This is a genomic window from Schlesneria sphaerica (assembly GCF_044336245.1).
In the GTDB taxonomy this organism is placed as follows: domain Bacteria; phylum Planctomycetota; class Planctomycetia; order Planctomycetales; family Planctomycetaceae; genus Schlesneria; species Schlesneria sphaerica.
In genome coordinates this window covers 6,424,455-6,482,125 of record NZ_CP172346.1, presented here as the reverse complement: position 1 = coordinate 6,482,125, position 57,671 = coordinate 6,424,455, and the positions used below count along the sequence as shown (strand labels likewise).

Annotated in this window: 40 protein-coding genes (2 of these 40 cut by a window edge); 23 read left to right on the top strand and 17 right to left on the bottom strand. The window is 56.4% G+C overall.

All coding sequences use genetic code 11. The features are described 5' to 3' along the window. Positions 1–1,998, bottom strand: the 5' portion of a protein-coding gene (locus tag ACGY09_RS23270; RefSeq protein ID WP_397569629.1) for a PQQ-dependent sugar dehydrogenase. It extends 309 nt beyond the left edge of the window; only the first 1,998 of its 2,307 coding nucleotides appear in the window; it begins with the start codon at positions 1,996–1,998; its stop codon lies beyond the left edge, outside the window. A 54-nt stretch (positions 1,999–2,052) separates the two neighbouring features. After that, a complete protein-coding gene (gene pyrE / locus ACGY09_RS23265; protein WP_397569628.1) occupies positions 2,053–2,610 on the bottom strand; it encodes an orotate phosphoribosyltransferase in 558 nt (185 codons plus the stop codon). A gap of 504 nt (positions 2,611–3,114) precedes the next feature. Between pyrE and ACGY09_RS23260 the strand changes: the two genes are divergently transcribed. From ACGY09_RS23260 to ACGY09_RS23225, 8 genes are all read left to right on the top strand, one after another. Further along, on the top strand, positions 3,115–3,957 hold the full coding sequence (locus ACGY09_RS23260; protein WP_373652584.1) for an IclR family transcriptional regulator: 843 nt from the start codon (positions 3,115–3,117) through the stop codon (positions 3,955–3,957). A gap of 92 nt (positions 3,958–4,049) precedes the next feature. After that, positions 4,050–5,306, top strand: coding sequence for an MFS transporter (locus ACGY09_RS23255; protein WP_397569627.1), 1,257 nt, complete (start codon positions 4,050–4,052; stop codon positions 5,304–5,306). A 2-nt stretch (positions 5,307–5,308) separates the two neighbouring features. After that, on the top strand, positions 5,309–8,083 hold the full coding sequence (locus ACGY09_RS23250; RefSeq protein ID WP_397571904.1) for a PSD1 and planctomycete cytochrome C domain-containing protein: 2,775 nt from the start codon (positions 5,309–5,311) through the stop codon (positions 8,081–8,083). 2 nt (positions 8,084–8,085) lie between these two features. Further along, positions 8,086–9,516 carry a DUF1501 domain-containing protein gene (locus ACGY09_RS23245; RefSeq protein WP_397569626.1) on the top strand — a complete coding sequence of 477 codons (1,431 nt, stop codon included), beginning with the start codon at positions 8,086–8,088 and terminating at the stop codon, positions 9,514–9,516. A gap of 955 nt (positions 9,517–10,471) precedes the next feature. Further along, entirely contained in the window at positions 10,472–10,987 is a 516-nt protein-coding gene (locus ACGY09_RS23240) for a carboxypeptidase-like regulatory domain-containing protein (protein WP_373652587.1), read from the top strand. A 93-nt stretch (positions 10,988–11,080) separates the two neighbouring features. Then, the gene (locus ACGY09_RS23235) at positions 11,081–12,019 is read left to right on the top strand and encodes a DUF1559 domain-containing protein (RefSeq protein ID WP_397569625.1); all 939 of its coding nucleotides are present in this window, start codon (positions 11,081–11,083) and stop codon (positions 12,017–12,019) included. Positions 12,020–12,329: 310 nt separating this feature from the next. Next, positions 12,330–12,731 carry a YciI family protein gene (locus ACGY09_RS23230; RefSeq protein WP_397569624.1) on the top strand — a complete coding sequence of 134 codons (402 nt, stop codon included), beginning with the start codon at positions 12,330–12,332 and terminating at the stop codon, positions 12,729–12,731. 686 nt (positions 12,732–13,417) lie between these two features. Continuing rightward, positions 13,418–13,774: a hypothetical protein gene (locus ACGY09_RS23225; protein ID WP_373652590.1), complete on the top strand. Its 357-nt coding sequence runs from the start codon at positions 13,418–13,420 to the stop codon at positions 13,772–13,774. A 149-nt stretch (positions 13,775–13,923) separates the two neighbouring features. Here ACGY09_RS23225 and ACGY09_RS23220 read toward each other — a convergent pair whose 3' ends face one another. Then, a complete protein-coding gene (locus ACGY09_RS23220; protein ID WP_397569623.1) occupies positions 13,924–15,315 on the bottom strand; it encodes a sigma-54-dependent transcriptional regulator in 1,392 nt (463 codons plus the stop codon). A 694-nt stretch (positions 15,316–16,009) separates the two neighbouring features. Between ACGY09_RS23220 and ACGY09_RS23215 the strand changes: the two genes are divergently transcribed. Both ACGY09_RS23215 and ACGY09_RS23210 read left to right on the top strand, forming a co-directional pair. Beyond that, a complete protein-coding gene (locus ACGY09_RS23215) occupies positions 16,010–17,698 on the top strand; it encodes a S1C family serine protease (protein ID WP_397569622.1) in 1,689 nt (562 codons plus the stop codon). 118 nt (positions 17,699–17,816) lie between these two features. Then, positions 17,817–18,866 (top strand): S1C family serine protease, encoded by a 1,050-nt coding sequence (locus ACGY09_RS23210; RefSeq protein WP_397569621.1) that lies wholly within the window; start codon positions 17,817–17,819, stop codon positions 18,864–18,866. A 167-nt stretch (positions 18,867–19,033) separates the two neighbouring features. Here the strand turns inward: ACGY09_RS23210 and ACGY09_RS23205 are convergent, their stop codons facing one another. From ACGY09_RS23205 to ACGY09_RS23195, 3 genes are all read right to left on the bottom strand, one after another. Further along, a complete protein-coding gene (locus ACGY09_RS23205) occupies positions 19,034–19,729 on the bottom strand; it encodes a class I SAM-dependent methyltransferase (RefSeq protein WP_397571903.1) in 696 nt (231 codons plus the stop codon). A 211-nt stretch (positions 19,730–19,940) separates the two neighbouring features. After that, positions 19,941–21,725 carry a hypothetical protein gene (locus tag ACGY09_RS23200; protein WP_397569620.1) on the bottom strand — a complete coding sequence of 595 codons (1,785 nt, stop codon included), beginning with the start codon at positions 21,723–21,725 and terminating at the stop codon, positions 19,941–19,943. 642 nt (positions 21,726–22,367) lie between these two features. After that, positions 22,368–23,177, bottom strand: a complete 810-nt coding sequence (locus tag ACGY09_RS23195; protein WP_373652595.1) for a glycerophosphodiester phosphodiesterase — start codon at positions 23,175–23,177, stop codon at positions 22,368–22,370. Between the two features lie 528 nt (positions 23,178–23,705). Here ACGY09_RS23195 and ACGY09_RS23190 point away from each other — a divergent pair. Next, positions 23,706–26,486 carry an ATP-binding protein gene (locus ACGY09_RS23190; protein ID WP_397569619.1) on the top strand — a complete coding sequence of 927 codons (2,781 nt, stop codon included), beginning with the start codon at positions 23,706–23,708 and terminating at the stop codon, positions 26,484–26,486. Here ACGY09_RS23190 and ACGY09_RS23185 read toward each other — a convergent pair. Continuing rightward, positions 26,448–27,068, bottom strand: a complete 621-nt coding sequence (locus ACGY09_RS23185) for a biliverdin-producing heme oxygenase (protein WP_373652597.1) — start codon at positions 27,066–27,068, stop codon at positions 26,448–26,450. The genes ACGY09_RS23190 and ACGY09_RS23185 overlap by 39 nt on opposite strands. A gap of 217 nt (positions 27,069–27,285) precedes the next feature. Here ACGY09_RS23185 and ACGY09_RS23180 point away from each other — a divergent pair, with 217 nt between their 5' ends. Further along, on the top strand, positions 27,286–27,645 hold the full coding sequence (locus tag ACGY09_RS23180) for a hypothetical protein (protein WP_373652598.1): 360 nt from the start codon (positions 27,286–27,288) through the stop codon (positions 27,643–27,645). A gap of 332 nt (positions 27,646–27,977) precedes the next feature. Here the strand turns inward: ACGY09_RS23180 and ACGY09_RS23175 are convergent, their stop codons facing one another. The 4 genes from ACGY09_RS23175 to ACGY09_RS23160 all read right to left on the bottom strand — a co-directional run bounded on the left by ACGY09_RS23175 (position 27,978) and on the right by ACGY09_RS23160 (position 31,986). Continuing rightward, positions 27,978–28,403 (bottom strand): division/cell wall cluster transcriptional repressor MraZ, encoded by a 426-nt coding sequence (locus tag ACGY09_RS23175; RefSeq protein WP_373652599.1) that lies wholly within the window; start codon positions 28,401–28,403, stop codon positions 27,978–27,980. Positions 28,404–28,568: 165 nt separating this feature from the next. Continuing rightward, positions 28,569–29,747, bottom strand: a complete 1,179-nt coding sequence (locus ACGY09_RS23170; RefSeq protein ID WP_397569618.1) for a glycosyltransferase — start codon at positions 29,745–29,747, stop codon at positions 28,569–28,571. Positions 29,748–29,790: 43 nt separating this feature from the next. Beyond that, the gene (locus ACGY09_RS23165; protein WP_373652601.1) at positions 29,791–30,852 is read right to left on the bottom strand and encodes a ferrochelatase; all 1,062 of its coding nucleotides are present in this window, start codon (positions 30,850–30,852) and stop codon (positions 29,791–29,793) included. A gap of 177 nt (positions 30,853–31,029) precedes the next feature. After that, positions 31,030–31,986 (bottom strand): outer membrane lipoprotein carrier protein LolA, encoded by a 957-nt coding sequence (locus tag ACGY09_RS23160; RefSeq protein WP_397569617.1) that lies wholly within the window; start codon positions 31,984–31,986, stop codon positions 31,030–31,032. Positions 31,987–32,257: 271 nt separating this feature from the next. Between ACGY09_RS23160 and ACGY09_RS23155 the strand changes: the two genes are divergently transcribed. From ACGY09_RS23155 to ACGY09_RS23140, 4 genes are all read left to right on the top strand, one after another. Then, positions 32,258–33,568 carry a hypothetical protein gene (locus ACGY09_RS23155; RefSeq protein WP_397569616.1) on the top strand — a complete coding sequence of 437 codons (1,311 nt, stop codon included), beginning with the start codon at positions 32,258–32,260 and terminating at the stop codon, positions 33,566–33,568. Positions 33,569–33,732: 164 nt separating this feature from the next. Beyond that, positions 33,733–34,554, top strand: coding sequence for a hypothetical protein (locus ACGY09_RS23150; RefSeq protein WP_373652604.1), 822 nt, complete (start codon positions 33,733–33,735; stop codon positions 34,552–34,554). Between the two features lie 215 nt (positions 34,555–34,769). Further along, complete coding sequence (locus ACGY09_RS23145; protein ID WP_397569615.1) at positions 34,770–36,209, top strand: hypothetical protein; 1,440 nt, start codon at positions 34,770–34,772, stop codon at positions 36,207–36,209. Positions 36,210–36,370: 161 nt separating this feature from the next. Further along, the gene (locus ACGY09_RS23140; protein ID WP_397569614.1) at positions 36,371–37,279 is read left to right on the top strand and encodes a hypothetical protein; all 909 of its coding nucleotides are present in this window, start codon (positions 36,371–36,373) and stop codon (positions 37,277–37,279) included. A gap of 180 nt (positions 37,280–37,459) precedes the next feature. Here the strand turns inward: ACGY09_RS23140 and ACGY09_RS23135 are convergent, their stop codons facing one another. Both ACGY09_RS23135 and ACGY09_RS23130 read right to left on the bottom strand, forming a co-directional pair. Then, positions 37,460–38,911: a DUF1501 domain-containing protein gene (locus ACGY09_RS23135; protein WP_397569613.1), complete on the bottom strand. Its 1,452-nt coding sequence runs from the start codon at positions 38,909–38,911 to the stop codon at positions 37,460–37,462. Positions 38,912–38,976: 65 nt separating this feature from the next. Next, a complete protein-coding gene (locus ACGY09_RS23130) occupies positions 38,977–42,495 on the bottom strand; it encodes a DUF1553 domain-containing protein (RefSeq protein WP_397569612.1) in 3,519 nt (1,172 codons plus the stop codon). A 396-nt stretch (positions 42,496–42,891) separates the two neighbouring features. On the opposite strand from ACGY09_RS23130, the gene groES reads away from it, so the two are divergent. Together groES and groL are read left to right on the top strand one after the other, a co-directional pair. After that, entirely contained in the window at positions 42,892–43,206 is a 315-nt protein-coding gene (gene groES / locus ACGY09_RS23125; RefSeq protein ID WP_373652609.1) for a co-chaperone GroES, read from the top strand. Positions 43,207–43,371: 165 nt separating this feature from the next. Beyond that, positions 43,372–44,994 (top strand): chaperonin GroEL, encoded by a 1,623-nt coding sequence (groL, locus tag ACGY09_RS23120; protein WP_373652610.1) that lies wholly within the window; start codon positions 43,372–43,374, stop codon positions 44,992–44,994. Between the two features lie 244 nt (positions 44,995–45,238). On the opposite strand, the gene ACGY09_RS23115 is transcribed toward groL, so the two are convergent. Beyond that, positions 45,239–45,907, bottom strand: a complete 669-nt coding sequence (locus tag ACGY09_RS23115; RefSeq protein ID WP_397569611.1) for an N-(5'-phosphoribosyl)anthranilate isomerase — start codon at positions 45,905–45,907, stop codon at positions 45,239–45,241. 256 nt (positions 45,908–46,163) lie between these two features. Here ACGY09_RS23115 and ACGY09_RS23110 point away from each other — a divergent pair, with 256 nt between their 5' ends. The 4 genes from ACGY09_RS23110 to ACGY09_RS23095 all read left to right on the top strand — a co-directional run bounded on the left by ACGY09_RS23110 (position 46,164) and on the right by ACGY09_RS23095 (position 54,380). Then, positions 46,164–47,414: a CCA tRNA nucleotidyltransferase gene (locus ACGY09_RS23110; RefSeq protein ID WP_397569610.1), complete on the top strand. Its 1,251-nt coding sequence runs from the start codon at positions 46,164–46,166 to the stop codon at positions 47,412–47,414. Positions 47,415–47,828: 414 nt separating this feature from the next. Next, a complete protein-coding gene (locus ACGY09_RS23105; RefSeq protein ID WP_397569609.1) occupies positions 47,829–49,139 on the top strand; it encodes a PQQ-binding-like beta-propeller repeat protein in 1,311 nt (436 codons plus the stop codon). 16 nt (positions 49,140–49,155) lie between these two features. Further along, complete coding sequence (locus tag ACGY09_RS23100) at positions 49,156–52,485, top strand: hypothetical protein (RefSeq protein WP_397569608.1); 3,330 nt, start codon at positions 49,156–49,158, stop codon at positions 52,483–52,485. A gap of 263 nt (positions 52,486–52,748) precedes the next feature. Next, positions 52,749–54,380, top strand: coding sequence for a serine/threonine protein kinase (locus ACGY09_RS23095; protein ID WP_373652616.1), 1,632 nt, complete (start codon positions 52,749–52,751; stop codon positions 54,378–54,380). A 252-nt stretch (positions 54,381–54,632) separates the two neighbouring features. On the opposite strand, the gene ACGY09_RS23090 is transcribed toward ACGY09_RS23095, so the two are convergent. After that, positions 54,633–54,950 (bottom strand): HU family DNA-binding protein, encoded by a 318-nt coding sequence (locus ACGY09_RS23090; RefSeq protein WP_373652617.1) that lies wholly within the window; start codon positions 54,948–54,950, stop codon positions 54,633–54,635. Between the two features lie 398 nt (positions 54,951–55,348). Between ACGY09_RS23090 and ACGY09_RS23085 the strand changes: the two genes are divergently transcribed. Continuing rightward, on the top strand, positions 55,349–56,050 hold the full coding sequence (locus tag ACGY09_RS23085) for a hypothetical protein (RefSeq protein ID WP_397571902.1): 702 nt from the start codon (positions 55,349–55,351) through the stop codon (positions 56,048–56,050). A 465-nt stretch (positions 56,051–56,515) separates the two neighbouring features. On the opposite strand, the gene ACGY09_RS23080 is transcribed toward ACGY09_RS23085, so the two are convergent. Further along, positions 56,516–57,115, bottom strand: coding sequence for a thioredoxin family protein (locus tag ACGY09_RS23080; protein WP_397569607.1), 600 nt, complete (start codon positions 57,113–57,115; stop codon positions 56,516–56,518). Positions 57,116–57,168: 53 nt separating this feature from the next. Continuing rightward, positions 57,169–57,671, bottom strand: the end of a protein-coding gene (locus ACGY09_RS23075; RefSeq protein ID WP_373652619.1) for a hemolysin family protein. 829 nt of this gene lie beyond the right edge of the window; the window shows 503 of its 1,332 coding nt (coding positions 830–1,332); its start codon lies beyond the right edge, outside the window; it ends in the stop codon at positions 57,169–57,171.

Below are 57,671 nucleotides of genomic sequence, written 5' to 3'. Positions count from 1 at the left end.
GTTGGCATGCAGGTACGACTTCGCACGTAGTTCCAGCGGAGCGGCTTCATCATAGGGATTCACAAGACGCTCGAGTTCAGCGGGTGTTTTATCCAGTTTGAGTAATCCCAACCTCTGAAGCATTTCCAACTGATTCTCCAGCGGCAGGTCTCCATTCGCGGATGCCGATGTGCCATTGGTGGACGGTTCGGAACTTGCGCCTGCATGCAGCGGTAGATCAATGGCCGAGCGATTCATCTGGCCGGTGCTCAGTCCCAGCACAAAGCCTGCGGCTCGGCTATGGCACACCATGCACTCTGCACGACTGGGATAATGCCAGACCTGCTGACGCGTCCCCTCCGCAGTCTTGATCGTGAATTCCTGATCCATCCCTTCCTGGGAAACCAAAGCGGCATCCGTCTGTTCTTCGTTCCAACGGTATGAGTACCCCACCCATTCATTCTGCTGTTTTGTCAGAAAGCGGGTCTCGATCCAGCGGCGTGAATTCGGATCCCCTTCGATGAAATCCAGCGAGAACGATTTCACAATCACGGTGTCGTCGGGAAAATTCCAGCCGCGAGCCCCCGTAATTTCGATCCTGGGCGAGTCTCCCGGAATGGCAATGAACCGCGCCTTGCCAGCTCCGTCAGACCACAGGGGTGCATTCACGTCGTAGGGAATCAGAGCGGGCTGAACAATGTGTCCCTTCACGGATTCAAAGAGACCGCTTTCGCTCAGCGTGCGAGGAAAGGGAACCGTATTGTCAGGGGGAGGAGTGGGGATGAGTGTGTAGAACCCTCCTTCACCGTTACCCGCGTAATCGGCAACCAGAAACTCCCCTTTTGAATCAGTACCGAAGCCGGGGATATGGAACGGAGTGTCGACGAGTTCACGGTGCCAGAGCACGTTTGTTCCGTCATGTCGGGCTCCCCAGACCTTGCCTGTGGAATGATCCCCGTAAATATAAGCACCACGCAGTTCGGGCAGTTTCTGGCCGTAGTAAACAATACCACCGGTCAGTGAGCGGGCTTCCGAGTGGTGATGCTCGAGCGTCGGTTTGACATACGGGGCAGGGCCCATTTGCCGTTCCAGATAGAAAGGATAACTTCCCTCGAACACGGACCAGCCATAATTGTCACCCTTGCGGACGAAATAGACCTGCTCCCACAGATCCTGACCATTATTTCCGACCCACAGGTGTCCCGTCTGACGATCGACAGTCATTCTCCACGGATTACGTAGACCAAAAGCCCACGTTTCCGGTGCGATCCCGTCCCGACCAACGAATGGGTTATCACCAGGAACCGAGTAGTGCTTCCCTTCTTCGGGATGTTCGATATCGATTCGGAGCACTTTCGCCGTCAGGTGCGACATTTCCTGGCCGCGCAGGTTGGTATCACTGTCAGACGTCCCATCGCCTGAAGTCACGTAGAACATGCCGTCCAGACCGAACGCCATGGCAACGCCGTTGTGGCCGTCCGAGGGCCACTCAATAATCGTGGTCTTCGAGCTGACGTCCACTTCGTAGGGTGGTCGTGGATTGACCTTGTACCTCGAAATCCGGCAGTACTTTTCTCCTCCCGCAGTCACGGGCTCATTATGCCCGATGAAAACATAACCGTTCTGCTCGAACTGGGGATGAAAAAGCACATCGGTGGCGACGTTCCCCGGTTCTGACGGAATCACCGTTTCCAGTTCGGTGACATCAACCGAGTCTACAAACCGACGAATCAGTGTTGTTCCGGAAGGTCCGTCAAAGGTAATCGTCCACAGCCGGTCGCTGCCCGGTTGGTGGATGATCGAAACAGGGAAGTTGATTTTCAGTTGGGGATAGACGCGCTGCGTGGTATAGGGCAATGGGGGCTCAGGGGATCCAGTCACCCGTGACGTGGTCAGCTTCGGCAGCCCTTCGTCACCCCATCGCGAAACCCGTTTTGCGGTGGGCAATTGCTCTGCCGCGACCCACTCGGGGGCCAGATAAACGATGCCGATGATTGCAGCAACAAGTGTTCTCACCACGTCTGTCATCCTCGTTTATCCGGGCCGAGATCCGAGTTGAGTCCGCCTTTCACATCACGCCTGTGGCGGAGCGGTAATTCTGAAGTCTTCAATCGTGAGCAGCGAACGGAAGGGCAGTCCTCGCGCGGCGAAGTTGGCAGCCCCTCCTTCCTTGCGATCAACAATCCCGACCACACAGACCACTTCACAACCGAACTCGACAATTCGATCGACAGCAAGGAGCGCGCTGCCACCCGTGGTCACGACGTCATCAATCACGACCACTTTGGAACCCGGCTTGACAGGGCCTTCGACGTAGCGCTGCGTCCCATGCCCCTTCGATTCCTTCCGGACGAGAAAACCGTCGAGCGAACGTCCCGTTTCCGCAGCGGCGACAAGCACACCTCCCACGATCGGGTCGGCGCCGATGGTCATCCCCCCGATCGCGGAAAATTCAATCCCGTCGAGCAGTTCCAGCAAACCCTGGCTGACAAGCCGCAGACCGGTTGAATGCAGCGAAATCTGCTTTCCGTCAAGATAATAGGTCGATTTTTTACCCGAGGCCAAAGTGAAATCGCCAAACTTCAAGGCTCGTTCATGAAACAGGTCAATTAACTTCTGACGGTCGCTCATCAAGATTTCCTGACATTAAATGGTTGCCGATAGACGGTTTTATCCTACTGGGACGACAGCCGACGAAAAAGCCTCATGCACGACCAGCGCTTCGTAAACCGCAATTTCGGAGACTGACGCCGGTCCTCTGCTATCCGGCAAAGGGAATCGGGCCTGTTGCCTCGAATACGATCGTCCACCGCACACTTTCGTCGTAACTCCTTGATCGCCTCAAGCTTTCCCGAGCCCGATCGTTCGAGAATAACGGTGGGCACGTCGGCCCCAGATCGCTGGATTGCGAACTTCGGTCTTCACCAATTCGCCCCGCCAATGGGCCGATGATAATTGTGAATTCCGATCCCTCGTTGTCTAATCAGTTCCGCTCATCTACTCGCTGTTCTCCGCGTGCCTGACGTTCTGATTCGGTTCGAATCCTCTCTACTCATGTGTTGCTCGTATCGGGTATCCGCAATCGCAATCGGATCAGGCTTGACCCTCCCTGTATCATCTGCAAAACTGAGTTTCATGAAAAACGAATCCAAAAAATCCTCAGCTTCACGGCGGGCGATCTCGAATAACGAAGAGACCACAGTCTACAACGCACCGGCTGTCGACAAAGCTCTGGATGTGCTGGAACTGCTGGGGGATTCTTCGCGCGGGATGAGCCTGACGGGGATTGCTGATGCACTGGGACGAAGCAAGCAGGAACTGTTTCGGGTGCTGGTGTGTCTGCAGGAGCGGGGGTATCTGGTTCGGGACAGCGGTCAGATTTACCGATTGTCGACCAAGCTGTTTGAACTCGGTTCCCAGCACGCATCGACGCAGATGCTCGTTGCCCACGCGATGCCCCACATGGAGCGGCTGGCCCGGCAACTGCGCGAATCATGTCACCTCAACATCGTGGTTCAGAACCGGATGCTTGTCGTCGCCCGTGCGGAGGGGGACTCCGACGTCATGCTGGCCGTGCGAATCGGTGCCACCTTTGAACTGCATCGACGAATCAGTGGCCTGGTCGCCTTGGCGATGCTTCCGGACCATCGACGAAAAGATTACTGGAAACAGTCGGGTGAGACCGCAAGCAGAATCAAAATGTATGAAGCCCACATGGCCGAGATTCGCAAGCGGGGCTATTCATACGAAGACAGTCCCATCGTGGTGGGGGTCCGTGACTGTGCCATCGCAGTGATGGGTGGCGGATCGAATCTGCTGGGGGTGCTTTGCGTATCGCACCTTTGTCGCCGTGACGAGCCGGTCGAGCAATCAGCGCTCGTTGAAGCGGCCGTGCAATGCGCACGGGACATCTCGGCCGAGTTTGGTCCGGTTCCCGAATCGGACAATACGTCGCCAAGTCCTGGTGGCAGCCATTGACGACCGGATCAGACCGTTCCAGTGACGTGATCGACGCTCTTTAACTGATCGAAAAATCCCACCCGCCTGAAACAAGTTGAGCAGCGTATCCCATGTCGACCGATACAGTGATCCCTCCGCGACCGGCCTTCTGGAAATGGGGCATCACAGGACTCCTGCTGCTGGCAACCACCATTAACTATATGGATCGGGTGGCGCTGGCCAGCGCCTCTGTCCGGGTGACGACAGAACTGGGACTCAGCGATGTCCAGTATGGAAACCTGGAATTAGCCTTTGGCTGGGCTTTTGCCATCGGATCACTGACATTTGGTTTTCTTGCCGATCGGTGCAGTGTTTATTGGCTCTACCCTGCGGTCTTGGCCTCATGGTCACTCATGGGGATGGCCACGGGTTGGTCCAACGGGTTCACTGAACTGCTCGTCTGCCGCGCTCTCCTGGGCTTCTTCGAGGCCGGTCACTGGCCTTGCGCGCTGAAAACAACGTTCGCGTTGCTCGACGAAAAAGAGCGAACGATGGGAAACAGCATTTTGCAAAGCGGAGCGTCGATCGGGGCAATCATTACTCCGCAGATCATGAAACTTCTCATTACCGAAGAATCAGGATCCTGGCGGTCGACCTTTGTCGCCGTAGGTGCCACTGGATTTGTGTGGGTCCTCGCCTGGTTTCTCGCACTTCGATCCCGCGATCTGGCCCAGAACACCGCCGCTAAAGCCGATACAAACGCCCCGACGCTCTTTACCATCCTTCGCAGCGGCCGACTTTGGGCCGTTGCCATTCTTGTGATTGGAATGCAGATTGTCTGGCACACGTACCGTGTCTGGCTGATGAAATTCCTGCAGATTGGCCGAGGATATGAAGAAAGTGTCGCTCTGGATTTTAACTCACTTTACTTCCTCGCCACGGACGTCGGCTGCATTCTGGCAGGAGTGGGTTCGCTCTGGCTGGTCCGCCGATGGGGCAGTACGCCCCACAACGCTCGGCGAACCGTTTTTGCCTGCTCCTGCGCCCTGACTTCGACCAGTCTCTTTCTTCCGTGGCTGGGTCAAGGCTGGCCATTACTGGGGACACTGCTACTAATTGGGGCAGGAGCACTGGCGATGGCCCCGTGCTATTATAGTTTTGTCCAGGAGCTTTCCGTGTCGCATGTCGGCAGGATGACGGGCTTGCTGGGCCTGTGGGTCTGGGCGGTAACGTCCCCGATGCACAGCCTGTTCGGGATGCTCGCTGACATCTCCAAGAGCTATGACATGGTTCTTGTGGTGGCCGGCGTCGCACCGTGGATTGGCGTACTTTCAATGAAGTTTCTGTGGAATCGTGATTCGGTTGATACTATCCAGGTGAGTGCGTGACTATGCAGAATCAACTTCCCGCATCCCGTGCCCGGTGGTCAGTTCTGATCATCTGGTCGCTTTTCGGATCGCTGACGCCGTTCTCTCTAAGCCATGCGGTAGAGCCATCTGCGGCGGATCTGGAATTTTTCGAGAAGAGCGTTCGTCCGCTGCTCGTCCAGCATTGCTACGAATGCCATTCCGGTGCCAAGGCGAGCGGAGGGCTCAGTCTGGATACCCGCGACGGCGTTATGAGAGGGGGAGATTCCGGCACGGCGCTCGTCGCCGGGGACCCTGACAAAAGCCTGATTATCGAGGCAGTCCGTTACAAGAACTCGGACTTCCAGATGCCCCCCAAGAACCGGCTCACCGATGCCGAGATTGAAATTCTCGAGAAATGGGTCACCCGCGGCGCGGTGGATCCCCGTGAAGCAAAGGAAGCCGAGGGAGCCCCCAAGCCGGTCGGAATGAGTATTGAAGAAGGGCGGGAATTCTGGTCGTTTCGCCCTGTTGCCAATCCGCCACTTCCCGAAGTGAAACAAAAAGACTGGGTAAAGACGCCAATCGATGCCTTCCTGCTCGCGAAGCTGGAGTTAAATGGCCTGAAACCCGCTCCGATGGCGGACAAGGCGACATTGATTCGCCGCGTCACCTTCGACCTGACCGGACTTCCCCCCACTCCTGAAGAGATCAAGGCGTTCCTCGCAGACGAATCGCCAGACGCCTTCAAGAACGTTTATGAGCGTCTGCTGGCGTCACCAGGATACGGAGTCCGCTGGGGCCGACACTGGCTCGACGTCGCCCGCTACGCTGATTCCAACGGGCTGGACGAAAACCTCGCTTACGGTACGGCGTGGCGATACCGCGACTATGTCGTCAATGCCTTCAATAAGGACAAACCCTTCGATCGGTTCCTGATCGAACAGCTCGCCGGAGACCTGCTGCCCGAAGCCAATCAGGAGACGAGAACCGCAACCGGATTCCTGGCTCTGGGTGCGAAGGTTCTGGCGGAGCCTGATCGCGAAAAGCTGGATATGGATACGATCGATGAGCAACTCGATTCGACCAGCAAGACCTTCCTGGGGATGACTTTCGGTTGCGTCCGCTGCCATGACCACAAGTTTGACCCGATCAAACAGACCGACTACTACGCGCTCGCCGCAATCTTCAAAAGCACACGGACGTTCGCAAATACCAACTACGGAGCGATCAAACACTGGTACGAACATTCCTTCGCCACGGAAGAAGAACTTAACAAATTGAAGGAAGTCGATAAGCAGATTGCTGAAAAGCAGGCTGCGGCGGCGAACTTCCGCAGTCAGGCGACCGAGAAACTCCGTCTGGCAGCCCGTTCCAAAGCGACCGACTACCTGGTGGCCGCGGCACGCTTCAGCCCCGATTCGTCACTGGTCGAAGTGGAAGCATTCGCCCAGCCGTACGGACTGCATCCACGGATCCTGCATCATTGCCGATTGCACCTGGACCGGCACCGGGATGATCCTCTGTTCAGCGCCTGGCATCCACTTGCTGAAGCGGGTGATATTGCCGGTATCGATCAGCATTTCCGCCCCCTGTTGGAGGGAGTAGAACCGGCACTCGCTGAAGCACGCAAGGCGAATCCTTCTGCCTCGACGCTCGAGGACCCCAAGCTGGAACAGGCGAGGGCTGCTCTGTATGACGCTTCCGGATTCCTCGCCGTTCCACCCAAGCCCGAATTCGCATTCGATGCCGCGACGCTGGCCGAATACGACAGGTTAGCCACCGAAGCACGCATTTTCGAAAGCCAGTCACCGGATGCCGCATCGGCCATGGGGGTGGCGGATGGTCCGGTTCAGACAGAAATCCCGATTCATATTCGCGGCAGCCATCGCAATCTTGGAAAGCCCGTCTCGCGCGAGTTTCCCGAGGTCATGAGAACTTCGACCGTTCGCCCGGTTCTCAAGGTTACGCAGAGTGGACGAATGGAACTGGCACAGTGGATGGCAAGTACCGAACACCCACTGACCGCACGCGTCTTTGTAAATCGTGTCTGGCGATGGCACTTCGGGAAGGGGATCGTCGCATCGACCGAAAACTTTGGTCGACTGGGGGATCGCCCATCACATCCGGAACTGCTTGACTTCCTGGCCCGGCATTTCATGGAGCAGGGATGGTCGATCAAGGAATTGCATCGCCTGATTCTGGCTTCCAATGCCTACCAGATGGCTTCAACGAATCCTGATGAAGCATCCGCCTCCGAGATCGACGTGGATAACCGACTGCTGTGGAAATTCCCGCTGCAGCGGTTGGACGCTGAGCAGATTCGGGACACCATTCTGGCAGTCTCGGGACGATTGGATGAATCCATTGGCGGAAAGTCGATCCCGTTACGCAATCGCCAGTTCGTGTTCGACCATACTTCGATTGACCACACGAAGTACGACAGTCTAAGACGCGCAATCTATCTGCCCGTTGTGCGAAACAATGTCTACACCATGTTCGAACAGTTCGATTTCCCCGATCCAACGATGCCCACAGGAGATCGCAGTTCCACAGTCGTCGCCCCACAGGCCCTGCTGCTGATGAATTCGGATCTGGTCATGGACTCTGCCGATGCTTTGGCGGAACGTCTCAGGACGGCTTCGGGGTATGACGAGGCCCGGATTCAACTCGCCTACGAATTAGCGTTTGGTCGTCCACCGCAGGAAGCGGAAATCAAACGAGCGATGCAATTCCTGGGCGAAAATGCCACGCGCCAGGACTGGTCTCTATTTTGCCAAAGTCTGTTCGCCAGCAACGAATTCATCTACTTGAGGTGATCATGTCGAATCAATTTCCCTTGCAGACACGACGACAGCTACTGAAATCCTCGGCAGTCGGATTCGGCCATCTGGCACTGACTGCGATGCTCAATCAGGAAGCGAGCGCATCGAGTTCACCGGCTACTGCGGCCCGTGATCCTCTGGCTGCGAAACAGCCGCACTTTCCTGCCCGGGCGAAGCGGATTGTCTTCCTCTTCATGAAGGGGGGACCGTCACATGTGGACACCTTTGATCCCAAACCATTGCTCACCCGGGATCACGGTAAGCCAATTCCGCTTGAACTGCCGAAAGTTCTGTTCGCCAAGGCGGAGAACCTGCTGAAGTCACCCTGGAAGTTTCATCAGTCCGGGGAATGTGGACTGCCGGTCAGCGATCTGTTCCCGCATGTGGCGAAGCACATCGACGACCTTTGCATTCTGCGTTCGGTTCATGGCACCAACCCCGCGCACGGCGGAGCACTGCTCAAACTGCACACGGGCAGCGACCAGTTCGTTCGCCCCAGCATGGGATCGTGGATCACTTACGGACTGGGAACCGAAAACCAGGACTTGCCCGCCTTTATCACGATCTGTCCGACCCTGGCTCATGGCGGGGCGAACAACTGGGGAGCCGCGTTTCTGCCGGCGTACTGCCAAGGCACTCCGATTGGTAACGCGAGCTTGCCGGCGATCAAGGCAATGGTCAAGCATATCGAGAATTCGCGGCTGTCACACGAACAACAGCGGCGACAACTCGACCTGATTGCCGCGATGAATCGCGATCATCTTTCCGTGGCAGGTGACGATCTGGCCCTGGAGGGACGCCTGAACTCGTTTGAGCTGGCTTACCGCATGCAGGGGGTGATGCCAGAAATTCAGGATCTGTCCGGTGAAACGGCTGCCACCCAGCACCTGTACGCCATCGACGACCCTGTCACGGAGAACTTCGGACGACAGTGTCTGATGGCTCGCCGTTTCCTGGAACGAGGTGTCCGCTTTGTGCAGGTGACTCATAGCGACAGTGAAGTCCAGTGGGACCAGCACGGTAACCTGTATCAGGGTCACACCAAGAACGCGGCCGAGGTCGACAAACCGATTGCCGGGTTCCTGACAGACCTGAAGGCCCGCGGCCTGCTGGACGACACCCTCGTGCTTTGGGGTGGAGAATTCGGTCGCACCCCCACCGCGCAGGGAAATGACGGGCGGGATCACAATCCACATGGTTTCACGATGTGGATGGCCGGAGGAGGCGTCAAGGGGGGGATGGCCTACGGGGCTACGGATGATTACGGCTATTACGCGGTCGAGAACAAGATGCACATTCACGACTTGCACGCCACGATTCTGCACCTGTTGGGGGTGAATCACGAGCAACTCACCTACCGCCATGCGGGACGCGATTTCCGTCTCACCGACGTTGCAGGACACGTCGCCACGGACATCTTCGCCTGACGCTTAAGTCCGCAAGCACAGGAACTCTGCCTCACCGATTCACTCGCCGACACAACACCCTCACGTGGAGCGGGCTGTCAGCAAGAGCAACGCGTGCGAGGTTGCAACCAGTGAGGAGACTGACAAGCGTCATTATTTCTACAGCAGACAAACTGCGTTTCTTCCTTCGCTCGCTGGCGAAGAAGGGGACGCAGTTTCTGCATTTCGCGTCGAATCAGGATACTCCCGACGTCGGCCTGTTTTTCAGGACGAATTCAGTTTTTATGACATCCGTCAATCTCTACCTGCGCCGACTTTAGGCAGAAGTTGATAAACTTCAGGCAATGTTCGCCATCGTCTGTCCCTTCGTCGGCGTCTTTGGCACGTCTCGGGCTCTCTTTTTGAAGATTTTTGAGGACTTCGGATATCTGAACCGGGGTGTTGCTTAAGTCTTCAGTGACCCTGCTCAATAAACGAAAGCCCCTTCTACGCAGGGACGGTCACGGACCGGTAAATGTGCATTTTCAACGCTAGCAGCGCTCACTTTCACTACAAAAACAACGGCCGCCGACGTTCACCAGAAATTGAAGCTGTACGGAACCGTCGATTTGGAATGAGCTTTGTTTAGCCCATCCTTTCAGGTCTCGTTTAGGTGGGATGTTACTGACACCCTCCTGATGAACACGCGGAAAAGCCAGCAGTCCCGGTTCGCTACATGAGCGGAACAGAACCTGCTAGTCGGTGTTTCATCAGTGAGCTTTAGTTTCATTAGCAATCGTCGTTCGAACGGGGCTGGAAACCATTACCCTGGATCAGACCGACGAGGATTCTATCCCAGCCACTGCGAGCTGGCTGATGCTTGATGGACAAGTCACCGTTGCAGTCGATGGGCATCCACTCGAGACACAATCGTCTCGCACCATCGATTGCAGACCAAAGACTTAACCGTAGGAACCAGATCAGGATGGGTATTGCGATGAAGTCGTGTAAAGGCGTTTCTTGGTCTGGGTTGAGCCTTCTCCTGATGGGGATGGTCGGTTGCCTTGGCGGGGCTTCCGGACCGCAGGAGCAACTGGTCCCTGTTGAAGGGACGGTTACGTTCGATGGCAAACCTTACGAACGACTCATGGTCACGTTCATGCCCGCGGCAGGAAACTCGGCCCGCCAGGGAGTCGGAGTCACGGACGCCGAGGGGCAATTTGTCATGCATAACTATCAGAACAAGAAAGGATTGCCTGCAGGAAATTACACCGTTGTCTTTTCACTTTGGCTGACCCCGGATGGAAACGTTCCTCCCGAGGATGAGCCTCCTGCCAATAGCCGCGCCGTTCAAGCGATTCCGCCGAGCTGGAATGACGTCTCGAAAGCGGGCGCGCCTAACAAAGTCATCGTCGGTAAAGAGGGGAAGACCGACCTGGTCTTCAATATTCCCAAATCAGGCAAAGGTGGCAGCGCCAGCCCGAAGGGCCCGCCAGCCAACTTCATGCGGTAATACGACGGGCGTTCGATCAGTGCCTTAGGAATTGCTCGTTGCGTTGACGGCAGTTCATTTTCTTTTCGGTGTTTTTTAGGACGAGGGATGATTTTGAGAAATCGTAAAGCATTCACCCTGATCGAATTGCTGGTGGTGATAGCCATCATCGCAGTTCTGATCGCCCTGCTGCTCCCAGCAGTACAACAGGCAAGAGAAGCAGCACGGCGCACGCAGTGCAAAAACAATCTCAAGCAGATCGGTCTGGCGATCCACAACTACCACGACACGTACAACGTCTTTCCCTACGCTGCTTCTTCGGCCGCAGTCAAGAATCAGTCAGGTATCGTCCTGCTGCTGCCTTACTTTGATCAGGGACCTCTGTACAACTCGATCAACCACAACAGCTCGATGGGCGTGTTCGGTGGTCCTCCTCTCGGTGTCGATCCCGTCAACATCAAAGCAGCGAACACCAAGCTCAATGCTCTGCTGTGCCCGACGGACTATGGTCCCCAGTCGATCAGCGATGCCGGCGGTGGCTACTATGGCTGCTCCGACACCCCAGGATCGCCAACGTATCTGACAACCTATGGATTCAGTGTAACTCTCCCTTGGTCCAGCTACGCAGCCCCCTTCACGCAGCAGTTGTGGTCGACCGAAGCCATTCAGGGCCGCGCTCTGTTTGGGTGGTCGTCTAATTCGAACATGCGTGACGCCCGCGACGGAACAAGTAACACCGTCATGGTTACCGAAACCTGTCTGAGTGTTTACAACGGTCAGCCACCCCCATGGTCGTGTCTCGACTGGGTCGGCGGAGCTGGTATTCAGTTCGCCTACACGAAGATCAACAACTGGAACACGGTCCCCTACGGGAACCCTAATATCGTTCCAGGACGCCTGGCCACCTGGTCCATGCCTGGCAGTATCCACACCGGTGGGCTGCAGGTCGGAATGGCGGACGGATCGGTCCGCTTCATCAGTGAGAACATCGATGCACAGACCCAGACCAATCTGGCTCTCATTGCCGACGGCAATGCGATCGGCGAGTTCTAGAGTCTGCCCCCTTGCAAGTTGAGTTTCGTGACGCCGCAGGTGCATGCCTGCGGCGTTATTTGTTTCCCGGTTGGACGGGATGGAGCGTCTCTGGCGTCATGACCAGCATTAACTCGGTGAGCGCAGGGAGTTTTTAACGTCTGGTTCACAAACCTGGCTCAGCGGGATCGACAGCGAGTTGGAAAAAATTCTCCTTCGCCTGTCGATTTCGGCGTGTCTCGTCCGACTCATTGAAGCGGGACCGTATCAGAGACGATACGACTTCCTCATCCCCCAATACGGAATCACCCAATACTGAGCGAGGTGTCAGATGAAGTTTGTCTGTCTCGGTTTTATCGATCAGCAGAAGTTTGCTCAGACGCCACCCGAGGTGGCAGAGAAGCTGGTCCAGGATTGTCTCGCCTATGACGAAGAATTACGGCGGGGAGGCCATTATCTGGGTGGGGAAGCACTGGGAGAGGCCGGGAAGGGGGTCACCTTGAAGATGAAGGACGGCGCAGTCGATGTGACCGATGGTCCGTTTGCCGAAACCAAGGAGACACTGGGGGGCATCCTACTGCTTGAAGCACGCGATCTTAACCACGCAATCTCGCTGATGTCCAAACACCCGGGAGTGAAAATCGGCCCCTTCGAGATCCGTCCCACAAATGAAGAGTTTAATCGCATGATTGCCGAGCGGATGGCGGCTGCCACAGTCGGTCAACCTTCTTAGCTTGCCGGCTGAGATCAATTTCCGCTGTAAACCAGTCGCCTTGTTCATCAGGAATCGTGGCTGTCGTTCCTCCGCAGTCTCATCGCCAGAGACGTTTGCACCGACCTGCCTCGTCGCAGGCCGCGTGATTCTGCCCAGCCTTCAAGCGTCGCTTTCATCCATTGGTGGAAAAACGTAAGGCAAGGTGCCCGCTCCCGCGTCAACTGGGGAGCGGCCCGAGGCGCCGTACAGGGGTGCCCCACATTTCGGAAAGTCGCGAGTCCCATACGACCTCTGGTATCCGATTTGCGTGATACAAACGGACAAAGAGTTACATTCGGAACCATCCCGCGCGAACGTCGCAAGAGTCATCGCGACCGGGAGTGAAGTTACCTCGACGAGACCACTTTTGAGGGCTGTCGCGTTCACACACGAGCAGGGTGAGCGCGAGCATCGATCAATCAGCGGAACAAAAGTCGCTTCCCCTTCGCGACTAACACCGCTGTTTTCAATATCCGACCAGTGTCGTCTCAGAAAAAGAACTTTCCTGCGATCCAACACTGGTCGGTTTTCCATTCAACGCCACGCATCCTGCGAGTTGAGCCAGCAATCTGGATGACAGCCGACCAAGGGATGCGATTCGAGTCGAAAGAAACCGCTACTGAAATTTGATCCGTCCCGATCTGTCCCAATTCTGGAGATCCGCCATGAACCCAAACCGGCTCGAACCCTTCGCAGAATCCACTGAGAAAGGTGGCCACCTTGCCATCAGTCAGGAACAGATCGACGAAGCGATTGAAATGATGTGCAATGACCCTGAAGTCGTCGATCTCACGCAGAAGCCACTCGATCTGGCCATCATCATCGCTAACAAAGCCAAGCAGTGGATTCTCGCAAATAGCGCTGAAAGCTGTCGCGAGGATCTGTTACGAGAGTTCACGGAGGAACGAATTCTGGACATGCGAAACCAGGCGTTGAACCTGATTTTTGACAAGTTCCCCGACACGAATGCTCCTCCTCCGAAGTCATCCTCGCGACGCTCGCACTCTGCATCAAAATTCTGAGCGCCGCCTCTCGCATCCGACTGGCGAGGCAGCGTCAGGCCCTCGCCAGATGAGGTCTGGAACTCCTTTAAGCGGACTATCCCAGAGAATTGTTTGGGGGCCGGTGCGCCCCGCTCCCCAATCCGTCTCCGTCTCCATTCAGGCGGTTCTCAGCTCAGGAGTTGGCGTTCGAAACTAATCCCGTACTTCTTCATCTTTTTGTAGAGCGTCGTACGATTGATCCCGAGCGAGTCCGCTGTCTCCTGTCGATTCCATCCATGAGTTTCGAGTGCCTCGATGATAAGTTGTTTTTCGGGGTCCGCCAGCGCCGATTTCAGATGATTTCCGACTGCCCCGAAGCGACCGCCTAACTCAGCGAAGCTATCATCACGCCGCAGACTTTCTGGGAGATCGCCTGGCTGGATCACAGTGTTTCGAGTCAGGACGACCGCTCGCTCAACCGCGTTGACGAGTTCGCGCACATTACCCGGCCAGCGATACCGCTGCAGCAGTTCCATCGCTTCCTGACTGAATCCGGCGACCCCTTTCCCGGTCTGGATGACGAACTCCTGGAGATAGTGATCAGCCAGCAGCGGAATATCGCTGACACGTTCACGCAGCGGAGGCTGCGTCAGCGAGACGACATTGACGCGGTAGTAGAGGTCCTGCCGGAACTCTCCCTTCTTGACTGCCTCTTCCAGATCGAGATTGGTGGCCAGAATCATCCGGACGTCAACCTTCTGAGTCTTCGTAGAGCCAACTGGTTCAAACTCGCGATCCTGCAGCACACGCAGCAACTTCACCTGCAGACTGGGCGAGGCGGTGCCGATTTCGTCCAGGAAGATCGTCCCGCCGTTTGCCTGCAGAAATTTGCCTACCTTGTCATGGTTGGCACCCGTGAACGCTCCCGCCACATGGCCAAACAATTCGCTCTCCAGCAGCGAATCGGACAGTGCTCCGCAGGCGACTTCGACAAACGGTTTATCCCGACGGTTACTCATCTGATGAATGGCGCGTGCCGTCATGGTCTTCCCCGTGCCTGATTCGCCGAGAATCAGCACAGTCGTTCGCATGTCAGCCACACTCTCGATCAGGTCAAACATCTTCAGCATGCGGTAGTCGTGACCGACGATGTTGCCAATACCCAGTCGCTGATTGACAGCCTGTTTCAACTGTTGACTGTTCGTCAGCATCTGCTTCTTGCCGAGGGCCCGGCGGAGAGTAAAGTTTAATTCCTCTTCCACGATCGGCTTGGTCAGATAATCAAAAGCTCCCAGTCTGATCGCTTCGACGGCACTTTCGATGGTCCCCAACCCCGTGAGCAAGATTACCTGCGTCTGCGGGACGAACTGAGTCGCCCACTCCAGGAGTCGGAATCCATCCTGATCAGGAAGATTCACATCGCAGATGACTGCATCGAACGGATAATCCTTCATCCGCCGGATCGCATCTTCACAATTCTCTGACGTCTCGGCCCGATATCCCAAGCTACGCAGAGAATCGGCCATCGATTCCAGAAGGAGTTCGTCGTCGTCGACAATCAGGAGTGAACCTTGAGTCATTGCAGTATTACTTTTCAAACGTAACACGGGAAAACGGTAAATCTTTTCAGAGACGTTCGCAATCAGGCCCAACGGCACGAGAGACCGGCGATCCGTGTTGCGAGCACGCCGCAGGACAGGCGGAACGCAGCAATCTCAGCATCACCAAACCGGACTTCACCCCCGAATCAGGATTTTCCCAAAACAGGACCGCTTCCAATTGCAGGGGTCTTGTCACCTTGGCGAAGCAGGCAAACAATTCGTGCTGAGGTCTCTGCAAACATAGGTCACCGTGGCGAGTCGTCAACATTTTTGGTCGGAAAATGTTGACGGAACTCAACGTAAGTCATACTTGAGGCAGGCCACCGCGTTTTGAAGGTCCTTCGAGATCCGTAAATCTGTCTCTTTTTTCAACAACATCCCTTCCCGAAGGGGCAGCGATACGCGAACCTGATTAATGGCCCTTTCTCGATCCATTCAAAAGAGGGTGCATGTCCGTCAGTTCAGAAAGAAAGCTATGACAAGTCCACGGATGCCTCGTCAGTCGTGCCCGGACACCCACCCAGGACATCGCCGCTCGTGCGACAATCGGAGGGAAGAGGGCTCGCTAGTGGACCCAGCCAGGCCATCAAGCAGCAGACGTGTCATTGCAAAATCGTTCCTGCTTCAGGCTGTCGCAATCTGCTTCTTGATTCGCCTGAGTGGATTGCCTGTCGTGGCTGCCGAATCGGATGTTCTGCTGGCTGAGCAGCAGCGGACCGAAGTGGTACGGAAAGCTGCGCCGACGGTGGTCGCCATCTTCTCTCCCGATGGAAACGGCGGGGGGTCGGGCGTGCTGATCAGCCCAGACGGGTACGCATTGTCGAACTTTCACGTGACCAGCGCCTGTGGCGAGTTCATGAAGTGCGGATTGAACGATGGTGCCCTGTATGACGCAGTGATCGTCGGGATTGATCCAACGGGGGACGTCGCACTGATTAAGCTGCTGGGTCGGGACGATTTCCCGTACGCGCCTTTAGGTGATAGCGATACCGTGGCGGTAGGAGACTGGACCTACGCAATGGGAAATCCCTTTCTGCTCGCCACCGATTTTCAGCCGACGGTGACATACGGGATGGTCAGCGGCGTCCATCGCTATCAGTATCCCGCCGGAACATTCCTGGAGTATACCGATTGCATTCAGGTCGATACTTCGATTAATCCGGGGAACTCGGGGGGGCCACTGTTCAATGCAAACGGTGAATTAATCGGGATCAACGGACGAATTGCCGTCGAAAAGCGAGGTCGCGTGAATGTCGGCGCCGGTTACGCGATCTCCATCAACCAGATTAAACATTTCATGGATCTTCTGCGTGGAGGCCTGATCGTCGATCACGCCACGCTCGGAGCAACGGTCCGCTCCGGACCCGACCGGACTGTACTTGTCGATTCCATTCTGGAAACGTCTGACGCTTATCGTCGTGGTCTGCGAGAAGGTGATGAGGTGGTCTCATTTGCTGGTCGCCCGATCGGCAGCGTGAATCAGTTTAAAAACATTCTGGGGATCTATCCGAAAGGCTGGTCTGTCCCGCTCGTCTTCCGGCAGGAAGGACGAAAGCAGGAAATTCTGGTGGAACTTGCAGGCCTTCACCGATCTTCCGAACTCCTCATCCCCGAAGGCCCCAAGGTCCCGCCCCCTCGTGGAGAGGGCCCGAAGTCGCCGGACGATTCTCAGCATGCGGAAGCCCAACTCCCGAAAGAAGAACTTTCAGACGAATACAAAAAGCTGTTCGTCAAGAAGAAAGGATTCGCCAACTACTATTTCAATCAGCATGAACAATCGCGGGTGCTCTATGGCCTGCAATCGTTCGCTCAGTGGAAAGGGGAAGGGACGAATTCTGCCGCGGCCAAGTGGATTATCAACGGCCGAACAACGGACAGCGACACATTTCAATTCAAGCTGCTGCCGCAGGCACTCTCGGCTCAATTTACGAAGCGGGCTCCCGGGCTACAGACTCTGGACGGCGCCGAATTCAGCGACGAACCTCCTGGAACTGGCGGACTTCTCGGGGCGCTTTATCAGTTGAAATTACTCCTGACCGAAGGAGTGACAGCATTCAATGAATCGACCTATTCGGGCAGTCAGCCGCTCGATGCTTCTCCGTTCCTGGTGGATGTCCTCACAACGAAAAAATCGACCGTGGAATGCCGCTGGTACTTCGATAAAACCGATCCGCGACTCGTCGGGTTTGATACGCTGATCGGACCGGACGCGGACGCCTGCAAAATCAGGTTTCTGGAGTTCGGCGATTTTGAAGGCCGTCAATTCATTAAGCGATTTTCTGTCCGCTATGGTGACACCATCTACGGCCAGTTCGATGTTCAAACAATCGAAGTCACTCAGCCGAACGAAGCACGAAACTGACATCGTACAGACCGCTCAGCGAGAGAGACCTGGCAGGACCGGCAGAAATCCTCTGCCTCCTGCGGCGTGTAGTCTGCTCTCACTCCCAATCCTCCCTCGATTAATAAAGCCAAAATTGATGAGCACGAGGACAAACCGATCCTTGAACCTGGCCTGGTTGGCATTCAGCATTCTGGCCTTCGTAAACACCGGGTGGACTCAGTCGACAGCTCAGACGATCGCCACCGTTTCTCCGAAAGTCGTCAAGATTTTTGGAGCAGGGGGAGCGAAAAACCTCCACGCCTATGGATCAGGTTTTCTGGTCTCCCCCGAAGGGCACATCGTCACTGTCTGGAGCCATATTCTTGACAGTGACACGGTAGCAGTTGTACTGCATGACGGGCGTCGATTCGAAGGCCGCGTCATCGGGGCAGAACCTCCGCTGGATCTGGCCGTGCTGAAAATCGAGGCCGAAGGATTGCCGTACTTCGATCTTTCGCAAAGTGCCAATGTCGGCTCGGGAACTCGCATCCTGGGGTTCAGCAATGCCTTCAAAGTTGCCACGGGAGACGAACCCGTCTCGGTCATTCACGGAGTCATCGCCGCAAAGACCACGTTGACAGCGCGCCGCGGAGCGTTCGAATCTCCGTATAACGGTCCGGTCTATATCGTTGATGCAGTGACGAATAACTCCGGTGCAGCAGGGGGTGTTCTCACGACCTGGAACGGTCGTCTGGTGGGGATGATCGGAAAAGAGCTTCGCAATACCAAGACCAACACGTGGTTGAACTACGTGATGCCCATCAGCGAACTGAGAGAGACCGTGGAACAGATCATCAGCGGTCGGTTCAACGCACGCAAACCTGACGACGTCGATGAAGACGGCACCCCGGGACGACGCCCCAATCGCTACGATGCCGTGGATTTCGGCATTATCACCATTCCCGACGTAGTTGCCCGGACCCCCGCCTACATCGATCGAATCCTGCCCGGTTCGCTGGCGGAAACGGCGGGTCTGCAAACCAACGACCTCATCCTGTTTGTCGGCGACAGCCTGATCCACTCGTGTCAGACGCTGAAGGAAGAATTGGGACGACTGGAAAGTGGCGACCAACTGAAAATCGTTGTGCGCCGCGACGATCAACTCGTCACAGTCACGCTCCCCGTCCTGCGTAAAGAGAGCGAGTAACTCTCGTACAGAGCAGCGAATTCGGTGCTCCGCCGTCTGGAGTCACCTTCAACAGCGGGTCTGGAACCCGCAACGGAGAGCACGATGGGCTCAAGGCCCCCGGCATCATCGCAGGGGACCTTCGTCTCTGATTTCGTCACCCGATCGGGAAGTATTCTCTGACGCGATTACAGGGGCTTGCGGCCCACGAACCGGTAGTACGGTGCCCGTACCAGAGGCAGGTAAGGGACGGTGCCCCGCTCCTGATGCAGTGAGACGGTCTCGAAATGGCTTTGCAGATACGGGATGTGGTCGGGGCTCAGAAAGACGTTGTCGTTCGCGAACCAGGCCTGCCACATCGTGCGTGTTGACCAGGGGTGCTGCTTCAATCCTTCCGCAGGCCATTTGCGGGCCACGAAGAAATCGACAACGCCAAAGGTCCCCCCTGGTTTCAGCAGTCTCAATGCGTGATCAATCGCCAGGAACCAGTCGGGAATCATGGTCAACGAGTACGAACAAGTAACGACATCCACGCTTCCCTCGGGCGGAATGAACTTGGTGGCGTCGCCATGGACGGTTTCAACATTCTTCCAGCCACGGGCCGCGATTCGCTGATCGGCCATCTTCAGCAGGGAGGTGGAAAGGTCAACCAGGTAAACTTTCGAAAACTCATTCAGACGCGGGCCCCAGTTCTCGGCGTTTTCACCTGTTCCGGCACCCAGGTCGACCCAGATCCCACCAGGAACAGTGGGCAGCGAAGCAAACATTTCTTCCCGTCCGTGCAGCAGACGTTTGCGGAAGGCGTCGTAGCCATCTGCCTGACCGGAATAGAAATTCTCGAGTCGCTCTTCGTGAGTCTTCCCACGTCCTCCTGTCACGGCCATATGCCAAAGAATTTTGAGGTCACTGAAAAATCCGCCTGAACTCGCCACAGAACGTTCCTTTCATTCGACGTGCACTGTTCCGAAATACTTTCGTAGCAGAACACGGAATAAAAAACACTGCTTCGCGGAAATCCACGAAGCAGTGAAATACAGACTTCATCAATTCGGCTCGGTTGCAAACTCGCTCCGCAGCCGGGTTACTTTCACTGAATCACTTCAACTGCTTGGCACCATCGGCAACGATCGAACCCATAAACTTCAGGACGCACTCGCTGACTTCGACAAATCCTTCGATCTTATTGTCGTTCCGACGAAGTTCACCCTGAATCAGGGATTCGCAATTGAGCATGGCGTCCGATGCCAGCTTTCGATATTTCTCTAAATCCTTAACCTGCTGTTGCTGGTCTTTCGTGAGACCGGGCCCCGAAGGAAGGTCTTTTTGAATCACTTCCGCCAGTTTTACAATTTTGCCCAGTTGCAACTGGTAGTTAACGAACACGGGATTCGCCTTCTCAGGTGCGGGCTTGGCCGCCTCATCAATGGCCGCCTGCAGGTGGGTCAGACATTCAACCCCTGCAGCACCCCAGATCGCATCGCCGCTAGTTCCGACGTAGACCTTGTTTTCGCCAGGAAAGACTTTCTGGAAAGCTTCGATCCGGCTTTCAGGAACCGTCAGCTCGTGGATTTTTACCCCGGCATGCTCGTGAACGTCCAACTTCACCTGCCAGCCAGATTTGAACTGGGAAATGAGCTGCACAATCTCATCGGCTCGCTTCCCATCGACAACTCGGATACCGGTGACCATGACCGTCTTGCCTTCACCCACTTCATGGGCATCAGCAAACGCATCCACGACCCCCAGCGACAAGCCCGATTCGAGCATATCGAGGAAGATGTCTGAAGCCTTGGCAGTCGCATCCTTCTGCGCGTCGGTGTAACCCTTGCGGCTCTTGATCTCGGTCTGAAGGACAGGGCGAACGGCCTTGTAGAATTCGGTCAAGTGCGCCACTCGAGAACTATCGAGCGGGAATGTGATGCGTCCGACGGCGATGGGATTCTCATGCAGGGGGACATTGGCGAAGTAGCTCGGTTTGACAGCAAACTCTTCGACGCTCTTTGCCAGATCGGTTCCCGGCAGTGCCGATATTGACAGCTCGCCGCGGCCGGTTCCGTTAGGGGAGACGGCATTCGTTGTCCAGGTCGCCAGCAAGGCTTCCGTTTCAACGAGGAACCGTTCGGCTTCGTCCAGTTGGTGAACCAGCGCCAACTTTCGCAGTTGGAACGCGTTCGGATCTTCATTCCGTTTGAAGCGGATCAAAGCTTCAAACTGCTTGCGAAGCTCTTGGAAGTTCTCACGTCGCTTGTCGAGACCCGCAGCATCGTTTTTCAGTTCGGCCAGGAAGTCTTTCTTCAGATCGAGCAGCGGCTGAAGTTCCTGAGCGGCGGGAGGACGATTTGCAGGAATCGCTTCCTTGGTCGTGGCCATCCACGCATAGTTTTTGTCGTAACGCAGGAAGAACGGTTTCTTGTTCTTTTCGTTGACCTGGTAGAGTTCCTGGCCAAGGGGCTTATAGAGGTACCCCATGCCGCGCAGGTTTGGCAGGAAGCCCGTGTTCTTCCCCGTCAGATCCTTGACCGGGATGCGTCCTTCGTAGCCCAACTCATCCTTGCGGAATACCAGGTCGAGCGATACGGGTTTCGAGAGATCGACCCCCTGAGTGAACGCGTCGAGCAGGTTTTCTTTGAACGGCTTCCACTGTTTCCGTAGATCGGGTGTGGGACTCAGTTCAATCATCCATTTGAGGTCGTCTTCAGCGGCGCCCAAACTGGGGGCAACGATGCGAAGACGAGCTTCCGGTTGAGCGTAGGCCGTTCCCGCAGCCCATCCAACGAGCGCTACAGAGAAGTAAGCGAGCTTTCGAGCGAACACTGTTGACTCCTTTACCAGTCGTTCGGCAATGGCTCCAGAACGATCGGACGATTGCGATTGAATCATGATGATTTCATCACTGTCCCTGAAACTTCAGTGACAGCTCCACCAAAGTAACTTCCTCGGTGCAATTCGGCCCGAAATTGCGAAGCAAGTCAGGCGAAATCTTAACTGCACGTGGCAACTTGGGGAAGCCGCGTCAACCTTGCATAGGCTTCGCCTGCGCAGTATCCCCAAATCGTCACCCCGCGTTTGGCACGGCTTGACGCACATTACGAGCCAATCGTCAGAGCCGTCAAAAAAAGTTGAGCGATTTCGCGGGAATTCATATTTGACATCGCCAGCACTCTATTACGTTGTGCATTGGGTACAGCAGGAAGGGCGATTGGCGACCGTTGCGTCCGGTTTCCGCCGCTGTTCAGCACAACTTCTCGTCAGGCATCCCACAGATCGTTTTCCGATCGTTTCGACTTCATAGAACACACCAGAGTCGCTTTGATGATGGTCGGAAGAGAGATGACTTAAAAACTGACAAGTTCGTGATACCGGTTTCCTGCCGGGAATGCGCCGTTCATATCGGCAGCCTCGGTTAACCGGGTAGCCGATGCGAGCAGCGACATCAAATGGTCGACAGCCTCGGTGCCGATCCGCTCGAATAAGGGACTTTGATCGGGTCACATGTCGGACGCAGACTCCGGCGTGACAGGGTCAGTGAATTTTCTCTTTCACCTTGAGCACGGACATGGGAATGTCGGTGCAATGAACGTTCACACCCAGGCCCAGACAGAGGTGATAGTCCTGGATCGTGTGTCCCGGCCAGCAATTAACTTTAAAGCCTTGTTTCTGTGCTTCTTTCACCATAGTACGCGAGGTGCCGCTCAGCTGGCAGCCGATATAGTTGACCTTCAGGTCTCTGGCCCGCTTGATGAAATCTTCTGAAAGGGGCTTGCCAGCAATCAGCAGCGTCTGAACATCTTCATTGAGACTGCGAACTTCCTTCAGCGGACGTTCGTCAAACGAAGTGTAGGCGTAGATCGAAGCTTTTGGCCTTTTTGCCTCGGCTGCCTGCACGAGCGCTTTGCAGAATTCGGGAATGCGATCATCCGGATACAGATTCTTGTTACTGACCTTCATTTCCAGCTCAAGATAGACACCGGGCTTGTCGGAGAAGTAATCCAGCAGTTCGTCCAGAAACAGAAACGGTTGTCCCTTCTTGGAAACCACGTCTTTCAGTTCGGCGGCAGTCTTACTTTCGACGGGGCCACTGGCGTTATGTGTTCGCTCAAGACTGTCGTCATGGAGGATGACCAGCACGCCGTCTTTTGTCATACGCACATCGGTCTCAAACCCACGAATTCCTTTGTCGTAACAGGCCCGGAAGGCCGCCATTGTGTTCTCTTCAAACTCATGTGCGCCCCCGCGATGAGCCATGACCAGTGGCCCCGTTTCTTCAGCGAGGGCCGATTGGCACAACAGAACGCAGGTCGCGATCGCAAACAGGGATTTGTTCAAGTTCATCTTCAGAAGTCTCGCATGGCAGAAAAGAAATTGAGTCTTGCAGATCTTATGAAAACCCCCGGTCTATGGGTACCGTTGGAACGACAACGTGCTGGCTGAACGTTTTACCGCGCGCTGTGGTTGATCGATCCCATGTCACACAATTTCAGAGGCATTCCCCGCGTCGCCCGCTCTGCGGTTTCTCCGTTTCGAAGCCCCACCGTGATCCAACCGACGCGCCAAGCCTTCTCAGCGAAGAAGATCACACCGAATGCAGGCCAGCGAATTCTGATACCCCACTCTGCAGGGACTCTTCAGCTTGAGATGTTCTCGAGTGAAGGAGGCTTTGAATGAAGCGGTGAAGTAGGCTTTTCGCGTAAAACGGGAATGCGCGGAGGCGCTCCTGGGCCAGGAAGCGGAATGAATCTGCCCGCTGACTCCCAGTGGCGCGCGAGTTGCTTCTATTCCGTTTGACCATGCTTCCATGCAGTCACGGTGCCGCCATCATAAGATAGCGGTGAACCCTTCGTCCCACGTCACGGGCAGCTTATGAACCCAAATGACCTCAATTTGACCAACTGTGATCGTGAGCCGATACATCAACCCGGCGCTATCCAGCCGCATGGCGTTTTCATCGCAGCGTTGGCAGAGACGATGAGAGTCACCCATGTGAGCGCCAATTTCCTCAAACATTGTGGCGTACCGCCTGAAAAGGTGCTGGGAAGCGGATTGACCGATCTCTTTCCTGCGGAAAAACGGGCCGAGTACTCACAACAGTTATCCAGCGACAAGGCCGGTTCCCTCCCTCAGTACATGGTGACCGTGCAGCTGGACGGCCCGGTCAGCCCTTCTCCCCGATTCTTTGATGCAATCGCACATCGAAGCGGTGAGTACCTATTCCTGGAACTCGAACCGAATGCGGATCACCGCGATCACTCGACCCCTGAGCTTTATCGGCTCGTCCAATCGGCGATCGCGCGAATGCGAGAAGTGACTTCCGTCACTGCGCTTTGTCAGTTGTGTGCTGAACAAGTTCGGCTGATCAGCGGTTTTGATCGGGTGATGGCCTATCGCTTTGACGACGACTGGAATGGTCAGGTGATTGCAGAGACAAAAAGAGACAATCTGGAACCGTTCCTCGGTTTGCACTACCCAGCCTCAGACATCCCCAGGCAGGCCCGCGAGCTCTACACCCGAAACTGGTTGCGATTTATCGCCGACCGCGACTACGTTCCGGTCCCTGTCATCTCGGACTCTACGTTGCCCGATCAGCAACCGCTCGACATGAGTTTCTCCGTACTGCGCAGCGTGTCCCCCATCCATCTGGAATACCTGAGGAATATGGGGGTCGCAGCAACCATGTCCGTCTCACTGATTCGAGACGGGAAACTCTGGGGCCTGATTGCCTGCCACCACTACTCACCGAGATACGTTCCCTACGACGTCCGAACCGCCTGTGAATTGCTGGGTCAGGTCATGTCATTATCTCTCGCCGCAGCAGAAGACCGCGAGAAAAAAATCTATCAGCAAAATGCTGAAAAGATCATCGAAGCGATGATGGTCAATGTCGAGCAGACAGAAGACATCGCCGCGGCCCTTGTTGATCGGCAACCAGATCTTCTGGCACTGATTCCTTCGGACGGTACCGCCCTGATTCTGAACGACCGCATCGTCCGACTAGGCAATACTCCAAGCGAGGAAGTCCTCAAGCAACTCTCGAAATGGGTCGTCCAGCAGAAGTTTGAAGACCCACTTTACGCGACGGATGGACTGGAAACCGTCTTCGGATCGGCACTCCTGGGGAATGTCGCGGCCGGATTCCTCTCGATTTCTCTGTCGCGTTCTCGAGCTCATCAAATCTTCTGGTTTCGCGCGGAAAAAGAGCGAAATGTGGAATGGGCGGGAGACCCCAGAAAGAGTGTTACCAAGGGCTCGGGCGATGATGTGCGACTCAGCCCGCGCGGATCATTTTCGCTCTGGAAGGAAATCGTCCGAGGGCGAAGTATGCCTTGGACGGAAGTGGAAGTGGACGCCGTACGCCGATTGAGGGAAGAGCTGGTTTCCGAAATGATTCGGCGGACGGAAATCATTGTTGCATCGAATACGGATCTGAGACTCGCCAGTGAAGAGCGAGAAAAGGCACTGCAGGCAGAACGTTCTGCACGCACCGAGAGTGAACGAGTCAGTCAGATGAAGGATGATTTCGTTGCCACTCTGTCCCATGAGTTACGAACTCCGCTCAATGCCATACTCGGCTACTCACAACTACTCAAACGGCAGTCCCAGCTTCCCACCGACGTTTCCAATGGCATCGAAGTCATCGAACGAAATGCGAAAGCTCAGGCCCAGATGATCGAGGATCTACTCGACATGAGTCGCGTGATCTCAGGGAAGCTGCGACTCGACCTTCAGGACACGCATCTCCCTTCAATCGTGTACTCGGCGCTGGACACGGTACGGCTGACGGCCAGTGCGAAAGGGGTGCGAATTGAGGCATCAATTGATCCGCTGAACAACTTGCGTACGACGGGTGACCCGCATCGATTGCAGCAGGTGATCTGGAACCTGCTTTCCAACGCGGTGAAGTTTACACCTCGCGGAGGCTTGGTCCAGGTTCACCTCCAGCAGATCAACTCTCACGTCGAAGTATCCGTTTCGGATACGGGACAGGGAATTGATCATGCGTTTTTACCCTATGTTTTCGACCGCTTCCGCCAGGCAGAATCGTCGACCTCGCGAGTGCACGGGGGGCTTGGCCTGGGCCTGTCGATTGTCCGCAGCCTTGTCGAACTCCATGGGGGCAATGTGCGCGCCTATAGCCGGGGCGAAAACATGGGGTCGGTCTTCACGGTCTCGTTGCCGATTCGGGCGATCCATGCTCCAGAATTACCGCCAAACGATAAAGATGCCTCACAGGAAGGGATCGCCACCTCGAGCGGATTCGACCTGTCGGGACTGCGGATTCTCGAAATCGACGACGATGAAGACGCCCGAAATTTACTGCGGCAGGTGCTGGTCGAAAGAAAATGCGAAGTGAAAACCTGTTCCTCGGCCGATGAAGCGCTCGACGTTCTGCGAACACAGAAGTTCGACGTGATCATCTCGGACATCGGAATGCCAGGCAAAGATGGCTTTGAATTCATTCGGCAATGGCGTGCACTTGAGGCTCAACTGAAGCGAGAGAAAACGCCTGCCGTCGCGTTGACCGCTTACGCCCGCGGGGATGACCGCCGACGTGCATTAATGGCGGGGTTCCAGGCCCACGTCGCCAAGCCTGTCGAACAGGAAGAGCTATTGACGATCGTCGCCAGTCTGTCGAACCGTGTGTGATCGATCGAGCGTCTGATCAAACCATCGTTCGAGTTGAATAAAGGTCTGCTGCGCCGCTAAGACCATCGCGTCGCTGTGCTGCGGATTTTCAGAGGCAAACTGAATCACCACTTGCCGAAACTGATCCCACATCAGCCTGACGCGATCGCCGTATGCGTTGAAGAATGCGCCTCCATTAGTTTCGTCGATACCCAGATGCTGAAACAGCAGTCGCTTGATGATCTGACTACCGAGGGTGGAACCTTCCAGAACGTAGAGGCATCCCAGGTTTTGCGGGACGGAGTTCAATGCCGGCAAAGCCACGGCGCAGGGCAGGGAATCAGCATCGATCGACCATAAACGGAGATCGGCGAGCAACAGGGGGACCTTGCATCGAGAAGCGAGATCGAGCCCGACTTGTTTCAGTCCAACTCCATCGAGTCGCTTTTCAATCGGGACATAAAACCCGTAGAAGGCCGCCACCAGTTGCTGGTACGCCTGCAGGGAACCGAGTCGATTCAGAATATCAACCCGCGCCTCCAATCGGTTGTGGAGTTGCCGGGTAGCGGTTTTCAATTGGTCGAGCAGGGGATCACATTCCATTGTCAGGAGAAAGGGATCGTTACATCGGCGGCGCTTCCGGTGACAGATAAAATAATAGATCCCGCAAACCGCAAATCAACGGGCAAGTCAGCCTTCGACGTAAAGTGTGCGGCGCATCGCTAACCTGATTTCGAGTTCACCTGGAAGCACCGTTCTCAATGGCTTGCTTAAACTCGAAGATCGACATCCCCAAGAAGTTGCTTTGAAAGAGAACCGAATGACGGAACTGGAGAATCTCTATCTCGACTTGCTGGAAGTCGGTTTCCTGGTCTTGCGGCAGGCTGTCGATTCAAAAGACCCAGACTGGATCGAAGCTGAAATGGAAATGCTGCATAACATCCCGAGCCTGGTCGGTGAGTCCAATGTGCTTCGACACCATTATTACTGGTTTGGAGAACGTACTCGTTACCTTGAGAGAGTGCTGGCCCGCGAAGGCAACGGTGAACAGGCTTCCCGCATAGACACCTACTACGAACCGATTTGGCGAGAGATGGAACCTCTTCTACTCGAGATGTTTGAGCAGTCCCACTTGTCGTTTGAAGGCGAGGAATCCCCAACATCCCGCCCTGAGATTTGAAGGGTAGAATGATTTCAGTTGACCGGAACCAGCGGCGACCGGCACAACGAGTCGCCTGCGGTTTCGCGGGATGGAAGAGGAGCAACCGACCATTAAGGAGAGAGAGCACGGCGTCCATCTCAGTCAGGAAATGGATTCGGACGTTGGTCTTACGAGAGAGAGTCACTCGCCGCGGGCGGAATCCATTCCGCCCGGCGGCTGCGCCAGGATTGGGCGAATGACCTGTGACGCGATGCTGCCGCGCGTTCTCGTCACATCCTTCCGTGGCCGACCTCATGTCTGACCGCTCCGCATAGCCCGGTAGCCAGCGGGATTCTTCGTGCCCTTCCAATCTACGACATCGCCTTCAAGGCGAGTTGATCAAATTCAGGTGAATGCGTGTTCATGAACGCTTCCCATGCTTCCTTGTCCCACAATTCCGCGTGGTCCTGAACACCCAGCAGATAGACATCGCGCTTCAGTCCGGCGTAATCGGCCAGCCGGTCCGGAATCCGAATCCGACTTTGACTGTCGAACTCCAATCGCTCGGCAGACGAGTAAAACAGCCGCATGTATCGCTGGTGCTCGGGAGCACCCGACAGCCTCGCTGCATATTGATCGAAGCTTTTGGGCGAGTAGACCACCAGCGACTTCTCCGTACCAGGCGCGACAATCAGACTCTCAAGATTTTCTTCCGCAAAATCATCCTTAACGCGTTTGGGAACCGCGAGGCGACGTTTTTCATCCAGCGTGCGGAGATATGTCCCCGTTAGTGCCATTCGTCACCATTCTTCCCCACTTGTCCCCACGGTGGCCCAAATGTAGCAAGGCTTTTCTGTTGTTCAAGCAAGAAACAGACGCGCCGGTCCGTCGGCACTCCAGAGCCGTTCCTAGACCCTTTCTCCGTATTGGACTTACGATTTTGGGAAAAATTTGAGCGCGAGCTAAATCGGGGATCGTTCAAGCAACTCGCGATAGATTTGAGCGTAGGAAGAGACTGCCACTGATGGCGTAAACCTCTTCTGAATCATGTGTTGCGACTCAAACCCCGCACTGGCAAGGAACTCGGGGCGGGCCAGACAGGACTCGATCGCTGCCGCTAACGGGGGGGCTTCACCCGGCCGCACGGTGACTCCGTTGACGCCATCCTGGATCAGCTCAGCGATCCCCTCAACCTCCGTCGCGACCACTGGCAGGCCCGCTGCCATCGCCTCCAGAACGACGTTTGGCATCCCTTCCCACCGGGATGACAGAATGAACAGCTGTGAGGCCGCGAGAAGCTCTGGAACGTCGTCACGTCGCCCCAGGAAGCGAATCTGCCGCTCCAGCCCCAGTCGCTCGACCTGCTGCCCCAAACGATCTGCATCCGGTCCATCACCCACGATCAGGAAGTAGACATCCGCAGGGAGGGGCTTTATCCGCGAGATCGCGTCCACGAGAACATCGAATCCTTTCTGACATTCCAGTCGTCCGACGGAAATGCAGACGCGACTCGACGCAGGGATACCCAACTTCGTGAGGTCGGCGGCGGGGATACCTTTAAACTTGTCTGCCTCAACCGCGTTGGGAATGACGACGAGTTTCCGAGGAGAGAGTCCCCCCTGAGTGGCCGAAAATTCCGCCACCCCGCGGCTGACGCAGACGTTGGTCTGCACGAGAAAGTTCGTCCAGCGATCAATCCAGCCATGCCAGCGATTGCGACGTTCCGCGACGCGAACCCCCGAGACGACGATTTGAATGCCTGCGATCCGGGCCGCTATACGCCCCAGGATGTTCGCGTGAAACAAAAACGTCTGCACGATCGCAGGTTTGAATCTGCGCAGTTCCTTCACCAACTGCCACAACACGCAAGGGGTGCTGCCGAGGCCACGCGCCCCCAGGCACACCACGGTGATTCCGGCGGCTTCGAGTTCATCGACCAGCACACCACGGGGTCCCAGACAGATTACGTGGGGTTCCCAGTGGGTCCGGTCAAGATGGCAGGCCAGTTGAACCAGCGCCCGCTCGGCTCCCCCTCGATCCAGATCCGTAATGCAGAAGGCGATGCGAACAGGAGCGTCGGTCTTGGCCGGTCCACTCTCGTGCAGAGCGGCGTGAGGATCAGCACTTCCCCTTTGCGTCATTAACGACACCTCAAAGATCAATCTGCTGGGATACGTCCCCGAATCAACTGGCTGCAGGCGTTGACGGTGCGGGCCTTTGGGGAATTGTGTAGAGACAGCAGTCGGCAGGACAGACATCGTGGCTGGGACCGTATTGTCCCATCGCCCGACGCTCCGTCCGCAGTCCCAACCGTTCTTCAATCAGTTCACGAATACCTGCGACGAACCGGGGATGAATCCCGGCCGTTGCGGCACGTGCCATCTCAAGACCAATTTCTTCGCAGATGATGCGGGCTTCTTCATCCAGATCGTACAGGACTTCCATGTGATCGGACAAAAATCCGACCGGGGCGATGACGACGGCACGCGTTCCCTCCGAATGGATCTGGCGCAAATGATCGCCAATGTCCGGTTCCAGCCATGGGTCCGTGGGTCTCCCGCTGCGACTTTGATAGACGAGACTCCACCGATCGGCGGGCAGACCTAGCGACTCCGCAATCAGCCGGCAACACTCTTCCAGTTGCTGCTGGTATTTGCAGTTCCGGGACATGGAAAGAGGAATACTGTGCGCAGTAAACGCGATTCTGGCCTGCGTCTGATTCTCGGCCGAAAGCTGACTCAGCGCAGTCCGAATGTGATCGATATTGGCTTCCACGAAGCCGGGGTGGTTGTAGAACACACGCAGCTTATCGACCTGCGGTGCACCGGGGCCGACTTCCTTGCGGGCGTTCTCGATATTCTCACGGTACTGCCGACAACCCGAATATGAGCTGAAAGCCGAGGTGACAAACGCCAAGGCACGACGGACACCGTCCTGTTCCATCTGCCGTAGCGTATCGGGCAGCAGAGGATGCCAGTTCCGGTTCCCCCAGTAGATCGGCAATCGAATTCCGGCGAGTTCGAGTTCCCCGCGCAGCGCTTCGATAAAGTCGCGGACCTGTGCATTGATCGGACTGACGCCGTCAAAATGGTGATAGTGCTCTGCCACTTCCAGCAGCCGTTCACGAGGAACAGGTTTGCCGCGGAGCACATTTTCGAGGAAGGGAATCACATCATCTGGCTTTTCGGGTCCGCCAAACGAAACGACCAGCAGGGCATCATAGGGGCTTGGCTCAGGTTCAGGCACGACGGTTTCCTGCGAACGTTAGGGGTGGTCTCAATGAGCACGCGCTGCGTACGGCAGTCGGGAGCGCCAGGGATTATTGTTCGAGACGGCTCGACGGCAACCCGCACAAACGATTGCTTGAGTATCGATTCCGTCCGTTTCCGGGATCACCGGTTCTACCGGGAGAGCAGCCTCTGGCTACTTGGCAGGGGGCGCGGTTTCGGTGACCCCATTGATGCGATCCAGGTAGATCTTCGTGACGTCCTCGGGAACGACATCAGGAATATCAAACTTGAATGCGTCATCATCGACGGGTGTATCCAGCTCGACATTGCGAAACTCGAGATTCACGAGCGGCCGTAGTTTCTTCGATTCCGGCTGTCGCTTGAGATACAGCAGCCGTTCGGGGAACAGGTTGTCTGAGTTCACGTACAACCGCATCAGGTCGGGGACGAACGCGGGTAGCGAGTTATCTTTGCCCTTGGGGAATCGCTGAAGGATTTCGCTTTTCCATTTCCCTTGAATGATCGTCCGCGGTCCCCCCTCGCTCGCTTCTTCTTTGATGACGTCGAAGTCAACGGTCCGTTCCAGCGAGGCCAGCAGCGCGTTTAAACCCCCAAGCCCCAGTTCAGCGTTCAGTGTCGAATCAGGAATGCTCTTCTTGCTGGCGGCAGCGGCAGCCTTCTGTATCTGCAGGACGTTCCGCAGAGTCACCCGCTTGAGATCGGGCAGCGTCAAAACGGTCCACAATTCCTTTCCGTCGCAGACTTCAAGAATCTGCCCCGTCACACCCTGATCGGGAACGACAGAGTAGTTCAACATCAGCTTCATCCCTTCCGCCGAGTTCCCCGACGAAAGGTATTGCCCTGTGATTTTGAACTGCTGGTCGCCGATTGACACGCTTTGACTCAAGTCCGCTTTCACAGACTGGTGGGTCTGCAGTTCCTGCCGGACCTGCTTGAAAAATTCCGCAGGGTCTAATTGGCTGGCGGGGCTGTTTCCCGCCGGGGCTGCTTCGTCCTCTGTCTGGCCTGCAACGAAACCCGTTGGATATCCAACAGTTACGACAATCGCCACGGAAAGAGCAGCGGCGAGGGTCAAACTAAGCAAGGTTTGTGGGCGATTCGGAATATGTCGGATTTGCCAAAGATGCAACGCAGTTCCTTCCGAAAAGAGAAGAGCAGACCAAGGTGCCACGATAGACCAGTTAATGACGTGTTGCGAGTCCGTTCAAATGAAATCGAATCGCGACGCCCGGCATTCTAACTGGAAACGGATGCACAGGTCGACGGAAAAACGTGTCACAAGGCTAAACAGAAGGGATTCGACAGGACCGGCGACGGGACGATGTGGCGAGAGGCTGGCAATAATGGCTGACCATCAAGATATCGACACTGTTTCGCAGCCTGTCCCGAGAGGGATCGCAATGAAGCTGTACTTTCTCGCATTGGGCACGGTCGTCGTAGTGTGCGTCGGCTGCGCCATGGACGGTCATCAAGAGCATGCCCGGAGCTCAGGATTGGGAGGCCCCAATCTCGCAGGATTGAATCACCACGCGGGGAATAAGGGAGAATACCACGCTCCCCCTGCCGCGATGATGATGCGTCCCGGTCCGATGGTCGATGGACCCGGACCCGGCGTACTGGCGATGATGGCCAGTGGTGGTGGGGGGGGAGTTGGAGGAGCGCCGTGCGGACCGAATGGTCGCACTTTCGCCCCGACCAGCTCGCAGGTCCGGTTCATCGGACCGGATGGGATGAGCGTGGGTTGGCAGGTTCCCAACGGCTATGCCGAGCACCAGCTCGTCACACCCGCCCGGTACAACTTCATGCAGGGTGCGACCTATCGCCTGAAGTTCAACGGGATTCCAGGTCGCGAAGGGCTGACGCTCTATCCGACCCTTCAGGTGTATCCAACACACCCGAACACCGAGGCCTATCTCGCACACAACAGCGTGCCACTGCAACTGACGGAAGAAGACCTCGATCAGATCGAGAGCAACAACTTCGTCACCAAGGTCATCTACCTGCCGGATGCCCGTTTCCAGGAATTGGCGATCGCCAATGTTGAGACCCTGGTCTCGACACGACTCGATCCTGGGGTCGATCCGATCCAGGAAGCCGACAAGCGAGGCACCATCATGGCTGTCCTGCGAATCGGTAACATGGACCTCGAAATGCAAGGGAGCCAGGGAGTCGGTCCCCTGACTTCCGCGGATGGAGAGCCTGTTGATCAGGTTCACTACCAGATCGACGGAAACCGTGGAGAAATCGTTCCCCCCATGCCAATCGGTCCTGCAGGCGGCAGTGGATACGGCCCAGGTATTCCTGGTGCAATGATGGTGGCTGGTTCGGGAATGCCCGGAGCCCCCATCTCGGGCGGTAACATGCCACCATGGGGTATGCCCATCACCGGAACACCCATCGGACTTCCCGGTCCTCCACACATTCCGCTGGGTGGCCCCGCTGGTCTGAAATCGCACACCGTGCGAAATCGAACCCGCATGGACCTGCCCAAACCAGTGGACCACATGCTGATCGACGTCAAACACGAACCGGGCCTCAGCCTGCCTGAGCCTGTCCGGTACGTCGAATACACCGAGAAGCATCCCGTCTACCGCCCCGGCGAGCTCTCCAATCCTGCCTGGAACGCTCCGGGCGCAGGTCAGCTTCGGGCGATGGGACCCGGACAGGGATTCGGACCTTCCGACGCCTACTGTCCCCCCGGAATGCAATAACGCCTGACAGGACATGCGATCCACTCAGCCCGGATGCCTGGTGCATACGGGCTGAGTCCCTTACATCGCAAGCAGGCTGAATCAGTTGAACACGCTGGGCACACTTGCCCCGCACATACGTCGGACCTGATCGTCAACGGCACTTATCCCAAAGGCGAATTATCGTGAACCGGATCTCGTTGATCCTCTGGCTCTCACTGATTGCCACACTGACGATGCCGGTACTGAAAGTCTCGGCACAGCAGTACCCTGCCGTGGGTGGGCGTCAGTTTCCACTCAATCAAATGACGCCACCTGGAACTTACGCCCAATGGGCGATGAACGTGGGTCGGGGAACACCTGAATACTTCCAGCCCGTTCGCGTCTCATTACCCACATCCGGAACTGTGACGTTCTACGAAGGTGCACAGCACCGCTCGTACGACGCCATCGCCCCGGCTCAGGTGAGCCTCGTCGTGGGGCATGTTTACCGACTTCGCATCCACGACATGCCTGAGTTCCCTGGAATCGACTTTTATCCCTCGATCGAACTCGTCGACCGGCTTCACCCCCCGAACTGTAATGTCGAAGACTTCCCGATCGAATTCGAACTGACGCTGGAAGAACTCGAATGGGCCGCGAACGGACGCCTTGTCACAAAGGTTGTCTACCTTGAGCAACCTGACCGGGTTCCCCCCTCAGTCCTGGACGCTCAGCCCCGTATTACGACCATCGAACCCTCGCGTAATGCCTTGGCGGAAGCGGATCTGCTAGGACGTCCCATGGCGATTGTCCGGCTTGGTGGCCGAACCCCAGACCCAAACCAGCCTGATCCGACGTTCTTCGGTCCTGGCGGCCCCATCCGCATGCAGCAACCCGAGGTTCTCGCCGCCATGAAGGCCCGTCGAACCAACCAGGTGAAACGGCCCGCCAACGCGGGCGTCGTCTCGGTCAAGAAAGTCAAAGTCAGCCACAAAGAGACAGAAGCACGCAGCCATCTGGATTGAGGGCACAGGAAAATCCTGTCGCCTGATCGACGTACAACGGACAACAGAGTCACTTGAATCACACAGAACCCGGCTGCCTGAATCAGCGGCCCTGAGACAGGTCAATCGCGCTGATCTCTCATTACGGCCACGTTATGACTCAGCGCTGTTCACCCTTGATGGTTCCCACCATTCCGAACGAACTTGCCCACAACGCAATTAATGCAGGTCCTCGCATGATCTCGTTATCCCACCGATTCGGACGCACGCTGCTCGGCTGGAGCGCCGTCGGCCTTGCGCTCAGTTGCAGTGCCTGTGCAACGGGTCCTCACACCCGAACCGCCGCGGCGAGAAACAAGCCCGTGCAGGCGATCTATAACGAGGTATCAGAAGCTCCGTCCAGACAGGGCCTGGGATCCACAACCGCGAAGAGGGCTCATTCGACCGACATCCAGCAGCTCAGCCACAACCAGCCTGAAGCGGGTGTCGTAACGATTCGTAAGGCCCCTTCGGTCGACCAGGTCAGCCATACGGGAATGACGGAAGCGAGCGTGCGGACTCAGTCTCCGGATGACGTTGAAGCAGCCGCATTCATTCATCGCCATCGCGGTCCACTGGGAACCGCTCCCGGCGAGTACTGCGACCCCGCGGAAGCTCCATTCGATATCGAATGTCTGCCGTGTGAGCCTCGCTGGGCTGCCGCGGGACCTCATCCCCTGGCACCGGGCATGACGGCCTGCGATGTATGCAATTTGCCCTCGCCAGAAAATTACGCGGACGAGTACTTGTGCGACGGAGGCGATCGGGAAATTCCCGTCCATTACGATGCACACTTCCGCCGTGGATTGGAAACCGAAGACACGATTCTGGAATACACGAACCGAGCGGGCTTCGAACGGATCAGACCGTCGAACCGCGTCTGCATCTACGCCCCCCGATTCGCGTCCGTTCGGACGGTGAGTCGCCCACACGAAGAATCTGTCACCGACGAAGTGGCCGGGGTCGGTGCACTCGCTTCGACAGGCGGGATGCATACTCGACTTCGCGCGGCCCACAGTGTGAAACGAGAGATGACCGGCCGAATTCATGTCCGTTCGCGAGCCAGTGGACTGGAAAGCGAAGCTCTCCAGGGAACCGTCTCGCAACTCCGCAGCCCCTCCGTGCATGACAAGCTGCTGAATGTCTACCAGTCGCTGACGTTTGTCCGCTTCGGCAAGATTGAAGATTCGGACACCGCACGGCTGAACTACGGTATCCAGGCCGCCTCGCTCTGGACGCGTGAAGAGTATCCAGTCATCGAATCCAAAACCGACATGGCTCTGGAAGGGCACTTCGAACAGTCGACGGCCGTCTACACAGCAATCGACGACCGTGAGTCACCTGAAGATCTGCGGATCGTCAAATTTGCAGACAAGAATACGGCGGTCTCCGGAGACGAAATCGAGTTCACCATCCGATACGACAATCTGGGAGGCAAGGAAGTCTACCATGTCCGTATCGTTGATAACCTGACACCACGTCTTGAGTACATCGACGACAGTGCCACCTCGGACCGCGACGGTCGACTGGTCCTGCAGGACAACGGCGAAGGATCCCAGATCCTGGTCTGGGAGCTGGACAAGCCTCTGCCTCCACGCACGGGCGGGGTTGTCACCTTCAAGACCAAGGTCCGCTGATAAGGGGGCCCGGGATTGCGCCGGATGCGGTCATCCAAACCTCATCCCCACATGAACTCCATCAGACATGATGTCTCCAGCAAACCTGATATAATACCGAGGCCAGTCCGTTGAACACGGGCTGGCCTTTGTGTTGGAACCTCTGGTTGAACGAGTCAATCATGCTGCTCGCACAGAAGCCTGCTTCCATCAACTGGGAATCGGTGGCGCTTAACCCTTCAGGACAACATGCGTTCTGGGTCTGGTTCCGCCCACCCGCCATTCCCTACGGATTGATGCTTGTCGTTCCCGCCTCCCTGTTTTCGGACGCGCAGTTACTCGGCCAGTTGACGCTGCGTCAACTGGTCCTGCTTGCGGGAATCGACCAGGAACGGATTCTGGGGTGGATCGTCAATGGCATCTCATACGACGGAGCAGGGGGGACCTCGCCGTTTCTCGATCACCCTCTTCCCGCCCCGCCCGCCGGCGTCAATCTTGAGGTGTCAGTCTGGATCGAACCGATCCCCACTGCGGCCACTGTTCCCTCCGCGCCCGTCTACCAACCCCACTATGCAGCTCAGGGAACGACGTCGGATTTCGATCAGCGATTACTGGCTGCCATCGAATCGACCTGGCAGACAATTCAACAGATGGAAATGAGAATCAGTTCGATTCGCAAAGACCTTGCTTCCAATTTGTCGCGACTGAATTCACTCAACCGCGATCTGAATTCCGATGAGCGACGGATCTGTGACAGCAAGGACATTCAGGCCTGGACCGATGCCCGGCGCTGGCTCAGAGACTCGATCGCGACACTCTCCCGATCGGTGAAGGAAATCGACGTCGGCACGACGAGTGGTGCGGGACAACGTTACAAATTCGAGGAAATTTACCGGAAGTACGCGGTTCCCCGCCAACCGTTCCCGGGACTGTCGCAGACCGTGCACGAGTTTGAATCCTACCAGAAAACAGTCCAGAACGTCCTGACCTCCGCTCAAGCAAATATTTCTCGCGCAGGACGCGACGCGGAACAACGAGCCAACGCGGTACTGACGCGGATCAGCGCAAAAATGAGATCCCATCGCCGATAGAACGGTCCGAGTTGTTCCAGGGACTTCGTTTGGATTCGGCGCGGCGCAGGAGCGGTCGGGCGGGTATCCGACGAAGGGACGCGGACACCGCCCCGACTCGCCATCCGATCTCAATCACTTCCTGTCTCGCTGTTCGGACGCGTCCCCGTTGCGATAAGAAGTCCTTCTCGATTCACGTTGCTAGGCGAGGACCGCTTTCACCACTTCACCGTGGACATCGGTCAGACGGTAGTCCCGTCCCTGGAATCGATACGTCAATTGCGTGTGGTCGAAACCTAGCAGGTGCATGATCGTGGCCTGCAGGTCATGGATGTGAACCTTATCCCGGGCGATCGAAAAGCCCAGTTCGTCAGACTCACCGTAAGAGAATCCTCCCTTAACACCGCCTCCCGCCATCCACATGGAATAGCAGTCAGGGTAGTGATCGCGGCCCAGGGTGGCGCTCGCGGCAGTCCGCCCTTCGCGGAAGGGAGTTCGTCCGAACTCACCACCGCAAATAATCAGCGTGTCTTTCAGCATGCCGCGCTGCTTCAGGTCCTTGATGAGCGCGGCGACAGGCTTGTCCATGGTCGCACATTTCCGCGTCAAACCGTCAGTCAATCCTTCGCCCGGTCCGGTTCCGTGGAAATCCCAGCCCCAGTCGAAGAGCTGCACGAAGCGGACCCCCTGTTCGCACAAGCGACGCGCCAACAGGCAGTTGTTAGCGAAGCTCGCTTCACCGGGCTGAGCCCCATATTCGTCGAGCGTCTGCTTGGTCTCTTTGGAGATATCCATCACTTCAGGAACGGACATCTGCATCCGGAACGCCAGTTCGTACTGTGCAATTCGGGTGAGTGTTTCCGGGTGTCCCAGTTCCGCCGCCTGAAGTTCATTCAAGTCGTGCAGTGCATCAAGCGTCTCTCGGCGCAGGCTTCGCGACATCCCTGCCGGATCCGAAGCGAACAGCACAGGGTCCCCTTTGGAGCGGCACTGAACTCCCTGATAGACGGATGGCAAAAATCCACTTCCGTAGGAGTTCTTACCACCGTTCGGCTGGACTCCACTGGAGATCAACACGACGAAGCCGGGCAGGTTTTCGTTCTCGGTCCCCAGACCATAGGTAGCCCAGGCCCCCATGGAGGGGCGACCGGGTCGCGCGGATCCCGTGTAAAGCAGCAGTTCCGCAGGAGCATGATTGAACTGCTCGGTGAACATCGACTTGATCACGCAAACATCGTCGGCAACAGTCTGCAAGTTTGGCAGTGCATCAGACAGCCAGACGCCACCTTCACCATATTGCTTAAAGGTTCGCGGAGTCCCCAGCAGTTTGGGCGTCCCCGTCGTGAAGGCGAACCGCTTCCCTTTGATGAACGATTCCGGAGCATCTTGTCCGCTGAGCCGTACGAGTTCGGGCTTGTAGTCGTAAAGATCCAGATGAGGGGGCGAACCCGTCAGGTGCAGGTAAATCACCCGCTTCGCCTTGGCGGGGAAATGAGGCGCCTTGGGTGCCAGGGGGTTCATCACCGACGATGTTGCCCCGGATGACGAAGACCCCAGCAGGGATGAGAGTGCCAGTGACCCGACGCCCAACTGAGTCTCTTTCAAAAACTGTCGCCGCGTCTTGAGCTGAAGCTGCTTCTCTTGAAGATTCATGGATCGTCGCCTCAATGGAACAAATTCGGATATCTGAGTTTACCAGAGCAGTGCCGGAACAAGCGCTACCGCTTCATGACTGTTTCATCCAGGTTCAGCAGGACATTCCCGACGACGGACCAGGCCGCCAGTTCGGGAATCCGAGTCCCTTCCGGGGCAGGGCCCAGTGGATCAGTCGCGAGTTGTGTCGCTTCTTCCAGACTTTGCTCGAACCGTTTCAGCGACTGCTCATAGAGATCGACCAGCCGCTTGAGTTCAACGGGATGGGGAGGCCGAATCAAAACTCGACGGAATCCATACGTCGCGCGATCGGCCACTGAATGACCACCGTCTTGCACGATGCGGCGCGCGAGCGCTTGCGCTGCTTCGACGTTGACGGGATCATTCAGTGACACGAGCGCCTGCAATGGGGTGTTTGTTCGCACACGACGCACCGTACAGACTTCGCGGTTGGGGGCATCGAATGTCGCCATTGAAGGGTACGGATTGGATCGCCGCCACGTGGTGTAAATTCCACGCCGGTATTTGTCTTCGCCGGGACTCGTCTGCCAGTCCGTGCTGCTGCCGAACGCGGCGCTCAGCCCCAGACTCGGTTGTGGCGGCTTGACGGGCGGACCAGCCATTTTGCGGCTGAGCAGTCCGCTGACGAACAGTGCTTGATCTCGCAGAGTCTCGGCAGAGAGACGGAAACGAGGCCCATGGGCAATCAGGCGATTGTCGGGGTCACGCTGCTGAAGGTCAGGCGTTGTTCTGGATGACTGACGGTAGGCCGCCGACATGACGAGCGTCTTCAGAAACGCCTTGTTATCCCAGGGTTGCTGCGTCTTGAGACCCGCGACGGTGGCCGTCGCTTCAGACTGTCCGGTCAGTTCACAGGCGAGCCAGTCGAGCAGTTCAGGATGGAAGGGGAGATCCCCCTGCGAACCAAACTCTTCGCTGGTCGATACGATCCCGATCCCGAACAGTTGTTCCCAGTAGCGGTTCGCAATCACGCGCGCTGTCAAAGGATTCTTCGGGTCGACCAGCCACTTTGCCAGCGTCAGCCGATTTACGGGTTCACCCGCAGGTAAGCTCCCCAGTGCGGCGGGAATCCCCTCCGTCACTTCGGGACCAAGATCCTCGAAGTTCCCTCTGTACTGCAGTTTGGTCACTCGTCGATTCGCAGTGAGCTCCTTCATGACAGGAACAGTCTCGGGCTTCAGGTCTGCCAGTAATTTCTGCAGTTGCGCGATCTGCTGTCGAGTCGCCGCCAGTTCCGGAGCGATCGTCAGGAAGTGCTGTGTCACGAGATCCTGCTCGGCAGTACTGCGACTGGAACGTGCGACCTTCAGCGCGGCGATCACCGCAGCGGGTGTCCGCGCCCACTGGTTGACCCCTTCGTCCTTCGTCACTGAGAGGCGGAAATGCCCCAAGTTGTGATGAGCAAACTGGGAAGCATGCTCGATCGTCACTTTCAGCGTCCAACCGGACGGTAGCTGCACCGGTTGCCGGCTGAACAACGTGAGGCTGTGTGGCTGACCGGTTGCCCCGCCTACAGCCCAGCCTTTCGATCTGGGATCCTTGTTATTGATCACGAATGCGGCATCGAAGCCGGGCTGAGAATAGTCCGCCACAGCAGCTTCGAACTCGATCGGCCGGTTGCCATCGACGACGAAATCGCTGCTGGGATTGGGTTGCGGTGCTACGTCACGCTTCCAGACGGGCTCACGTCTCTCGTCCAGAATGACAATTCGAAAATTTGACAGTCTCTCACCCGCTCCATCAGTGCGGTTCCACAGTGTGATCCGATCGATCGGCTGGTCGGACTTGAGATCGACCTCCCACCAGGGATCTTTTCCCGGTCCCGTGTGCGTTGTCGATAGCGCCGCGAAATAGTCCCCGTTCGTGTTCCCGTCGATGGCCCGTTTGGCCTCTCCGTCATAGGCGGTGCTGATCTGACTGGCTTCTCCCTTGAGAGCAATGTTCTCTGAACCGTGATAAATCTGAACTTCCGCCAGAGACAGATACTTCTCGCCAGGAAGTTCCACACGCACGTAGCGCCCGCGTGCTGGCATTCCCGCAGGAGGTTCCAGCACCGCGGTTACTCCCGAGAGAACAAAGTTGCCGCCGCTATGACCCGGCCCGTTCCCCGGCAGTTTCTCGTCCGGTAACGCTTCCAGTCGCAGGGCTCGAACGACTTCGCCCGTCGCGGGAATTTCGATTGTGTAGGTGTCACTGGTCGCGCCCGACGCCACTTTGATCGAACCCTCTGCCGATGTGACGGCGGCCGAATTCGCCTGCGATCGGACCCGCCGGGGAATCAGTGAATTCCAGTGGACGCTTTTGGGAAATGCTTCGTCCCATTTTGCACGGGCCGCTGTCAGTTCCGGGGTTTCGGTCTTCAGCACCTGTTCGAGCTGGGCGACTTCTGTCTGCCACGCTGAACGCAAACGAAGTTGATCTTCCGTGTAAACAGCATGAAGGGGTGATTCGTCTCCACGGTCCGCATCTTCGGTATTGTTAAAGAATGCGAAGAACCGGAAGTATTCTTCTTGCGTAATGGGGTCGTATTTATGCGTATGGCATTGGGCACACGCCATCGTCGTTCCCATCCAGACTGCCATCGTCGTATTCACCCGGTCGACAACCGCGACGTTGCGGAATTCTTCGTCGTTGGTTCCCCCTTCGTTGTTGGTCATCGTGTTTCGATGGAAGGCCGTCGCGATCAACTGTTCGTCGGTCGGATGGGGAAGCAGGTCGCCCGCGATCTGTTCGATCGTAAACTGGTCAAACGGCTTGTTGTCATTAAACGACTTCACGACGTAATCGCGGTAGAGCCAGATCCGCCGCGCGGGATCGTCTGCGTATCCGGCGGAGTCCGCGTACCGGGCCAGATCGAGCCATGCGAGTCCCCAGTGCTCGCCGAACGCTGGCTTGGCCAGCATTCGATCGACGACTTTCTCGAAAGCAGTCGAACTTTCATCGTTGATGAACTCGTTCACTTCTTCGACAGTGGGGGGCAATCCGGTCAGATCGAGTGCCACGCGGCGAATGAGCGCATACCGGTCCGCTTCTTCTGCTGGCTTCAGCCCTTCCGCTTCGAGGCGAGCCAGAATGAAGTAATCAATTCCGTTCTTCACCCATCCGACGTCTTGGACCGCAGGGAGGGGAGGTTTTTGCGGAACGATATAGGACCAGTGCTGCGAGAATTTGGCTCCCTGCTCAATCCAGGTCTTCAGCAGGTCCACTTCGTGCGGGGTGAGCGGCTTGCCGGCCCCGCGAGGGGGCATGACCTGATCAGGGTCGGTCGTGGTGATCCGCTGAACCAGCGCACTCGCCTCCGGTTTTCCGGGAACGACAGCGGCATAGCCACCCAAATCCGCAAGAACTCCCTCGGCAGTATCGAAACGTAATCCGTCCGTTCCTCCTTTCCGTTCGTCCGGGTCGGGGCCGTGACAGCGGTAACAGGCGTTGGAAAGAATCGGCTTGATGTCGCGATTGAAGTCGATTTTCTTCACGGAGTGTGGTTCCGCGGCCGTCAGTGGGGCCGCGGTGACGAAACTCAGCCAGGCAGCGTAGACGATGAAAGAGAGTTGCAAACGCATCAAAGGGATTCCCGTCGATTTCGATGACCAACAACCATCAATCAAAGCTTATCAAAGTGTCTCCGCAAAGTCCCCTCGATTCTCAAACTCAAACCCGTGGCTTCAACCGACGCAACTGAGGAACGGTCCGCCTGCCCTGGGTCCCCTGGACTTTAAGCCTTCTTCAGAATTCGCTGTCAGATTGGCAGACTCGCCCTGCGCCGTGTTCGGTTATGGCCAGCATGGCAGAGCCGCAAAAACATCGTTCCGCTGTAAATCTTTATGGATTCTGATCTTAATAATCCTCAACAAGTTTGGCGCGCCGTTCGCTAGCCAGACGTCCGGCTAATGGTGTCGCCTGTGGGCTGAGTCCCGAGTTGGAAGTCCAAACGCGTTTCGATTCTGGAGTAAGGTGAGATGGCAAAGAAGAGTGGCTCGAACGACCCTAAGTTGGTCCCCCTCGGTGATCGAGTGGTTCTGAAGCGAGCCGAAGCGGAAACGAAGACCGCTGGCGGGATTGTGCTCCCGGATTCGGCAACAGACAAACCTCAACGGGGTGATGTGGTTGCAGTGGGCGAAGGACACGTTAAGAGCAATGGCCAGAAGGTCGCTTTGACGGTTAAGCCTGGCGATCACGTGATCTTCAGTTCCTATGCAGGGGATGAACTTAAGGTCGGTGACGAGACCTACCTGCTGCTTCGCGAAAGCGACATTCTCGCCATTTACGGCTGATGATCGAAACCGGACGCCACCTGTGTGAAAGAATCATGGGTGCGTCGGGTTGATCACTTGACCACAAAAACTTTCGGTCCGCGTCGACGCCCGCCCGTCAATACGGATTTGACGCGAGTCGGCGGATCCGATTTTTCCCTATTTTTCAACCAGGAGCCTCTCTGAATGGCCAAGATTATCGCCTTTGATCAGGAAGCGCAAGAAGCAATGCGTCGCGGCGTGCAGAAGCTCGCCCGCACCGTACGAGTGACCTTGGGCCCTCGTGGTCGCAACGTCATCATCGAAAAGAGCTTTGGCTCTCCGACCGTGACGAAGGACGGTGTGACCGTCGCCCGTGAAATCGAACTCGAAGACAAGTTCGAAGATATGGGTGCCCGGATGGTACGGGAAGTTGCCAGCAAGACCTCTGACACTGCAGGCGATGGTACGACGACGGCAACCATTCTCGCCGAAGCCGTGTACGTCGAAGGCCTCAAGGCCGTCGTTGCCGGTGTCAATCCGATCGACATGAAGCGCGGAATGGACAAGGCTGTCGAGCAGATCGTCGCCAAGTTGAAGGCCGCAGCCGTCGAATGCAAAAACAAGAAATCAATCGCTCAGGTTGGTACCGTTGCTGCCAATGGCGACTCGGAAATCGGCAACATTCTTGCCGAAGCCATGGAGCAGGTTGGTAAAGACGGCGTGATCACCGTCGAAGAAGGCAAGTCGCTCAACACCACCTACGAAGTCGTCGAAGGGATGCAGTTCGATCGCGGCTATCTGTCGCCTTACTTCGTCACCGACCCAACCTCGATGGAATGCGTCCTCGAAGACGCTTATGTTCTGATCCACGAAAAGAAGATCACGAGCATCAAGGATCTGGTTCCACTGCTCGAGAAAGTCGTCAACAGCGGCAAGCCTCTGTTGATCGTTGCTGAAGAAGTCGAAGGCGAAGCCCTGACGACTCTCGTGCTCAACAAGCTCCGCGGCACCTTCAAGGTTGCTGCGGTCAAGGCTCCTGGGTACGGCGATCGTCGCAAGGCGATGCTGCAGGACCTGGCAATCATGGTTGGTGGTCAGGCCATCTTCGAAGACCTGGGCATCCAGCTCGAAAACGTTCAATTGTCCGACCTCGGTCGCGCCAAGCGAATCGTCATCGATAAAGACAACACCACGATCATCGAGGGTCTGGGCAAGTCGGCCGACATCAAGGCACGGATCGAACAGATCCGTCGTGAACTCGCCAACTCGACCAGCGACTACGATCGTGAGAAGCTGGAAGAACGCGTCGCGAAGCTGTCCGGTGGTGTGGCTCAGCTCAACGTCGGTGCCGCAACCGAAAGCGAAATGAAGGAAAAGAAGGCTCGCGTGGAAGACGCTTTGCACGCAACCCGTGCCGCCGTCGAAGAAGGAATTCTGCCAGGCGGTGGGGTTGCTCTCCTGCGTGCTTCTCTCGAACTGAAGCCAACTGGACTGAACGAAGACGAAACCACCGGTTTCAACATCATCGTTCGCGCTTGCCGCGCACCACTGACCCAGATCGCTAACAACGCTGGCGTCGACGGCGCTGTGATCTGCGAAAAAGTGGCCGAAAGCAAAGAAGGTCTTGGCTACAACGCCCAGACTGGCAAGTACGAAGACCTGGTCAAGGCCGGCATCATCGATCCTTGCAAGGTCACCCGTAGCGCTCTCCAGAACGCTGCCAGCGTTTCCACCCTGCTGCTCACCAGCGATGCCTTGATCGCTGAAAAGCCAAAGGACGCTGACAAGAAGGCTGGTGGCCACGGCGACCACGACGATATGTACTAATTCGTCGGCGACACGTCCTACGTGTTCAGGCCCGCAGTCGAGTCATCGCCTGCGGGCCTTTTTCGTTATGAACTGATCACAATGCAGCAATTGGAGCGGACTTCGGCCAGTGACTGACCTCGCGTCTGCCCTGCTGCAGACGGGACCGATCGTGACTCGCCGTCTCGTCGTCTGTTGCGGAAGCTCAAACGCGAACCGCATGCTTCGAGCTTGCGCACTCGGTGTCGGACAAGAATCGGGGAATCTATCCTGCGGCAACCGCAGTACGAGCGTTCGTCACGAAGCGTTTCGCCAATTCGATGTCTTTCACACCCGGCGCCGATTCCACGCCACTGGCAACGTCCACGCCCCAGGGTCGTACTGCAGAGATGGCCTGAGCAATGTTGTCGGGGGTAAGCCCGCCAGCAAGGATCAACGGAGGGAACGTTTCCTGTGAATACTCTTCCGCCAGACGTTGCCAGGGAACAGTCTTCCCCGAACCGCCATAAAGACCTGTCACGTGCGCGTCGACCAGACAGCCTGCAAGTCTGACCTGCTCACGGCTGCATACCTCCAGCAGCGAGATCAGTTCCCCCAAGCCGTCCGCAGACATTCTCCACGCCCTGACCAACCTGACTTCCGGGAGCTTCCTTGCCAGTTCCACCAGAAAGGATGCCGGTTCGTCTCCGTGCAACTGCACCAGGTCCAGGCGGCACGAAGTCGCGATTGACGTGATCTCAGCCAGCGAGTGATTGACGAAGACACCGACGCGAGCAATCTCCTGCGGCAAGGCCTGCGAAATTGCCGTAGCATCGTCTATCGAAACCGAGCGGGGAGAGCGAGAATAAAAGTTAAGACCGATGGCGTCGATTCCCAGGTCCGCGACTGCTCGTGCGGTTTCCAGGTCACGAATTCCACACACTTTGATCCACATCGCAGATGTTCTTCCCGGGAGACTGACTTCCAGATCATGCAGGTCAACGAGTTCGTCTGGTCCGCCACGATCTGAATTTCTGATGACGCCCCATCATTTTTCAGCGTGAACAATGTCCGGTCGCTTGTGTCGGACCTGCCTGTCCCATAACTGTAGGCGGTTGTCACAGGACTGTCATGGATAGTCGGAAAAATAAACAGTAATCCTGCCGCTCTCGTCTTGCGTGAGTGGCATTCGACGGGATGAGACTGAAGGAATGAGATCTCCATCGCCCCAACGTGAATTCGCGATCGAGATTGTCCGCCGATTGCGCGACGCGGGTCATACCGCGCTGTTCGCCGGAGGCTGCGTTCGCGATTCGCTGCTGGGCCGCGAAGCAAAAGATTACGATGTTGCGACAACCGCTTTGCCCGAGCAGGTGCGACAACTGTTTGGACATCGCCGCACACTTGCCGTCGGTGCCAGTTTCGGCGTGATCATGGTGATCGGACCTGCTAACGTTGGCACGGTCGAAGTTGCCACCTTCCGGACTGAGGGTCCCTATCAGGATGGTCGCCGTCCCGAACACGTTACATTCGCAACACCTCAGGAAGATGCGCATCGGCGCGACTTCAGCATCAACGGTATGTTCTTTGACCCGGTCGACGAACGGGTGCTGGACTACGTGGGTGGCGAAAGTGATCTCGCGGCAAAAGTCGTTCGTGCAATCGGTGATCCTCGTGAAAGGATTCGCGAGGACAAGCTGCGGATGTTGCGGGCCATCCGGTTCACGGCGACGCTGGGCTTTTCGCTGGACACGGCGACAGCCAGTGCCATCCGTGAGATGTCCGCGGAACTGACCGTAGTCAGTGCGGAACGGATCACTCAGGAAATAAAAAGGATGCTGGTCGACGTCCACCGCAGACGGGCAATCGAACTGGCAGATGACGTCGGACTGGTCCAGGTCATCTTTCCAGAGCTACGTCAGTTTCGAGGACAGGAGACCTGGAAGCACACGCTGCAATCGCTTGCTCTTTTAGACCAGCCTTCATTCGAACTTGCCCTCACAGCCTTTCTGCTGCCGTTGTCCTCCTCGTCAACGGTCCTGTCGATCTGTCGCCGGATGAAGTTGTCGAACGATGAATCCGCGAGAATCGGGTGGCTAACCCAACATCACGGGGCACTGGATGAAGCTCCCAAACTGAGCCTGTCGAGCCTGAAACGAATCCTTGCTCATCCCGGCGCCGCAGAACTGCTGAACCTCGAGACGGCAGTCAGAATCGCGAAGGGTCTCAGCGACGCCCCGATCGCGTTCTGTCGCCGCTTTTTGGAAGAGACACCGAGTGAGATCATCGATCCCCCGCCGCTCATCACAGGGGACGACCTGATCAAAATGGGACTTTTTCCAGGCCCACGCTTCAAGTCGGTGCTCGTACGGATCCGTGACGCCCAGCTCAATCTTGAGATTCATACGCCCGAAGAAGCTTCCACGATGGCAATCGCATTGTGGAACGAAGAGGGGGCTTGATAAATATCCGCTGAGACACCGTACTCATGGAACCGGGTCCCGGTGCCGTCACGCCCTCTCCTAATTCGTTCCGTGCTCCGCGGCGAGATGCACGAACTCGCCTCGCCGGGACGTCGTTCTCGATGAAGACTCACCAGGCTGAGCGTCCCTGATGCACCGGTCCCGCCGCCGCCTGGTCTCATAAGCGACCAAAGGATGCCGTTTGTTGGACCCCGTTGCCGAGGGAAATGCCGTGGCTCCGGCGGCGCTGAAACATAATGTGACCTGAATTCTGACAGAGTTCTTCATAAGAATTTCCCTCGGAAGCGTGTCCCGGCTGAATTGCTCTGGGCATCGCCTTGCCGATGGAAAAGTCTGCATTTAAACTCGGACATGAGTCGAGCTTTATGGTTTCCCCCAAGGAGCGGTCGTCCAATGATTTCACGAAGACAGGTTTTGTCGCTGGTCTTGTTTGCCGTTGCCGGTGGAGTTCAGCAGGGTCTGATCGCGGCTGATTGGCCAACGTTCCGTGGTGCGGATCGAACCGCCTTCTCGCAAGAGAAAGATTTGCTCCAGGAATGGCCTGCGGGTGGACCGAAGCTGCTCTGGAAGGCGGATGGATCGGGCCGTGGTTACACCAGTCCGGCGATCTCCAATGGTCGAATCTTCCTGCTGGGTGACAGCATCGCCGATGTCTCAGATTCCGATGAATACCTGATCTGCCTGGACCTGAAGGATGGAAAACGCCTCTGGGTCAACAAGGCCGGCTCGGCCTGGAAGAACGGGCAGCCAACCTGGCAGAGCTCCCGCAGCACCCCCACAGTTGACGCCGACCGTGTTTACGCACTGACCGCCGACGGGGAACTTTTCTGCTGTAACGTTGAGACCGGAAAAGAAATCTGGCGTAAAGATTTGAAGAAGGATTTCGGCGGCGTCAAAGCTGATATCTGGGGTTACAGCGAGTCTGTGGAAATTGATGGTAATCAGCTCGTCTGCACACCAGGCGGCGAGAAAGCCACGATGGTTGCACTCGACAAACTGACGGGCAATACCATCTGGTCGGTCGTCCGGGAAGGGGACCGCGGAGCGGGTCATGCATCGATCGTTAAGACAGACATCGGCGGTGTCCGGGTTTACGTTCAGACCACAGGGGGCGGCGCCCTTGGCGTTCGCGCGACCGATGGCAAACTGCTCTGGTCGTATCCGATGGAAAAAACCACCGCCATCATTCCGACTCCGATCGTTAAGGACGATCTGGTGTTCGCCGTTGCCGGTTACAAGCGCGGTGGCGCACTGCTCCAGCAGATTCCCGATGGCAACGGGGGAGTCGACATTAAAGAAATTTATCCTCTGAAGCCCGAACTGGGGAACAAGCACGGTGGTGTCGTTCTGGTTGGTGACTACATCTATGGAGACTCGGAAGACTCTGGAATCCCCTTCTGTGCCGAATTGAAGACGGGCAAGGTTCAATGGCGCAAGCGAGGAACCGGCAGCGGTTCGATCGCGATGGCCGCTGCCGATGGTCGACTGTACCTTCACTATGCCAACGGCACGATGGCTCTGGCGAAAGCCGACCCGAATGACTATGAGGAAGTCGGTGCATTCACGGTACCGGGCAGCGGCGAGCGTCCGAGTTGGTCGCATCCCGTGATTCTGGATGGGAAGCTCTACCTCAGAGAACAGAATTGCGTACTCTGCTTTGATATCCGGGAAAAAAACACGGACGCGAAATCCAGCGGCAACTGAGCCAGACGGAACCTCAATGATTGAATTCGAGTCTTACAAAGCGTCATTCGGCAGGCTGCTGATGGCGCTTTTTTGTTTATCCATCGTTTACCCACTGTCCGCGGATGACATCGGAGTCAAAGTCCCCGACGGATTCGAAGTGACCGAATTCGCCGGGGACGATCTGGCTCACGATATTTACTCTATGACAATTGACTCGAAAGGCCGAGTCGTTGTTTCCGGTGCCGGGTTTATCAAGATCCTGATCGACAACGACGGCGACGGAAAAGCGGACGAGGCGAAAGTCTTTTCCGAACTTCCCCGCAGCGGCGCACAGGGAATGTGCTTCATCGGCCGATCACTCGTCTGTGTCGGTGATGGGGGACTGCTGCGTCTGGATGACGCCAACGCCGATGATCGGGCAGATGGGCCTCCCGACAACTTTCTCAAACTGAAAACAGGTGGCGAACACGACGTTCACTCCGTCCAGCAGGGACCGGACGGCTGGTGGTACGTGATTGCGGGTAATAGTGCCGGCATCAACAGCCGGTACGCAACATTGCCGACATCCCCCATCAAGACCCCGCGGGCAGGGGTGTTATTCCGCCTGAAACCCGACCTGACAGGAGGCGAACTTCTCGCCGATGGCCTCCGCAACGCCTATGACTTCGCCTTCAACCCGCAAGGGGACATCTTTACCTACGACAGTGATGAGGAACGGGAAATCTCGTTGCCGTGGTACCGTCCGACGCAGGTCTTTCACGCCCTGACAGGTGCCGATCTTGGCTGGGTCAGCAAAAGCTGGATGCGGCGAGACGGCTTCTTCGACATGCCTCCGGTCATTGCCTCGTTCGGTCGTGGTTCCCCGACGGGGGTCGCCTGTTACCGACACACTCAATTCCCTGACAAATACCACGGCGCGTTATTTGTGCTCGACTGGACATATGGACGAGTCCACGCACTGCCGCTTCAGCCGCACAAGGGGACGTGGTCGAGCGATCCAGAACTGTTCATGGCAGGAACAGGACAAAACGGCTTCGCACCGACCGATGTTGAGATCGGTCAGGATGGTTCGCTCTTCGTGTGTGTGGGAGGCCGCGGAACCCGGGGCGCGGTGTACCGAATCCGCTCGACACGTACGACGCCACAGCTCGCACCGGTCTCCGATGGCACAACTCCGGAAGACGAACAACTCAAACAAATTCTGTCCGCCCCGCAACCCCTGAGCAGTTGGTCGCGTGCGGCCTGGAAGCCAAGGGCCGTCAAACTGGGGCCTGTTCCATTCGAGAAGTTCCTGCGAGACTCGTCACAGGCACCCGATCATCAATTAAGAGCCATCGAGATCCTGGTCGAGCTTTTCGAGGGAATCGACCAGCACGTTGTGACGGCCCTGGCGAACAGTCCATCGGAAGCCGTTCGAGCCCGTGCGATCTGGGCCTATGGCCGGAGTGGGCACAATCGCCCGGAGACAGCCATCATCAAACGGTTCCTCGACGATCCCAGCCCGTTGGTGGCACGCTGCACGATGGAGACCTGTTTGAGTCTCGACCGGCAGGCACTGGGATGGAAGTCTTTAGGCCCCAATCTGGCAGCTCGACTCGGTGGAGACGATCGCTTCAATCGAGCACTGGCCGCCGCTCTCGTGGCGCGGCTGGATGAATCGCGGCTGCCAGACCTGGCTGCGGAGGCAAAGCGTCTGGGCTCCCGTGCTGCCGTCAGCTATTTTCTCGGCTGGCTGAATCGACCAATCGATGCGGAAAGCCGAGTCCGAAGTGAGATCCCTCCCTTGGCGATGGGCGTCCTTCGTGACCCCGATGCGGAAATCGATCTGAAGCTCGACGCAGTTCGCCTGCTGCAGGTCGTACTTGGGGATATGGGTCCCCGGCAGGACCGCCCACCGGTCTTCGACGGATATGCAAGTCCACTCGATCTGGAAGAATTTGAACAGGACCTCAATCCCTGGCGGGTCTCGCTCGCTGAGATTTTCCCCAGCGGGTCTGCCCGGCTGGACGAAGAACTGGTACGACTCATCGCAATGACGACGACTTACAACAACAAGGTCATCGATGCGCTGTGTGAGCGACTTACCCCCTCGTCCGAGCCTGTCGACGATATCCATCATCTGGTGACGCTGGCCCGTTGTCCGCTGACGCATTCCATTAAACAACGGGAGCAGATCGTCGCCGCACTCGTCGGGCTCGACGAAAAGATCACCTCGCGGAAATTACCGCAAGATGCCAGTTGGGCCGATCGCATCCGAGAGATGTGGACGAAGCTGGCCATCGCCGATCGTTTTCTCGCTCCCGCCATCGTCGGTCATCCCCAGTTCGGCCGGCCCGGGCATACGATCTTTCTCAACGAAATGCCCCCGGAACTGTTGCCAGCGGCACGGGACGCCTTCGCACACAAGTGTTCGACAACGCTCGAGTACCCGTGGACCAACGATGTTGTCTTCGCTCTGGGAGACTCAGACAAACCCGAACACCGAGAGCTGATTCGGTCACAGTTTGAGAATTTCCCGGTTCGCGGGGCCGTGCTGGTGGTCCTCAGCCGAAATCCGCAGTCGATCGATCGCGAGAAGTTTATTGCGGGGTTGGAATGGTCGCAGTCGGAAGTTCAATCAGCCTGTCTTTCGGCGCTGGAACAACTGGGCCCAGGTAACCTGCCGATGGAGCAGCTCGCCTTGCTGAAGGCGCTACGAAGGCTGGGAGCGGATTCGGGTGAATACGTGCTGCGCGAAGAAGTCGTGAAGCAGTTGGAACGAAATAACAAACAATCGTTCCCGTTCGTCACGGGGAAGGCGGGTCATCGTCCACAACCTCAGATTTTAGAGGCATGGACGAAGTGGATTGAACGTCGCTTCCCCGGCGACGCCGCCGTAGAACTCGGGACAAATGACCAGGAACTGAATCAACTGAAATCAATGCTGGCCGCAACCGACTGGGATGCAGGCAACGCCGAACGAGGAGCCGAGATATTCAAGAGTCGTGCCTGTCTTCAATGCCACAACGGGCGTAGCGCGCTGGGACCCGATCTGGGGGGAGTGTCGAGCCGCTTCTCTCGCGAGGACTTGTTCACCGCGATCGTCGCTCCCAGCCGGGACGTCTCTAACCGCTACCAGACCACGATCGTTTCGACAAAAGAGGGCAAATCCTATTCAGGGCTGATCGTGTACGAATCTGTCGACGGCTTCCTGCTGCGTAACAGTTCAGGTCAGACATTCCGAATTGACACGACACAAGTCGAAGAAAAACGAAAGTCGCCAATCTCGCTGATGCCGACGGGCCTGCTGAAGGGACTCACGACAACCGATCTCGCTGACTTATACGCCTATCTCAGAAGCATCGGTAGCTCCCGCACACCGTGACTTACAGGAAGAATGGCGGGCAGGGCTGCTCCATCAGAACTTCAGCCAGTATTCCCGCCTGAAACAGTCCGGGTCGATTGCACTCGCACTTCGGTCTGTTGAGAATAGAGAATTGTCGCGCGACACATCCGTCACACTGCGAAGGTTATGATCGACCTCCCAGGATGTCGTGAAGTTGAAACCATGCCGAATTCAGGATTCAAGGATCGTTCGCAGCGTGTTGAGTCACACCACTGCAAGTTGAGAACTGGGGATCGACAGGCATGAGCAAACGGATGATCGGTCCCTTTGAGGTGGGAGATCGGATCGGCGTCGGTGGAATGGGAATCGTCTATCGGGCGATCTATACGAAAAACGGGGCGCGAGTGGCGCTCAAGGTCCTGTCACCTGACGTCGCCAGTTCGGAATCACTGCAGCGGAGATTCGAACGTGAGATCTCGATTCTCAAGAAGCTGCAGCACCCCCACATTGTCCGATACTACGGGGGTGGAAAGTTCGGCAGCCAGCGTTTTTACGCGATGGAACTGGTCGAAGGGGGTTCACTCGAAGATTACCTCAAGAAAAAGAAACGTCTTCCCTGGGAAGAAGCAATCGAATTTGCGATGCAGATTGCCCGCGCGCTGGAACACGCTCACGAAGCCGGAGTCATCCATCGCGATCTGAAGCCGGCCAATCTGCTGATGACCTCGTCCAGCGTGATTAAGTTGACCGACTTCGGGATCGCCCGGGACACGACCGCGACCGCCCTGACAGCAGCGGGTAAGACAGTCGGAACCTATGCCTATATGGCTCCTGAACAGATCCGTGGTAAACCCCCGGTCGACAAGAAAACAGACCTTTATGCTCTCGGCTGCGTGCTGTTTGAAATGATCGCCGGGGAAACTCCGTTCACCAGCGAGAACCAGGGTGAGATGCTGATGCAGCATCTGCAGGAAGACCCACCGCGAATTACGTCACTGGTGGCGGATTGCCCGATCTTTCTGGAAGACCTGATTTTCCGCCTCCTTGAGAAAGACCCTGCCGACCGGGTCTTCGATGCGCTTGCGTTGCAACATGAACTGGACGAAGTCCGGGTGAAGGTGACCCAGCAACGAAGTATGGCGGCAGAGACATTGTCGTCCGGTACCAAAGCCCAGGCCAAAGTTGACGAGCTGAAAACGATCCTCGGCAAGAAAAAGAAGAAGAAAAAGAAAGACCAGAGCCCCTTCTACGAACGGATCTGGTTTCTCAGTCTGGGCCTGGTACTGATCGCCGGGTTCGTGGCCTGGCACTTCGTTCCCGAGGGCGAAGAGAAGCTGATGGCCCGTGCAGAGAAACTGATGCAGTCCGAATTTGCGATGGACTGGCGCGTGGCAAAGGAGACGTGTCTGACACCGCTGCTGGATCGATTCCCGGAAGGCCGGTACGCCGACAAAGCTCATCAGATGATCATCGATATCGACAAATGGACGCTCGACAAAGAGATGCACAGTGCAAAACGGTTGAAGCAGGGGCCCGCTAACGAAGCGGAAAAACAGTTCCTCTCAGCCGAGCACTTCCTGAAGTTCGGCGACCGTATCACCGCCCTGCGAAAATTCCGCAGCATCACTCAGTTCTTTAAGGACAAGGAAGAATACCGCGTCTACGTCCTTCTGGCACAGGACGAGGTCGACAAGCTGATCCAGGCAGGAGGGGCAGACGAAGATTACGTCGCTTACCTGAACAAGAAACTTAAGGACGCGGATGTTCTCTTCAAGAAGGGAAACCTGACTGAATCGGAAGAGATCTGGCAGAACGTCAAGACTCTGTATCGAGACAACGAAGAAGTGCGACAGCAGGTCAGTTACGCCACGAAACGCCTCAACCGCGACGATCCGGGGGTCCCGCCATGGATGGAGACAGAAGAAGTTCAGTGAGCGGGTGGGGGACTTGTCGTGACGTCGACCAGTACGGTTGAGACTTGCTGCTCGTCACCGGGTTTCCCCAGACGCCGCCCCTAAGTTCGCACCTGGTGACTCAGTTCCTCGCTCCGTTACCTCAATCCGCCCTGTGACCTCAAGCGAGACCACAGGTAGAAATTCACACAGGCACCAAAGAGAAGACAGGCAGAGGAATGTCCACTGCCTGTCTTAAATCTGACATTACAGGTGTTCGCGACCCGGGTTCGCTCACGCCATGTCTTTGAGTGCCTTCAGAGCGCGAATTTTCACGACCTTGCGGGCAGGCTTGGCCTTCACGGTCATCATTTCGCCAGGCTTGAAGGGGTTGGCTCGCTGTGTGGCTTTTGTCGCAGGCTTGGTGATGACGTTGATCTTCATCAGACCTGGAACGTTAAAGACCTGAGGACCCTTCTTGCCAATTTCCTTACCAATCAACTCGGTCAGACCCGACAACACGCTGCTGACATCCTTGCGAGCGAGGCCCGTGGACTCAGCCAATGCGTTGATCACATCGGTCTTACTCATTGGCTTTTTGGTCTCTGACATTTCTCTCTCCTCTGGTGCGACAATCCTGTCAGCGAAATCCATTTCCGAAGCGACTTCAATGTCTTTGAGGACGACACGTTCCTCAACGGTTCGTTAGTTAAATCAAGGCGTTTTTCAATGTCAATGAAGTCTCACTGGTTTTCCACCCATGTTTTTTCGAGTTTTTTGAAGATTTACAATACAAATCCCCCAAATTTCCCGAAGAAAAACGCACTTTCAGTCAATTCGTCTTAATCAAATCCCTATTTCACATGCAGTTTTCGTATCGGAATGATCCGAACTTTCCCTGCGTCCGTTGCCAGCTCTGCTGGAATCAGGCGGGGCAGCTGGTTATTCTTCCCGCAGCCACAGTGAAGGATTCGTGACACTTACAAAGCAAGGAGTTTTTAGTGAGCAACATGGCACCAGTCCCGGCGAGTGGTTCGGATAACAAACCGATTATTCTCGTTTCCTATCCCAAGATCATTCTGCTCTACCCGACGTTTTTCGGCTCCATTGTGGCCGCAATTCTAGCCTTTTTCTTCAATCCCCTGCATCAGCATAATCAGACCATCGCAGTGGTCTTCCTGACGCTGATGACCATCAACATGGTCGTTCTCGCCTTCGACTTTCCCCGGACGACCTCGCTGATCGTCTTCTTCGTGCTGGTCAGTCTCGCCATGGGAATACTATTGCTATCAATTTATTTCCCCACGTTACTGCCCGACGTCGCCGCGATGCTGAAGCGAATTAATCCGCGTGCAAATTCCACGTTTTATATCTGTTTCGCCACCATGCTCGGTTTAATCTATATCGGTGTCTTTATTCACATTCGCTTTGATTACTGGGAAGTCAGGCCGAACGAGTTGCTGCACCACCACGGATTCCTCAGCAGCCTTGAACGTTACTCGGCACCCAATCTGCGCATCAGTAAAGAAATCGATGACGTGTTTGAATATATGCTCCTGCGATGCGGTCGCCTGATTCTTCATCCCAGTAATGAACCTCGCGCCTTTGTGCTGGACAATGTACTCGGAATCGATCGCAAGGAAGCTGCCATCACGAAGATGCTCGGCGCTTTACAAGTCCAGATCCGTGACGAACGCTCTGCCTCATTGTGACCCCTCAGAAAGCAGCCGCGTCGCCAGTTACGACAAACGAACGTTGTGTGCCGAACCTGAATAAAAAACACTGCCCGTCCAGTCACTGGCGAGCAGTGTTTTTTGATTGGGCCCTCTAAAAAGCTGCTCAACCTCCCTCAACCTATCGTGGCATGGTGACTCACTACACAATCATCGGCGTACCACCAGAGCCATTTCTCGACGAACCAAACTGTGAGTGGTAGAACGCATTGACCGCACAGCATAACGGGAGGGACTCGGCTTGCTGGCCCGAGTCACCTCCTCGATAACTTTGCACTCAGCACGAAACGGGTTCGCTGCGTACAGAGGCGCTCGGTACGAAGCAGGAAAGCCTGCTGACCACGCTTCCAGCCCCCATTTCCTGCCCTCCAGGAAACTAGAAAGCCCTGTTCTCATCCGAAGGACGGGACAGGGCTTGTCAGCATCTGTGGGGATCGCGCGAGATTAAGATTCGATCGCAGCCACGCCTGTGAAGTACTGCGGCTCACGCCCCGAGATCCATTTGATATTGCAGCCGATGCTGGGCCGCTGTTCTGCCAGAGGTGGATTGCCTGCCAGCAATTGATCGACGGCAGACCGCAGGTCGCTGCCTGTGATAGGCTTACCATTGCCGGGGCGACTGGAGTCGAACTGCCCCCGATAGACCAGCGACTGATTCTGATCAAAAACATAAAAATCGGGTGTGCAGGCAGCCTTGTAGGCGGCCGCTACCTGCTGAGTTTCGTCGTAAAGGTAAGGGAATGTATACCCGGCAGCACGGTGTTCTTCGACCATCTTGGCCGGACTGTCGTCGGGGTGCGAAGAGACATCGTTCGAGCTGATGCCGACGACGGCGATTCCCCGGGGTTGATAGTCTCGAGCAAACTGAGCCAGTCCCGAGCGAAGATGCTTCACGAACGGACAGTGGTTACACATGAAGATGACCACCAGCCCTTTGGCCGATTTGAAGTCTTCGAGCGAGACGACTTTTCCATCAACATTGAGCAGTGAAAAAGCGGGGGCAGGCGTCCCCAACGGAAGCATTGTCGATGCGGTTTTGACCATGAGGTGCTCCTGGCTGTCTGTTATGAGATAGGCGTCGGCGGGATCGCATCAGACTAGTTCGCGTCCGTTTCCTGCCGGCGTTCCGTGCCGTTCGATGACGTCACGTCGCGGTCGATCCGCAATCGTTTCACCACCCTGGCATCGGCATTGATGATCGTGAAAAGAAGTTTTTGCCACCGGAATGACTCGCCCGTCGATGGCATGCTTCCCTTCTGAGCGAACACAAACCCGCCGATCGTGTCGAATTCACCATCCTCGGGCAAATCGAAATCAAAACGACGATTGAGTTCATCCAAACGAACACGGGCCGAAACTTCAACTGACTTCTCGTCCAGTTCCTTGATATCGTCACCAACCTGCTCGTCGTCGTACTCATCGGCAATTTCACCGACGATCTCTTCGAGAATATCTTCCATCGTCACCAGACCGGCCACCCCACCATATTCATCGTGAACGATCGTGATATGAACTTTCTCACGCTTCATCAGTTCCAGCAGTGATGGAATCGCAGTGGTGATCGGGACAAAGACCGGTTCGCGAATGATGTCGCGCAGAA

Excerpts from the sequence above, each read along its gene's own strand:
- ACGY09_RS23135 (WP_397569613.1), bottom strand. The coding sequence starts at position 38,911 with ATGAATCTTCAAGAGAAGCAGCTTCAGCTCAAGACGCGGCGACAGTTT.
- pyrE (WP_397569628.1), bottom strand. The coding sequence starts at position 2,610 with ATGAGCGACCGTCAGAAGTTAATTGACCTGTTTCATGAACGAGCCTTG.
- ACGY09_RS23155 (WP_397569616.1), top strand. The coding sequence starts at position 32,258 with ATGAAGCTGTACTTTCTCGCATTGGGCACGGTCGTCGTAGTGTGCGTC.
- ACGY09_RS23145 (WP_397569615.1), top strand. The coding sequence starts at position 34,770 with ATGATCTCGTTATCCCACCGATTCGGACGCACGCTGCTCGGCTGGAGC.
- ACGY09_RS23250 (WP_397571904.1), top strand. The coding sequence starts at position 5,309 with ATGCAGAATCAACTTCCCGCATCCCGTGCCCGGTGGTCAGTTCTGATC.
- ACGY09_RS23230 (WP_397569624.1), top strand. The coding sequence starts at position 12,330 with ATGAAGTTTGTCTGTCTCGGTTTTATCGATCAGCAGAAGTTTGCTCAG.
- ACGY09_RS23115 (WP_397569611.1), bottom strand. The coding sequence starts at position 45,907 with ATGTGGATCAAAGTGTGTGGAATTCGTGACCTGGAAACCGCACGAGCA.
- ACGY09_RS23090 (WP_373652617.1), bottom strand. The coding sequence starts at position 54,950 with ATGTCAGAGACCAAAAAGCCAATGAGTAAGACCGATGTGATCAACGCA.
- ACGY09_RS23205 (WP_397571903.1), bottom strand. The coding sequence starts at position 19,729 with ATGGCCGTGACAGGAGGACGTGGGAAGACTCACGAAGAGCGACTCGAG.
- ACGY09_RS23225 (WP_373652590.1), top strand. The coding sequence starts at position 13,418 with ATGAACCCAAACCGGCTCGAACCCTTCGCAGAATCCACTGAGAAAGGT.
- ACGY09_RS23245 (WP_397569626.1), top strand. The coding sequence starts at position 8,086 with ATGTCGAATCAATTTCCCTTGCAGACACGACGACAGCTACTGAAATCC.
- ACGY09_RS23130 (WP_397569612.1), bottom strand. The coding sequence starts at position 42,495 with ATGCGTTTGCAACTCTCTTTCATCGTCTACGCTGCCTGGCTGAGTTTC.
- ACGY09_RS23085 (WP_397571902.1), top strand. The coding sequence starts at position 55,349 with ATGGCACCAGTCCCGGCGAGTGGTTCGGATAACAAACCGATTATTCTC.
- ACGY09_RS23220 (WP_397569623.1), bottom strand. The coding sequence starts at position 15,315 with ATGACTCAAGGTTCACTCCTGATTGTCGACGACGACGAACTCCTTCTG.
- ACGY09_RS23175 (WP_373652599.1), bottom strand. The coding sequence starts at position 28,403 with ATGGCACTAACGGGGACATATCTCCGCACGCTGGATGAAAAACGTCGC.
- groL (WP_373652610.1), top strand. The coding sequence starts at position 43,372 with ATGGCCAAGATTATCGCCTTTGATCAGGAAGCGCAAGAAGCAATGCGT.
- ACGY09_RS23140 (WP_397569614.1), top strand. The coding sequence starts at position 36,371 with ATGCTGCTCGCACAGAAGCCTGCTTCCATCAACTGGGAATCGGTGGCG.
- ACGY09_RS23255 (WP_397569627.1), top strand. The coding sequence starts at position 4,050 with ATGTCGACCGATACAGTGATCCCTCCGCGACCGGCCTTCTGGAAATGG.
- ACGY09_RS23185 (WP_373652597.1), bottom strand. The coding sequence starts at position 27,068 with ATGGAATGTGATCCCCTGCTCGACCAATTGAAAACCGCTACCCGGCAA.
- ACGY09_RS23240 (WP_373652587.1), top strand. The coding sequence starts at position 10,472 with ATGAAGTCGTGTAAAGGCGTTTCTTGGTCTGGGTTGAGCCTTCTCCTG.
- ACGY09_RS23180 (WP_373652598.1), top strand. The coding sequence starts at position 27,286 with ATGACGGAACTGGAGAATCTCTATCTCGACTTGCTGGAAGTCGGTTTC.
- ACGY09_RS23170 (WP_397569618.1), bottom strand. The coding sequence starts at position 29,747 with ATGACGCAAAGGGGAAGTGCTGATCCTCACGCCGCTCTGCACGAGAGT.
- ACGY09_RS23080 (WP_397569607.1), bottom strand. The coding sequence starts at position 57,115 with ATGGTCAAAACCGCATCGACAATGCTTCCGTTGGGGACGCCTGCCCCC.
- ACGY09_RS23195 (WP_373652595.1), bottom strand. The coding sequence starts at position 23,177 with ATGAACTTGAACAAATCCCTGTTTGCGATCGCGACCTGCGTTCTGTTG.
- ACGY09_RS23210 (WP_397569621.1), top strand. The coding sequence starts at position 17,817 with ATGAGCACGAGGACAAACCGATCCTTGAACCTGGCCTGGTTGGCATTC.
- ACGY09_RS23100 (WP_397569608.1), top strand. The coding sequence starts at position 49,156 with ATGATTGAATTCGAGTCTTACAAAGCGTCATTCGGCAGGCTGCTGATG.
- ACGY09_RS23110 (WP_397569610.1), top strand. The coding sequence starts at position 46,164 with ATGAGATCTCCATCGCCCCAACGTGAATTCGCGATCGAGATTGTCCGC.
- groES (WP_373652609.1), top strand. The coding sequence starts at position 42,892 with ATGGCAAAGAAGAGTGGCTCGAACGACCCTAAGTTGGTCCCCCTCGGT.
- ACGY09_RS23260 (WP_373652584.1), top strand. The coding sequence starts at position 3,115 with ATGAAAAACGAATCCAAAAAATCCTCAGCTTCACGGCGGGCGATCTCG.
- ACGY09_RS23105 (WP_397569609.1), top strand. The coding sequence starts at position 47,829 with ATGATTTCACGAAGACAGGTTTTGTCGCTGGTCTTGTTTGCCGTTGCC.
- ACGY09_RS23200 (WP_397569620.1), bottom strand. The coding sequence starts at position 21,725 with ATGATTCAATCGCAATCGTCCGATCGTTCTGGAGCCATTGCCGAACGA.
- ACGY09_RS23095 (WP_373652616.1), top strand. The coding sequence starts at position 52,749 with ATGAGCAAACGGATGATCGGTCCCTTTGAGGTGGGAGATCGGATCGGC.
- ACGY09_RS23190 (WP_397569619.1), top strand. The coding sequence starts at position 23,706 with ATGAACCCAAATGACCTCAATTTGACCAACTGTGATCGTGAGCCGATA.